This window comes from Aliigemmobacter aestuarii (assembly GCF_004799285.1).
In the GTDB taxonomy this organism is placed as follows: domain Bacteria; phylum Pseudomonadota; class Alphaproteobacteria; order Rhodobacterales; family Rhodobacteraceae; genus Aliigemmobacter; species Aliigemmobacter aestuarii.
In genome coordinates, this window is sequence record NZ_SSND01000005.1 from 225,791 (window position 1) to 280,329 (window position 54,539).

Below are 54,539 nucleotides of genomic sequence, written 5' to 3' on the forward strand. Positions count from 1 at the left end.
CGGGGTCAGATAGTCCAGAGCCAGTTTCGCGGGTTCGTAGATGTCGACGTCGATATGGGCGATTGCCACATGCTCGATCCCGTCATCGCGGCAGGTTCGTCCCTTCAGGCTGTCCTGGAAATAGCCGGGGATCACCTGATAGGGCACGGCACCAACACCGGCGCTGCGCATGTTGTAATGCAGGGTCTGCACGTTGGCCGAATAGTGCCCGTCGTGGAAATGCGTCGCTTCCTCGGCCAGGGATCCACCGATGCCCTTGTAGGAATCGAAAGCATGGAAGGTTCCGCAGACATTCTTCAGGGCATGCGCGGCCATGACGAACGTGCGGCCGTCAAAGACGCCGAATTCGCAATAGGCACCGCCCCTCGGGCGTAGGGTCGAGGCATACTGCGCGGCGAGGAAAAACATCCCCTCGTACATGATCCCGCTGTTCTGCCAGCCGGGCGCTGTGCGAAGGATCTTCCGTTCCGGAACGCAGAACACAACCGGCACCCCAAGGGCCTTGGCGCGCCCGAAGCCGGCATAGGCACTGCGTGCGTCGGCCTGATTGCCGCCCACGACGCAGATGACGGCGGGCCGACCGTGGTCATGGTTGTCCGCCTCAGCCACGGGCACGATCCGCACCGACGGCCCCAGCCCCGCCGCGGCAATGGCTGGCCCGAACCTCTTTTCCCCTGCGGGTGTGACAGCGGCCACGACCTCACCATCCGGGTTGAGGTCGCGATGCAGGCGGAGTTCGTCCACGACAAACTTCTGCGCCCAATTCATGGTTTCAACTGACAACGCACTCTCCACAAACACTGGCGATCCCGGGAGGACTCGAACCCCCGACCCGCCGCTTAGAAGGCGGCTGCTCTATCCAGCTGAGCTACGGGACCGTTCTGGCCCTTTTGCGGCAGGGATGCCGGTCAATCAAGGGCCTTTGTCATGAACACGCTGTTCGGATCGTCCCAGTAGCCCTCGAACGGCGGGCATTCCGCGAACCCCGCCTTGGCGTAAAGCGCGCGGGCGGCGATGAAGGTGGGCTGGATGCCGGTTTCCAGCGACAGGCGGGTGAAACCCTCGGCGCGGGCGCCGGCGATCAGGTGATCCAGCATGGCGCGCGACAGGCCACGCCCGCGTTCCTCGGCCAGCACATGCATTGACTTGATCTCGGCATGGGTGTCGTCGATCCGCTTGAAGGCGCCCATGCCCACCGGGCGCGCGCCGTCGCGCATCACGAAAAACCAGATGTCAGGGCGGTCCAGTTCGCCCGCATCCATCATGTGGATGCTTTCGGGCGGCGTGTCGGCGTGCATGTCGGCCGTATGGCGCTCAAACAGAAGGCCAAGATCGGCCCCCGTCGGCTTTTCCCGCGCGATGGAGATCATCAATGCGTCCAGGCGCCGCGCCGGTTGGTGGCGAAATTCTCGCCATAGCCCATCGGGCGGATGTTGGCCTTGCGCGGCTTCGGCAGGATCACGTCGGCGTCGATCCCGTGCGCCTTGGCATAGGCCTCCGCCGCCTCGCGGCTTTCAAAGCGAAGACGCACCTGGGCATTGGTGTCGCTGGACGAGGTCCAGCCCATCAGCGGATCGACCTCGCGCGCGCTGGCCGGGGCGAATTCCAGGATCCATTGCTGCGTCTTGGCGGTTCCCGATTGCATGGCGGTCTTCGCAGGCTGGTAGATGCGCGCGCGCATGGGCGGACTCCTTCGGTCTGGCTTGCCCTCTATTTGGCGAAAAGCCCAAGCCAAGGCAAGGCCGCAAGGGGCCGCCGATGCCGATTTCCGGAAGGTTCGGGGCAGTGGCGCACGCGCAGGGGCGCTGGCAAGAAGCTGTCGACCGGGTGCGGGGAGTGTGGGTGGGGTGTGTGGTGCGCCCGGTCGACAGCAGTAGCTGCTTGCCGGATTAGGTTGCAACAGGTTGCGGCGCGAATCAACCGAAAGATGCATTCTTCTGGGGAATTTTCGGTAAAATTGAATCGCCTTTCTCAAGACTGCCGCAACCGTGGTTAACAGAACCTTCTCACGGCCCTTGAACCAGAACAAAAACAGATCAACTCTGTGGTGCCTGACAGGAATCACCCCATGCCCCACAACAACACCAACGCTCCGGCCCCCCGGCCCGAGGTCCTGACCCGCCCCAAGCTGGAAGGCGGGCGCCGGTTCGTGATGCAGACGCCGTTTCAGCCGGCGGGCGACCAGCCCACGGCGATCGCGGAACTGGCGGGCGGGGTGATGGCGGGCGAACGCAACCAGGTGCTGCTGGGGGCGACGGGCACGGGCAAGACCTTCACCATGGCCAAGGTGATCGAGGAAACCCAGCGGCCGGCGATCATCCTTGCGCCGAACAAGACGCTGGCTGCGCAATTATACGGCGAATTCAAGGGCTTCTTTCCCGATAACGCGGTGGAATACTTCGTATCCTACTACGATTACTACCAGCCCGAGGCCTATGTGCCGCGGTCGGACACCTATATCGAGAAGGAAAGCCAGATCAACGAACAGATCGACCGGATGCGCCATTCGGCCACGCGGGCGCTGCTGGAACGTGATGACGTGATCATCGTGGCCTCGGTCAGCTGCATCTATGGCATCGGTTCGGTTGAAACCTATTCGGCGATGACGCAGGATCTGGTCGTGGGGCAAGCCTACAACCAGCGTCAGGTGATGGCCGAACTGGTGGCCCAGCAATACCGCCGCAACGATCAGGCCTTTGCCCGCGGCAGTTTCCGGGTGCGCGGCGACAGTGTCGAGGTCTGGCCCGCCCACCTTGAAGACCGCGCCTGGCGGTTTTCCTTCTTTGGCGACGAGCTTGAGGCGATCATCGAGTTCGACCCCCTGACCGGGGCCAAGACCGACACGTTCCGCCAGATCCGCATCTATGCGAATTCGCACTATGTGACTCCGCGCCCGACGATGCAGCAGGCGATCAAGGGCATCAAGGCGGAACTGGCGCAGCGTCTGGAACATCTGATCGGCGAGGGCAAGCTTCTGGAAGCGCAGCGGCTGGAACAGCGGACGAATTTCGATCTGGAAATGCTGGAGGCCACCGGCGTCTGCAACGGGATCGAAAATTACTCGCGCTACCTGACCGGACGCGCGCCGGGCGAACCCCCGCCCACCCTGTTCGAATTCATCCCCGACAATGCCATCGTCTTTGCCGACGAATCCCATGTCACCGTGCCGCAGATCGGTGGCATGTATCGCGGCGACTACCGGCGCAAGTTCACGCTGGCCGAACACGGGTTCCGCCTGCCCAGTTGCATGGACAACCGCCCGCTGAAGTTCGAGGAATGGGATGCGATGCGCCCGCAATCGGTGTTCGTCAGCGCGACGCCGGCCGCGTGGGAGCTGGAACAGGCGGGTGGGGTCTTTGCCGAACAGGTGATCCGTCCCACGGGCCTTCTGGACCCGGTGGTGGAAATCCGCCCGGTCGAGATGCAGGTGGACGACCTGCTGGACGAGGTGCGCCGCGTGGCGCAGGCGGGCTTCCGCACGCTGGTCACGACGCTGACCAAACGGATGGCCGAGGACCTGACCGATTACATGCACGAACAGGGCATCCGGGTGCGCTACATGCATTCGGACATCGACACGATCGAACGGATCGAGATCCTCCGCGACCTCAGGCTGGGGGCCTTCGACGTGCTGGTGGGGATCAACCTGCTGCGCGAGGGGCTCGACATTCCCGAATGCGGTCTGGTGGCCATCCTCGACGCCGACAAGGAAGGGTTCCTGCGGTCCGAAACCTCGCTGATCCAGACGATCGGGCGGGCGGCGCGCAACGCAGAAGGCCGCGTCATCATGTATGCCGACCGGATCACCGGCAGCATGGAACGGGCGCTGGCCGAAACAAACCGCCGCCGGGAAAAGCAGATGGCCTATAACGAGGCGCATGGCATCACACCGCAGACGGTGAAGAAGAACGTCGAGGATGTGCTGGCCGGGCTGTGGCAGGGCGACACCGACCAGTCCCGCGTGACGACCAAGGTAGACAAGCCCATGGTCGGCAGCAATCTGGCCGCCCATCTGGACGCGCTGCGCGCCCAGATGCGCAAGGCCGCCGAGAATCTGGAGTTCGAGGAGGCCGCGCGCCTGCGCGACGAGGTTAAGCGGCTGGAAGCGGTCGAACTGGCCGTGGCCGACGATCCGCTGGCCCGCCAGTCAGTGATCGACGAGGCCGTCGAGGCCGCCGTCGCCTCCTCCGGCCGGTCCACCGCGGGCCGGGCAGGCCAGCGGGGCGGGAACAAGCGGCGGGGGCGGCGCTAGGGTTTCGCGGCCTTGGCCGGTCGGGGCAGGTCGATGCCCGAACCCGTCACCCGCCCCCGGATCAGAAAGCCCGGTTCCCTGATCCGGGGGTGGCTTTCCTCCCAGTCACGATAGCGGTCGTTCGTCACGATTTGAGCGCCGAGCTGGACTGCTTGGGTCAGCAAGAGCGGATCGGCCGGTGTGCCCTTGGGGGCGACGTTGATCCGCTTGGCCGGCACGCCGAGGGCCGTCGCAAGTTGTTGTGGCCCCAGGTATCGGTCTGAAACCTTGTAGCCCACATTGGCGTCAAACCAGATCACCGGGTCAAATCCCCAGCCGACGATTTCCTGCACGACCCGTCCTACCACCTCCATTTTGGGTTCGCCGTCGTCCCAATGCATGACATTGGATCCATCGACGATAATGACCGGTCGTTTCGGCCCCAATCGGGCGAGAAGGCCGATAACCCATCGAAAGAGTTGAAAGAACAGAATTGTCAGGGCAAGGGCCGCGACGATTTCGATCAAGGAAAGGTCCGGCAGTCCGGCGGCGTGCAAATGAAGAAAGGCCCTGTCCAGCAAGGCGGCAATTTCGTCGAGGGACATGATGCATCCAAATTTCCGATAAGGGTTTGTCTGTGGGTCACAGCACCTCGGCCACCTCGTACATCACCGGCTCGAACCCCTTGCACAACGTGTTGATGTGGCGGTTCCGTTCGCGCATCTCGGGGGTGCGCAGCATGGCCTGGTAATCCTGCCGGCTGTCCCATTTCGAATAGTTGCAGATGCGGGTGCGGGCGTCGTTGACATGTAGCGCGGCGGACCGGAAGCCGGGCTGCTTCGAGATCACCTCGCGGTAGGCATCGCGCAGCGCATCTAGAAGGTCGTCGGCGGTCGCCGGGGTCATCTCGAAGGTGGTGATGACGGTCTGGCCTTGAAAATCGGCGGTGATCTGCGGCATGGTCGTGGTCCTCCTCATGCGCAAGTCTGCCAGAAAAGGCGCGGAACATCATGCAGTTCCTTGACCCGAACCACCCTTTTTTCCGCAATCCCCTTGCGAGGTGGGCCACGATCCTTCTTCCCAGCCTCTGGGGCGTGTTCGAATTCCTGACGGGACATCCGGGTTGGGGCATCCTGTTCCTGGCGGCGGGGGCCTATGCGCTGTGGGTGCTGGTCATCGGGCCGTCTCGGGGCAGGTGAGACGGCCGCGCATTTCGCCCGAGTCGCCGGCCATCGTCGAGGCGACAAGGCTGCATCCGGTCATCCTTTGCGCAAGGTCGATCATCGCCGCGCGGATGGCGCGGTGTTCGCCGGGGCGGGCAAGGCCGAGGCGGATCACCTCGACCGTGTCGTCCTTGCGAAAGACCACATAGCGCCGCCCGTCCACTGTCGTCTCGAACCGGTCGGCGCCCCACATCACCGGCGCCGGCTGGGCGCCGCAGGCGAGGCAGGGCAGGGCGAGGGCAAGGACCAGGGCGCGCATCCCACGGATGGTGGGGGATCGGGGTTAACGGAAGGTGAACGGCGGCCTGTCCGTGAGAGGCAGGAAAGGCCGGGGGCTGTTATGTCACCTTCTAATTCAACATGGCACTATCTTGTCCAGAATGAACGGACGACGGCGGGGGTTCGCAGGCTAGCCCGGATCGTCCGGAAAAGTGGGAAAGTCAGGCGTTATTGCCGTGGGTTTTCCACCAGTCCCAGATTGCGGTTTTGCCAACGCGGCGGGCGGGAAGTGCGCGGCGACTTCATCGGCGATCTGGTGGAAGGTCAAGCTTGCCACGCGTGCGGCGATGAACGCGCGCAACTCGGGGTCGCCTTCAATTTTGGGCGGGCGTCCCGGCTTGTGCTTGCGGCGATGTTCCGAAGGGGGCGCGGTGGCCTCGGGCTGGCCTGCAATGGCCCCTTGAACAGCCCCTTCAAGGGCGGCTTCAAGGGCCTTTATCGCCCTGCCCTGTGCCGCGTGGCTTGCACGGAGTTCGGCCAGGGCTGCGCGCAGTTCGGAACGGAAGTCGCTTGTCATTTCATTTCCCTCGCATTCAAGGCGCGGCCTGCGGCGGAAAAAGGAGAAAACGCCGCGGGCCGCTCGGGGCCGGTCAACCGGGAAGCCGGCCCTTTTGCCTCACCGCATGGCGGCGGGGTCGATGCCCAGCCGTGCGGCGATCTCGTCGTCAACGGTGCCCGCAATCTCGCCGTTGATCCGCAGAACGCCCTTGCGGATTGGCTCTTTGGTCATCCTGTGCAGGTGCTTGAAGGTGGGCGGGGCGGCGGCAAGGAAACCGTCAAATGCGGCCTTGTCGCGGCGGCACAGGGCCACCGCCCTAGGGCGCATGGCGGGCGAGATAAAGCCTTCGCGCATGGCCTCGTCAACCCGGTCTTCGGCGTCCATCTGGCTCATGCGCGCGGTCATTTCCGCCCGTTCCGAAAGCAGGGCCTGCACCGCCTCAACCGGCATGAACTTGGCCGGGTCCGGTTCCCTCATCCGGTCCGCTTGGAAATCGTGTTGAGGGATTGCCCTTGCCTAAGGGCCTGATGGATCGTCCAGCGAAGGCGCGCCTCACGTGACGCAGGGCCTTGCGGCACGGTGATCTTCAGGCGCTGTCCAAGGGCAAAGCTCAGGTGTCGCTTGACGACGGCAACCGGATCGTCGCTGTAGTCATGGGCGTCCTTCGGCGTCACGCGAAGTTCCCGACCGGCATATTCCAGAAGGAAAGGTTTCAGCACGTCAAAGCCGCATTCGTCTTCGATGTCCCAAAGCATTTCAGGAACGTGCATGTCGATACCGGCGCACTCGGCACAGGTCGGGAAAAGCAGGTTCGGGAACAGGTCGTTTGCCATGCGCACAGGGTAGGGAAACCCTGTCACCTGTCCGACCTTGACAATTGTCGGGGGAAGCGTTCGCGGCGGTGCGGGACACCGCGCCAAGAGGGACGGGCCTGCCCTCGCAGTCACATGGTTGACCGGCTGACCGAAAATTGCTTTGGCGCGGCGGTGCGGAGGGGTGCCCTATCCCTCACCGGGTCAAGCCCGACTGGCAAGTGTCGCACGGTAGTACGTTACGCCCTCGCGCCGCACCGGGCAAGCCCCGCAACTGTCACCCCCGCAACCTGCCCGTTAAAGCCCCATTAAACGGGGCCACAGACGCAAGAGGCCCCCGCGACGGGGCAACGGGGCCGGAACGCCACAAGCGGCCCTGTGGCGCGCTCTGGCGGCAAAACGAGAAAGGGCGGCACTTTCGCACCGCCCTTGCCGGTCTTTGCCAATCAACAGAGTGCTTTGACGCAGAACGCGGGTTTCCTCGCGGGAAATCACGATATCGAAGGCCTCTTCGTCCAGCACGCGCGCGGCAAGGCCGGTTTCCTTGCGCTGCCCCCTCCGCCCGCTCGGCCGAACCCTTGGGCATGTCCAGAATGGGCTGGATGATCCGCAGGAGATCCGCCTGCACCTTGAAGCGACCTTCACCGATGCTTTGAATGGCCCCTTCAAGGGCCGTATCATCGCCCCCCCGCCGCGTCCAGCTTGGCCCGCAACGTCGGGCTGCACCGGTCAAGGTCAAGTGCCCAGACCGTGCCCCCGTTCCCGCCCTTTTGCCCCGGCACCGCGACAACCGGCAACACCTCGCCCCGCCAGGCATGCCCCTCGGACGCGCGGCGGAAGGCTTTCCGGGCCGCTTGGGGGGACATGCCAACAACTTCGGCGAAGGCTTCGGCGCAAATGGTTTTCATGCGGTTTCGCGCACCTTCGCAAGGAACCGCTTGGCAAGGTCTTGCGACCGTGGGCCAGACCTCTTTCCGGTCAAGGCAAAAGTGACCGCCTGCCGGACGAAACCATGTTCGAGGCAGAACGCGTTAAACGATGTGCCGCGCAGGATCAGTTCGGCCCGCACTTCTTTCAATTTGCAGATTGCTACTGTAGACATGAAACATCCTTCGCAAGATAACCGGCGCCGCAGGATGCAACACTAAAGGCTCACGTGTGAGCTAAAAGGGTCACAATGTGATCCACGATTGGGATATCATAATTGACAAGCTAAAGGCTCGGTATCTTGTCGATACAGATCAAGAGCTTGCGAGGGCACTTAAGCTCGGGAGAAGCACGGTAGCGACTTGGCGAAATCGCGGTTCCGTTCCTGCAAAGTATGTAGAAATCGCAAACAGTGCCGACACGCGCAAGTTCTATGGCGAAACGCCTTGGGATCAGTGGGCACCCTTGGAGAAGGCCGCAATGCAACTAGCACTTATGCGGTTGATGCGCGACAAACGCCCGATGTTGGATGATTACACCGCCTTTGTGAGACTTGGCCAAGAACTTGGCACAGCGCTTGCCGAGGAACATGGCCGTGCAGCTCATGAGATTGCCTCGGTAATGGCAGATAATGAGATCGAACAACCAACACGGGCACTTGATTTAATTGTTGCCAAGGAATTCTTTGGCGCGAAATAGGTTTCGCAATAGGTTTCGCAATCCCCTCCACATCCAATAAAATCAACAACGTAGCGCCCGCCCCGCGTGGCACTATCTTGTCCAGAATGAAATCAGGCCAAGCCGTTGTGTTCGCTGCGATTTTTACCCAATCAAAAGGTGCCCCAATCGCCGCGCCTCATTCCGAACAAGAAAGTGCCGCGTCAGGGCTTCGCGCCCCCGGACCCCCGCGGGGTATTTCCGTCAGGGTGAAACGGGTCAGGCCTTGCTGCTGGGGGCGCCCCCTTCGAAGCGGTTGCCGTGGCGATAGTCGCAGGGTGCTTCCTGCATCTGCAGGTGCAGGCCGGTTCCGGTGAAGGGATGGGCGCGGGCGAGATCCTCGTCGAAGTCGATGCCGAGGCCGGGGGCCTCGGGCGGGACGATGTAGCCGTCCTCCCACCGGATCGAATTGCGGATCAGCGCAAGGTGGAACGCCCCGCCGGTCTGGATCGTCTCGGCAATGAGAAGGTTCGGGATCGAAGCGGCGAGATGCACATTGGCCGCCCATTCGACCGGGCCTGCGTAAAGATGCGGCGCCATCTCGGCGTTGAAGATCTCGGCCATCGCGGCGATCTTCTTCGTTTCCCATATCCCGCCGGAACGCCCAAGCGCCGGTTGCAGGATCTTGACCCCGCCCATGCGCAGGAGCGCGCCGAATTCGGCCTTGGTTGTCAGCCGTTCGCCAGTGGCCAGCGGGATGCGGACATGGCGCGCGACCTCGGCGAATTCCAGCAGGTTGTCGGGCGGGATCGGCTCTTCGTACCAGAGCGGGTTGTAGGGTTCCAGCGCCTGGCCAAGGCGGATCGCGCCCGGCGTGGTGAACTGGCCATGCGTGCCGAACAGAAGATCGGCCCGGTCCCCCATCGCCTGCCGGATGGCATGACAGAAGGCGACCGACCGGGTGATGTCGGACATCGCGGGTTCGTGCCCGCCGCGGATCGTGTAGGGGCCGGCGGGATCGAACTTCACTGCGGTGAAGCCCTGCGCAACGGCCTTTGCCGCCGCTTCGGCCTGCCAGTCGGGGTTGACCCAGAACTCGGAATGGTCCTGCCCCTCGTCGGGGTAAAGGTAGGTGTAACTGCGGATGCGGTCGTTCATCCGCCCGCCCAGAAGCGCCCAGACCGGCCGGTTGCGCGCCTTGCCGAGGATGTCCCAGCAGGCGATTTCCAGCCCCGCGAAGGCGCCCATGACGGTCGGGTCGGGGCGCTGCGTGAAGCCCGAGGAATAGACGCGGCGGAACATCAGTTCGATGTTCTCGGGGTTTTCGCCCTGCATGTGGCGGGCAAAGACATCCGCGATCACCGCGCGCATCGCCTCGGGGCCGACGGTTGCGGCATAGCATTCGCCATAGCCGGTGATCCCGCAGGCGGTGGTCAGTTTCGGAAAGATCCAGTAGCGCCCGCCCCAGCCCGGTGCCGGGGGGGCGACGACGAAGATCTCGAGGTCTTGCAGTTTCATGCCTTGGCTCCTGCCGGAACGGGCCGGCTCAGATGATGATGGCGGGCCACCGCCGCGTCTTCGCGGGGCCGATTGCGATTTCCGCCGCCCAAGATGACCGGGCCTTTGGTCAAAGGCCAGCCGGAACGCGACGCAAACATGCCGCTTTCGGATCAGCCAAGGCTGTCCGCGATGCGGCGGAGGCGCGCGGCGAGCGCCTCGGGTGCCGCGAAGAAGGGCGAATGCGAGGTGGGAAGCGTCGTCACATGCCCAGGTGGAAAGGCGGCCGCCATGGTTTCCTGATATTCGGGCGGGATGGCGCGGTCTTCGGTGCAGCGGATGTAGTGGCGCGGCACGCTGCCATAGCGCCCAGTCAGGATCACGGGGGTTTCCTGCGGCAGGACCGGTTCGGGGCAGAGGTGCCGCGCGGCGAAATCCACCGTGCCTGGCGGGCAGTCATGATAGAACTTGTCCTCGATCATCGCGGGATCGAAGGAGAATGTGACGCGATCCTCCGACAGGCGGATCGCGGGGGCCAGGGGCTGTCGCGGCCCGTCCTTGCGCATCCGGGCGAGCGAATGGCCGGAAACGGGTACATAGGCGCAGACATAGACCAGCATGGCGACCCGTTCCGGGTCCATTTCCGCGGCCAGCGAAATCGGGAAACCCGCCATCGAATGACCGACCACGATCGTCGGGCGGTCGATCGCGTCAAGGATCGCCCGCGCATAGCCTTCGAGCCTCGCGTCCGAGGCCGGGGTCGGATCGTCGCCATGTGCGGGCAGGTCGATCGCGCGGGCGGTCAGGCCCTCGGCCGCCAGCGCGGGGATCACGTCGCGCCAGCACCAGGCGCCGTGGCAGGAACCGTGGACAAGCAGAAGGTCGGTCATGGCGCACCTGTCGGGTTTGTGCAGGTCAAGGGGCGAAGTTGCGGCCCAAGGCCTGTGGATTGATCGGTTTCAGACATGGTCAAGGTCAGACATGGGCAAGGTCAGACATGGGCAAGGTCAGACATGGGCGATCCGGGTCAGAAATCCCGTAACCGCGGCGGCATATTCCGCGGGTTTTTCCACGAACGGCAGGTGCCCTGCGCCGCGGATCAGGCAGAAATCGGCCCCGAGGATCAGTTCGGCCGTTTCGCGCACCAGATCGGGCGGTGTCGATCCGTCATCCGCCCCGGCGATCGCCAGCGCGGGCAGGGTAAGCGTTGCCGTCGGGGTGTAGAAATCGGTGCCCGCGATCGCGGCGGCGCCTCCCGTCCAGCCGCGCGGGTCGCAGGCCAGCAGCCTTTGCCGGAACGGTTCTGCCCCGCCTGCGAGCCGGAAAGACCGCCCGAACCAGCGTTCCACTGTCGCATCGGCAATGGCGGCCATGCCGCCTGTGCGGACCGCCTCGATCCGCGCGTCCCAATGGGGGGCGATGCCGATCCGCGCGGCGGTGTTCGACAGGATCAGCCCCCGCACCAGATCCAGCCGCTTGACGGCCAGCCCCTGCGCGATCATCCCGCCGATGGACAGACCCAGCACCACCGCCTCTTTCACCGCCAGGTGTTCCATCAGCCGTTCTACATCGCGGACCAGCGCCCCCATCGCGTAGGGCGGGTCGGGCACGTCTGACCGGCCATGCCCGCGCATGTCGGGACGGATGAGCCGCAGGCCGGTCGGAAGCAATGGCAGGATCGGATCGAAAAGACCGCCATCAAGGCCAAGCGCGTGCAGAAGAACCACCGCAGGCCCGTCTTTCGGGCCATCGTCCTGATAGCTTAGGCGAAGATCGGGAAGAAAGACTGTCGGCATCAGGCGAAGCGGGTCAGCGTTTCGCGATAAAGCGCGGGATCCACATTGCCGCCGGTGGCGATGCAGAACACCGTGTCGCCCGCGATTTCGTCCTTGCGGAACAGGGCCGCGGCGAGGCTGACCGCGCCGCCCGGCTCCAGCACGATGTGCAGGTGCTGGAACGCCAGCGCCATGGCGTGCAGGGCCTCGTCATCCGTGACCACAAGGCCCGGCCCCGCCAGACGTTCCAGAACCGGCAGCGTCAGCAGGCCTGGCGAGGGCGTGACGATGGCATCGCAGACCGATCCGCCCATTGTCGCGTTGCGCTGGCGGGTGCCGCTGGCCAGTGACCGCGCGGTGTCATCGAAGCCCGCCGGTTCGCAGGTGCGCACACGCAGGCCCGGCGCGCGGCTTTCCAGCGCCAGCGCGATCCCGGCGGCAAGCCCGCCACCGCCGCAGCAGACCAGCACATCGGCGTGCAGCGCCTCAAGATGTGCGGCCTGCTCTGCCAGTTCGAGGCCCGCCGTTCCCTGGCCTGCAATGACCTGCGGGTCGTCGAACGGCTTGATCAGCGTTAGGCCGCGGTCCGAAGCGATCGCGCCGCCGATCGCGTCCCGGTCGTCCGTTTCGCGATCATAGAGCACCACCTCGGCGCCAAGCGCCCTGGTGTTGTCGATCTTCACCCGCGGGGCGTCGGCGGGCATGACGATGACGCAGGGTGCCCCCATCGCCGCCGCCGCCCGTGCCACGCCCTGCGCATGGTTGCCCGAGGAATAGGCGATCACCCCGCGCGCCCGCACCTCGGGGGCAAGGGCCGAAACCGCCGCCCATCCCCCGCGCACCTTGAAGCTGCCGGTGGGCTGAAGGCATTCCGCCTTCACCAGCAGGCGCCGCCCGGCGATCGCATCCAGAAACGGCGAATGGAGCAGCGGCGTGCGCAGCACATGGTCGCGCAGCCTGAGGGCGGTGGCCTCGATCTCGACGATGCCGGGGGCGGTCTGGTGCGGGGTGGACGTCATGCGGGCAGGGCCTTGAGAAAGCGTGCGATCACCGAAAGGCTTTCGGGTTCGTCGAGGAAGGGGATATGTGCGCGGTCGGGCACATCGGCAAAGATCATGTCGGGGCGGCGGCGGCGCATCTCGGCCACGGTCTCGGGTGACAGAAGATCCGAATTCGCGCCGCGGATCAGCGCCACGGGCAACCCGGCACAGGCGTCGAACAGGGGCCAAAGGTCCACGGGCGGGCCCTTGAACGCGTCAAGGAACGCATCGCGCAGGGCAGGGTCGTAGGTGATCTTCAGGCCCCGGTCGGCCGCGTGGTAATGCAGCCGCGCCTCGGCCAGCCAGCGGTCGGCGGGCACGTTGGCAAAGCCGGGCATGGTGCCGGGCAGGGCGGCGGCCAGGTCCTCGTGCGTGCGGGCGCGCGGGTTGCGCCCGACATAGTCGAAGATCCGCTCCAGCCCGCGGCGTTCGATCACCGGGCCGATGTCGTTCAGGCAAAGCCCAAGCAGCCGGTCGCGGGCCATCGCGGCCAGCAGCATGCCGATCATCCCCCCGCGCGAGGTTCCGATGACCGCGGCCTTGCCGATGCCCAGATGATCCAGCAGTTCAAGCGCGTCGCGCGCTTCCTGAGGCACGTTATAGGTGGCGGCGCCGGTCCACTGGCTGCCGCCGCGCCCGCGGTAATCCATGCGGATCAGGCGCAGGGGGGGCAGGTGGGGTTTGAGATAGTCGAAATCGCCATGCGTCCGCGTCAGGCCCGGCAGGCACAAAAGCGGCAGGCCCTCGCCTTCGTCGAGAAAGGCGATGCGCGTGCCGTCGGTGGTGTGAAAATGCTGCATCAGAGCGCCCTTGCAAGGTCGGGAATGGCGGACAGGTCGGGCATCACATGGGCCGGGCCATGCGACAGGCGGTCCTGCGGCAGGCCCGCGCGGTTCACCCAGACGGTGGCAAAGCCGTAGCCGGAAGCGCCCGCCACGTCCCAGCCGTTCGACGAGACGAACAGAACCTGTTCCGGGCGCAGGCCGAACCGGGCAGTGGCCAGGGAATAGACCCGCGCGTCGGGCTTGAAGACCCCGACCTCCTCCACCGAGAGGACGGCATCCAGATGCGCGCCGATGCCGGCCGACCGGACCGCCGCGCCCAGCATCGCGGGGGCGCCGTTGGAAAGGATCGCCGTCGCAAGGCCGTGCCCCTTCAGCGCGGCCAGAACGGCGGGCACCTCGGAATAGGCGGGCAGCGCATCGTAAAGCGCCAGCAGGCGCGCGCGCAGCGCCGGATCGACCAGCCCCGCCGCCTCCATCGCCCAGTCAAGACCATCGGCTGTCACCTTCGCGAAATCGGCGTGGATGCGGGTGATGGCGCGCAGCCAGGTGTATTCTAGCTGCTTTCGGCGCCAGTCTTCGGCCAGCCTGGGCCAGATCGCGGCCAGCCTTTCGCCCCCCGGTTCGGCCGCAGCGGCACGCGCGGCGCCGGCGACGTCGAACAGCGTGCCATAGGCATCGAAGACCACGGCTTGGATCGGCATCGGTTTCCTCCTGTCCGGGGGAAACTGGCACAGCGACGGGCCAAGGAAAAGGGGGCGACAGGATGCCCAATTGCCGGGGCGCGGCAAACGCGACGCTGGACGGGGGCGGATTTGCCGCCTAAACCCGGTGCCCGGAACAGGAAGGACGCATTCATGGCCCGAGGCAAGGAAGTTCTGGAAGAACGCGAGAAGTCAAAGCGCGTGGGCGCGCTCAGCGGGCTGGTCCCGTTCCTGCGGCCTTACCGGGGGCTGGTCGTCCTTGCCCTGGCGGCGCTGACGCTGACAGCGATGGTCAGCCTGGCGCTGCCGCTTGCCGTTCGCCGGGTCGTGGACGGGTTCAACGAGGGAGACGTTTCCCTGCTGGACCGGTATTTCGCTGCGGCGATGGCGCTGGCGGCGCTTCTGGCCGTGGGCACGGGCTTTCGCTACTACCTTGTCACCAAGCTGGGCGAACGCGTGGTCGCCGATATCCGGCGCGCGGTGTTCGACCGGGTGCTTGGCCTGTCGCCCGCCTTCTTCGAACGCATCCTGACCGGCGAGGTGCTCAGCCGCTTGACCACGGATACGACGCTGATCCTTTCGGTGATCGGATCCTCGGTTTCGGTCGCGCTGCGCAACGTCCTGATGCTGATCGGCGGCCTGATCGCGCTGATGCTGACGTCGGCCAAGTTGACCGGGCTTGTGCTGCTGATCGTGCCTGCGGTCGTCGTGCCGATCATCGTGCTCGGGCGCCGCCTGCGCGTCCTGAGCCGCGAGAACCAGGACTGGATCGCGGCCTCGTCCGGCAATGCCTCGGAATCGCTGCAATCGGTGCAGACGGTGCAGGCCTTCACCCATGAGGATCGCAGCCGCGCGGCCTTTGGGCTTGTGACGGAAAAATCCTTTGACGCCGCGCGGCGAAGGATCGCAACGCGCGCCGTGATGACGGTGATCGTGATCTTCCTCGTCTTTGCCGGGGTCGTCGGCGTTCTGTGGATCGGTGCGCGCGACGTCCGCGAGGGCGTGATGAGCCCGGGTCTGCTGATCCAGTTCGTGATCTACGCGGTGATGGTGGCGGGGTCCGTCGGCGCCCTGTCCGAAATCTGGAGCGAGTTGCAGCGTGCCGCAGGGGCGACCGAACGGCTGGTCGAACTTCTGAACGCCACCGACGCGGTGCAGGACCCGCCGCGCCCGCGGGCGTTGCCGAAGCCCGCGATGGGGGCCATCGCCTTTGAAGGGGTGCGCTTTGCCTATCCGGCGCGGCCGGAAACCTCGGCCCTGAACGGGGTGGACCTTGCCGTCAGTCCGGGCGAGACGGTGGCCCTGGTCGGGCCGTCGGGCGCCGGCAAGACGACGATTCTGCAGCTTCTGCAACGGTTCTACGACCCGCAGGAAGGCCGGGTGACGCTGGACGGGATCGACCTTCGCGACATGACGCGCGCCGATTTCCGCAGCCAGATCGCGCTCGTGCCTCAGGATCCGGTCATCTTTGCCGCCTCGGCGCGGGAAAACATCCGGTTCGGCCGCCCCGATGCCTCGGATGCCGAGGTGGAGGCCGCCGCCCGCGCCGCCGCCGCGCATGATTTCCTTTCCGCCATGCCCCAGGGCTATGACACCTATGTGGGGGAACGCGGCGTGATGCTGTCGGGCGGGCAGAAGCAGCGGATAGCCATCGCCCGCGCGATCCTGCGCGACGCCCCCGTTCTGCTCCTGGACGAGGCGACAAGCGCGCTTGACGCGGAAAGCGAACGCGCCGTCCAGGCCGCGGTGGAGGAACTGTCGAAGGGCCGCACCGTTCTGGTGGTGGCGCATCGTCTGGCGACGGTGAAGCGGGCCGACCGGATTGTCGTGTTCGAGGACGGGCGGATCGTGGCGACCGGCACCCATGACCAGCTTGTCGCGGGCGGCGGGCTTTATGCGCGGCTTGCCCGACTTCAGTTCACCGACGGGCAGTCCCTCTGACCGCACCGACGCCTGGCATCCCCCGGAACGCGGCGTCAACGGTCTTTGACGTGGCGTAGCGGCGCGCAGCCGAGGCTTGCGGCACGCGGCAAAACCCAGCATCCTTCCCGCCGAGGACATGATCCCGGACGACAAGGAAACCGGGACGCTTGGGGAGGAAATGCCGGATGACGAAATTCGCCTCGGTTGCGGATCGAAATGCCATTGAAGCGGAATCGGCCTGGGCGGAACGGCCCGTGGCCAAGTCGATGTATGGCTTCCTGAGCGAGGCGAAGGAACGCTTCGGCAGCCGCCCCGCGGTCAGTTTCCAGTTGATGTCCGGACCCGGCGACAAGGCCGAAACGCTGACCTGGTCCGATCTGCACGGGCGCGTGACGCAGGCCGCGAACCTGTTCCGCAGTCTCGGGGTCGGGGAAAAGGACGTGGTCGCCTATGTCCTGCCGAATTCGATGGAAACGGTCGTGGCGCTTCTGGGCGGGGCGGTGGCGGGGATCGTGAACCCGGTCAACCCGCTTCTGGAACCCGAACAGATCAGCGCCATCCTGCGCGAGACGAACGCGAAGGTCGTCGTCACGCTGAAGGCCTTTCCCAAGACCGACCTGCCACAGAAGGTGGCCGAGGCGGTGCGGCACGCACCCTCGGTCAAGACCGTGCTCGAGGTCGACCTGAACCGCTACCTGGCACCGCCGAAAAGCTGGATCGTGCCGCTGATCCGGCCGAAGAACCCCGCGATCCACACGGCGAATATAAAGGATTTCAATGCCGAGATGCGCCGCCATTCGGCGGTGAAGCTGTCCTTCGCCGATGGCACGACCGACCGCGTCGCCGCCTATTTCCACACCGGCGGCACCACGGGCATGCCCAAGGTCGCCCAGCACAAGGTTTCGGGGATGGTCTACAACGGCTGGCTGGGCCAGAGGTTGCTGTTCACCGAACAGGATGTGGTGATCTGCCCGCTGCCGCTGTTCCATGTCTTTGCCGCCTATCCGATCCTGATGTCGATGATCGCCTCGGGGGCGCATGTGGTCTTTCCCACGCCCCAGGGCTATCGCGGCGAGGGGGTGTTCGACAATTTCTGGAAGCTCGTCGAACGCTGGCGCGTCAGCTACATGATCACCGTTCCCACCGCGCTGGCGGCACTGATGCAGCGCCCGGTCAATGCCGATGTCTCCAGCCTCAGGGGGGCGTTCTCGGGATCGGCCCCGCTGCCGATCGAACTGTTCAACCGGTTCGAGAAGGCCACGGGCGTGCAGATCATCGAAGGCTATGGCCTGACGGAATGCACCTGCCTTGTGTCCTGCAACCCGCCGGACGGGATCAAGAAGATCGGCTCGGTCGGGATTCCCTTCCCGCACACGCAGGTCCGCATCCTTCGGACCGACGGGATGGGCGCGTTCCTTGATTGCGGCGTGGACGAAGTGGGCGAGATCTGCGTCTCGAACCCCGGCGTGTTCGAGGGCTCGACCTATACCGAGGTCGACAAGAACCGCGACCTCTTTGCCGACGGGCGCTTCCTGCGCACGGGCGATCTGGGGCGCATCGACGCCGATGGCTATCTTTACATCACGGGCCGGGCCAAGGACCTGATCATCCGCGGCGGCCACAACATCGACCCCGCGATCATCGAAGAGGCGCTGATGGGCCATGAGGCAGTGGCCTTCGTGGGGGCGATCGGCCAGCCCGACGCCTTCGCCGGCGAACTTCCCTGCGCCTATGTCGAACTGGTCAAGAACGCCACGGCCACGGTCGAGGAACTGATGGATTATGCCCGCGCCCATATCCACGAACGCGCGGCGCTGCCCAAACATATCGAGATCCTGCACGAACTGCCCAAGACGGCGGTGGGCAAGGTGTTCAAACCCGACCTGCGCAGGATGGCGATCACCCGGGTTTATGACGAGGCTTTGAATGCCGCCGGGTTTGCCGGTGTGCGTGTCGAACAGGTGATCGAGGACAAGAAGCGTGGCCTCGTGGCCCGCCTGTCGCGCGCGCCGGGCACCGACGAGGAGCGCCTGAAACATGTGCTGGGCGAATTCACCCGGCCGTGGGAATGGATCGACTGACAGGAAAAGGAGGGCTGTCTGCCCCCCTCTTCGCCTGCGGCGATTTCACTGCCCCCAAGGATACTCCGGACGGCAGGAGGCAGGGCGCGGAACCCCCTACATCTCCATCCAGATCGTGACGGGGCCGTCGTTGTTCAGGCTCACGTCCATGTCGGCACCGAAGATGCCGTTGGCCGTGGGCACACCTTCGGCCTGCATCCTCGCGGTGAAATATTCATAAAGCCGCCGGCCTTCATCGGGGGCCGCGGCGGTGGAAAATCCGGGCCTGTTGCCGCGCAGGTCGGCGGCAAGCGTGAACTGGCTGACGATCAGGGCCGAGCCGCCGATGTCGCGGACAGACAGGTTCATCTTGTCGGCCTCGTCCTTGAAGATGCGCAGCTTCGCGATCTTGGCCGCCAGCTGGTCTGCATTCCTTTCGGTGTCGCCCTGCATGGCGCAGACAAGGATCATCAGGCCCGGCCCGATCTCGCCGGTGACGCGGCCCTCGACCGTGACGGAGGCGCGGCTGACGCGCTGGATGACGGCTCTCACAGTTCGGCCCTCCAGGGCGGGTTGGCGCCGGGGCGGCTGACGGTGACGGCGGCGGCGCGGATGCCCAGATCCAGCGCCGCGTCAAGCGTTGCGGCGGGAAGGTCGGCGATGGCGGGCTTCGTCAGGGCGCCCGCCTCATGCAGGGCGGCAAGGACGCCCGCGTTGAACGTGTCGCCCGCCCCCACGGTATCGGCCACGGTCACGCGCCGCGCGGGGGCGCGGCGGTCATGGGCTGCGGTCACGGCGCGGGCACCGTCCGCCCCTTCGGTCACGAAAACCACCTTCGGCCCGCGCGCAAGGATCCCGCGCGCAAGGTCCGTCAACTCGCCCGGACCCTCCAGCCAGTGCAGGTCTTCGTCGGAAAGCTTCACGATGTCGGCCCGGGCGATCATCCGGCCGATCCGCGCGCGATAGTCCGCCTCGCGCCCGGCGATGAAGCCGGGCCGGATGTTCGGGTCGATCATCGTCACGCGCGCGCCCGCCTCGCGCGCCTGAAGCGCCTCGTAGGTCGCGGCGGCGGGATCGTTCACCAGGCTGATGCCGCCGAAGAACAGGGCGTCTACCCTGTCGGGCAGGTCGCCTGCGGGCAGGTCGGGCAACTGATCGACCGAAAGCATCCGCCCCGCCGTCGCCTCGTCATAGAAGGCATAGGTCGCCTGCCCGTTCACCAGCTGCACGAAAGCCACCGTGGTGGGCCTCTCGGAACGCGCCAGAAACCGGGTGTCGACCTTCGAGGCCCGCAGCGTCTCTGCCAGGATCTCGCCCAGCATGTCGGTCGAAACGCCCGAAAAGAAGGCCGATGGCGCCCCCAGACGGCCAAGCGCGATCGCCGTGTTGAAGACGGCGCCGCCCGCATAGGGGGCAAAGGCCGCCTCGCCTTCGGTGGTCACGCGCGGCAGCATGTCGATCAGCGCCTCGCCACAACTCAGAATCATCCCAGCCTCCCCCGGTTTTCCGGGCTTATAGCCAACATCCGCATGTTAGCGCAAACACGCCCATTCAACCTGATCGAAATACCCCGGGGGTCCGGGGGCTGGCCCCCGGCCCGGTCAGGTCACAAAATACCGGGCCAGATTGGCGCGGACCCGGTCAAGGGGCGTCGCCCCGCCCAGATCGGGCACGAAGGCCTGCCCGGTGATCGCCTCGTAGGCGTCGATATAGACCCGGCTGGTGCGTTCGATCATCTCGGCCGGGATTTCGGGGATAGGATCGGAATAGGGATCGCAGCGCGCCGCGACCCAGGCGCGGATCACGTCCTTGTCGAAACTGGGTGGGCGGGTGCCGTCGCGCAGGGCCGCCTCATACCCGTCGGCCAGCCAGTAGCGGCTGGAATCGGGCGTGTGAATCTCATCGGCGATCAGGATGTTGCCCGCCAGATCGGTGCCGAATTCGTATTTCGTATCCACAAGGATCAGCCCGCGTTCGGCGGCCATCTTCTGCCCGCGCGCGAACAGTGCCAGCGCCTTGGCCGAAACCTCGTCCCACTGCGCCTGTGTCAAAAGGCCCTGTCCGACGATCTCGGCCGCGGTCAGCGGTTCGTCATGCCCGCCGTCGAAGGCCTTCGAGGTGGGGGTGATGATCGGCTGCGGCAGCGCCTGATTGTCGCGCAGCCCCTCGGGCAGGGTGTGGCCGTACATCTGCCGCTGGCCCTTCCTGTAAAGCGTCAGGATCGAGGTTCCGGTGGTGCCTGCCAGATAACCGCGCACGACGATTTCCACCGGCAGGATCGTCAGCCGCTTGCCGATCACCACGTTCGGGTCGGGATAGTCCAGCACGTGATTGGCGCAGATGTCGGCCGTCCGGTCGAACCAGAACCGCGCCACCTGCGTCAGAACCTGCCCCTTGAACGGGATCGAGGCCAGGATGCGATCGAAGGCCGAGATCCTGTCGGACGAGATCAGGATGCGGCGGCCTTCGGGATGGTCGGCATCGGGTGGCAGGTCATAGCAGTCGCGCACCTTGCCGAAATAGGGGTTGGGCAATTCGGGAATGCGGGCGTGGTCAAGGACGCGCATCGGGGCCTCCGCGGTTGGTGCCCCCCTATCGGCCCGGGGCAGGGCGGAGTCAACCATGCGCCGCGGTCGCACGGGGCGCGAACCGCCCGTGCCGTCAGTCAGTCAGCCACTCCGGCAGTTCGTTGCCCGACAGGCCGAAGGCGTCGTGGAAGGCTTCGGGGTCGTTGGCATAGGCCAGCGCGCCCAGGAAGATCGCCACGACCAGCGCAGCGAACAGGATCTTCCACACCGACCAGGGGCGTTCGCCCTGCACCTCGCCGGTCTGCCCGTTGACCAGGAACCGGAAGCTACGGCCGTTGTACTTGTAGGCGGCGGTCCAGACCGGCAGCAGGACGTGCTTGAACGTCTCGTCGCGCCAGTTCGTCTCGGCCCCGTCGATGCGCTGTTCGTCGCCGCCGATGTCATTGCGGATGTCGCCCGCGATGATCCGCCCCATCCTTTCGCGCGCCTCGGCATGTCCCCGGGCAAGGGTCACGGTATAGCCCTCGGCATGGAAGCCCGACAGGTAGTCGGGCGAATAGGGGACAAGGGCGGACAGGTCCCACGGTGTGAGTCCGTCACCCAGCCGCGCCGGCACCGAGGTCGAGGCCATGACGACCATGTCGTCGAACCGGCGCGACACCTTGCCGGTGACAGGGGTCCAGCGGATCTTGCGGACCTGTTCGGTGCGCCGTTCCGCCTTGCCGTTCACGGTGACGGTCACGGTGCGGGATTCGTAATAGGCATCGCCCCGCTGGCCGCGATAGCGGGTCGCGGTATCGGCGTCGAAGGTCCAGTGCGGGACATAGACGCCGGTCATCGCGCGGCCCTTGCGGGCGTATTCCAGCAGGCCGTTCGGCGCGAACCACAGGCTGCCCAGCCATTTCGTCATCGCGCTGCGGGCCTCGCGTTCGTCCAGCGCGAAGGGGATCAGGGCCTGCGGCTTGATATGGCGGTGGGTGCCGGTATCGACGACCACGGGCGTGGCGCAGAACGGACATTCCGTGGCGTGCGAAGCGCCCGAAAACTCCACCACCGCGCCGCAGGACGGGCAGGTCGTGGACCGCACCTCCTCCATCGCGTCCGGCGGCAGGTCATCCTTCAGCGCGCGCGCCAGATCGAGTTCGCCAAGCGCGCGTTCCACCTGTCGGCGGCCTGCCTCGGGGATCGCCTGGACATGGCCGCAGTGGTCGCAGACAAGTTGCGACGCTCCGGGCTGGAACCTCAGGTCGGCCCCGCACTGTTCGCAGGGATAGCGGTGTTCCTCGGCGATGGCCAAGACTGGCCTCCGGTCAGGCCGACGGCGGCGGCGGGGGCGGCGGCAGGACGGTAAAAAGCCGGGCGACGGCAGGCACGTCCTCGGCCCGCTTCCAGCCGTCCTGGCCCGCTGTCCAGACCAGTGTATCGCGCGTCAGGCTGCCATCGCCGGCCATCCGGCCAAGGGAGGCGGTCGAGAACGGCCCCTTCGTCGCGCCATTGTCGGCGATGTGCCAGACCGTATCGGGCGAAGGGGGCGGCGGCGCGGGCGGGGCGACGGGTGGCTGGGCCGCGGCGGGCGCAGCGCCCCAGGGGCCTGCGGCATGGGGCTGCGCCATCGCCATGCCCATCCCCGCCCCCATCGCGGCACCCATCCCCGCACCCATTGCGGAACCGGGCTGTGCCAACCCCTCGGCGGCGTTGAACTGCATGTAGCGGTTCATGTCGCCGACGATCCCCATCGAGGTGCGCTTGTCCAGCACCTTTTCCACCTCTTCGGGCAGGCTCACGTTCTCGATGTAGAACTCGGGCAGGCTCAGCCCGTAGTCGGCCACCTTGGGCGCGATTGCGGTGGTGACCAGCTTGCCCAGGTCTGCGGTGTTCGCCGCCATGTCCAGCACCGGGATACCGGAACCCGCGATGATGCGCGAGAATTCCTGCACGATGATGTTGCGGATCTGGAAGCTGATCTCGTCCGAGGTGAATTCGCCGTCGGTGCCCACGATCTCGGTCATGAACTTCGCGGGGTCGGACACGCGCATGGAATAGGTGCCGAAGGCGCGCAGGCGCACCGGGCCGAATTCCGGATCGCGCGCCATGATCGGGTTCTTGGTGCCCCATTTCAGGTCGTTGAACCGCGTCGTGTTGATGAAGTAGATTTCCGACTTGAACGGCGACTTGAACCCGTGATCCCAATGCTGAAGCGAGGTCAGGATGGGCATGTTGTTGGTTTCAAGGAAATAAAGGCCGGGGCCAAAGACATCGGCCAGCTGGCCTTCATGCACGAAGACGGCCGCCTGACCCTCGCGCACCGTCAGCTTGGCGCCATACTTGATCTCGTGCCCCTCGCGGTCGAAGCGCCAGACCATCGTGTCGCGCGTGTCATCGACCCAGTGGATCACGTCGATGAACTGACCGCTCAGAAAATCCAGAATACCCATCGCGTCCTCCAAATCCTGGTCCGGCAAACGAACCGTTTCACGAACCCTGCATCTTCGTCAATTCCGGCGCACCCGGTGGGCGGCGTCCCCCCTTTCGGCGTTCCGGCCGCGCGTCGGCATCAGCTTTCGCCCCCGATCAGCTCATAGGCGATTTCCGCCACGATCGGCCGTGCCTCGGCCGCCGTCATGCCGGGCCGCAGGCGCGGATCGTAGAGGATCTTCAGCATCAGCTCGTCCTGCCGGGTCAGAAGCGCATATTCCTCGTCGTCGTTGAAGATCGACGGCCGTGCCATCGGGCTGTCATTGGCAAGGCCCAGCCCCTGCGCGATCTCTTCGTGCATGCAAGACAGCCGCAAGAGATCGGGATGTTCGGCCCGGATCACCGCGAAGGCGCGCTTGTAGACGCTGGAGCTGCCTTCGGACACGGCATAGACGATGCAGTAGGTGCTGCGCGGCAGGTTTGTCAGCCCCATCACCTCGACAGGCGACAGATCGGGCAGGAAGGCGCGGATCGCCGGGGCCAGCGCGCGCCGTTCGTCTTCGTTGACGATGTGCACCTGGAAATTCGCCGTCGCCGGATCGGTCAGCGCGATCGGGTGGCCGGTGATCGAGGACAGCCGCGCCAGATACGAGGCCAGCCGCGCGCGATCCGTGGCACGGCGGCTTTCGGGAACCGTCGCGCCGAAGTTCACCCCCACGCGCACCGGCCCCGTCCAGCGCCGCAGGGTGGAACTGATCTCGCGCTGGACCAGGCCGCCGGCTGTGCGTTCGTATTCGTCAAACAGGGCGATCCGGATGAAATTGTCGGTCAGCATCCGGTCGGTGAAGGGGGCATCGGCCCCCCCGCCATCCGTCCGCAACATCCCCTGCGCGATGAAATCGTTCTGGATCTGCGCGAAATAGGCCGCGAGCGCCTGGCTTTCGGCCGAGGCGGAAGGCGTAGTCGATGTGCGTGGCGTAGCCGTCACCGGGCGGTCGGGGCGGTCCGTGGCCGGGGTCGTGGCCACGCAGCCGGCAAGGGCAAGGGCCATCAGCCCGGCGCGCGGCAGGTGCCGCAGGCCGGATCGGGCGCTGGACGGGAAAGTGCCCGTGGTGGTCACGATCTCTGCGTCTCCTTGGTTCAAACGGCGGTGCCGGTGGCGTCGCCCAGCCCGGTGGACCGGGCCTTTGCAGCGGCGAGCGTGTCGCGCAGTTCGGCCTCCATCTTCTGCAGGTCGGCCTCGGCCGCGGCGCGCTTCTTCTTGCCCTCGTCGGCGATCTGAAGGCTTTCGTTGATCGTGGCGATCAGCGTCGCGTTGGCCTTCTTCACCGCCTCGATGTCGAAGACCCCGCGCTCCATCTCTTCGCGGACGATGCGATTGGTCTGCTGCAGGTTTTCCGCGTTCGAGGTCAGAAGTTCGTTGGTCAGGTCGTTTGCCGCCTTGATCGACGATGCCGCCTCGCGCGAACGCTGGATCGTGACCGCCTGCGCCAGCTGGGTTTCCCAAAGCGGCACGGTGTTGACGAGGGTCGAGTTGATCTTTGTCACCAGCGACTTGTCGTTTTCCTGCACAAGCCGGATCGACGGCAGCGACTGCATCGTGACCTGGCGGGTCAGCTTCAGGTCGTGGATGCGGCGTTCCAGATCGTCGCGCGCGCCGCGCAGGTCGCGCAGCTCCTGCGCCTTCAGCACCTGTTCGTTTTCCGGCGCGGCGGCGACCTCGGCCTCTTTCGCGGGGATGACGGTGGCATCCACCTCTTTCAGCTTGGCCTCGCCCGCCGCGATGTAAAGCGCCAGTTCGTTGTAGAAATCCAGTGTCTTGGCATAGAGGACGTCCAGCGACTTGATGTCCTTCAGCAGCTTGTGTTCGTGCCCCAGAAGGTCTTCTGTCACGCGGTCGATCTGGCCCTGCACCTCTTCATAGCGGGCGACGAACTTGGCAAACGGGGCCGCGCGGCCCAAGAGCTTTTCCCACCACGAACGGGTGCGGCGCACATCCAGTTCCGAAACGGAAAACCCCCGGATCGACGACACGATGGTGCGCAGGCTGTCACCGGCGGGGCCCACGTCCTTGTTCTTCACATCCTGCAGCATCTGCTGGCTGATGACCTGCAATTCCGCCTGCGCCGACGACCCGAACGAGATGATCGACTGGGTGTTGCCCAGGTCGATCTCATCCATCCGGCTGCGGATGTCCTTGGCGACCGGGGCGGGCGCGGCTTCCAGCGGCACGATGGCGGTGCCCGGTTCGGGCAGGATGACGGCGGTGACGGCCTCGACTTCGGCAAGGGCCTGGGCGGCGGCGGTGCGGATGTTCTCGGTCATTCGGTAATCTCCCACTGTGTCGGGCGGCCGGTCATCGTGCCGGTGTTTCAAATTGAAGCCGTTCACGCAGAACCTGGATCTCCACATCCAGATCGGCGTGGTTGTTTTCCAGAAGTGCCGTCGTCCGGCTGGCGAAGGTGGTTTCCAGATCGGTCAGCAGCGCCTCGTAATCGGCGCGCGCTTTGGCGTTGCGGTTGCGCGCGTAAAGGTCGGCGAACTTGGCCGTCGCGTCGCGCGCGCCCATCAGATAGACTGACAGATACTTTCGTGCCGCGGTCAGGTCGCCAGGATCGCCCTCGACCGTGCGGAACAGGCCGCGCGCGGTTTGCGCAAACCGTTCGACGCGCGCTTCCAGCGACCGGTCCCCCGCCCGCAGGATCGCGTCCTTCATCGCAGCCAAGTGTTTTTCCGCCTCGTCCACGGCACGGGCCACGCGGTCGGTCTGGAACTGGTCGACGCCTTCCATGCCCTTGTTCTGCAAGGGATCGGGGCCGAAGGACAAAAGGTGCAGGCCCGCGCCGATCACCCCGAAAAGTGCGGCGTAAAGCGGGCCTTCGCCGCCGCCGATGGTGCCCGCGGCAAGGCCGAGCCCGGTCAGCACCGATCCGAATATCTTGCGCGGAAAGGCCGGGCGGCGGGCCACGCGGCGGGCGTCATAGGCCTCGTGCGCAAGGATCCCCTCGCGCGTCAGCCATGCCGCCAGAAGCAGGAGCCCACCGGCCAGAAGTGACAGCACAAGCGTTGCGGGGTCGCCGCGAAACGCCCCGATCAGAAAGATCAGCGGCACGAAGAACAGCAGATTCGACCGGCTGCCCGCGCGGGTGCGGCGGCGTTCGTCATAGGGATTGCGGGGTGGCTGATCGCCGCTGCCCGGCGGGGCGGGGGGATGATTGCGCCGCGGGCCGCCATCGGGACTGTACTTTCCGCCGAACCGTTCCGCCATCACGAAGCCCCCAGCGTGCCGACATAGAAGATCAGCGCCAGAAGTAGGAAATAGGCAATGGATTGCATCCCTTTTCCGGTCATGTGCTCCCCGTCCGGCTGAACTGCCCCGTCCGGGGCCATGCGGCTTTTTTCGACTATAGGCCAAGGGTTGTTCCCTTGCCAGTACTCAGGCAGGCGGAAAATTGCCGCTGTCTTCCCCCTTGCCGGGCCGGGGTCGCGCGCAGTCAGCGGCCCTCGCGCGGGGGCTTGCCGCGTGGCTTGCCGCGGGGCGCGCCGGTGCCGCGCGTGCCGCCGGACGGCCCGGACCGGGGCGCGGCCCCGCCGGTCTTGCGCGGGGCGGATTTGGAGGTCGGTCTTTCGGTGGCTGGGGCGGTGGATCTGGGAGTGGATTTTGCGGCGGGTTTGGCCGCAGTGCGCGGCCTTGCCGTGCCCGAGGGTGCAGGCCTTGCCTTCGCGTCCGGTTTCGCCGCCGGTTTCGCCGCAGGGCGCGCGGGCCTTGAGGCGGGCTTGGTCGCTGCGGTCCGGTCCGCCGTGCGGTCATCCGTCCGGACGCCCGTGCGTTCGATCCGTTCGCCCCGTTCGCCCCGCTCGCCTTGCCGTTCGGTGCTGCGGGCGGGCCGCCCGGCGGGGTCTGCCCCGGCCTTGTCCCGGCGCGCGGGTCGTGCGCCGGACTTGGGCGTGATCGCCTTCGTCCAGGTTTCGGACAACTCGCGCAGGGCGGGGGAGGCGGCCGCCCCCCGTGTCGCCGTCCGGCTGCGGGTCGCGGGCTTGGCCGCGGCATGGGATGCGGACCCTGCCGACGACGTGGCCGGAGCCTTTCCCGTTCGGCTGCCGCCTGTGCCGGCTGAAGTTCTGGCTGCCGTTCTGGCGGCCGTTCCGGTCGCCGGTTTCGGCGCCGGGGCAGGGGCGCGCGCGCCGGACGTCGCCGTGCGGCGGGTGCGGGCCGGGGGGGCCGCCTCGTGTTCCTCGATCGACAGGCCCAGTTGATCCTTCAGGACGCGCGGACGCACTTCCTCGACCTCGCCGGGTTGCAGGTCGTTCAGGCGGAAGGGGCCATAGCTGATGCGGATCAGCCGGTTCACCGTCAGCCCGATTTCGGTCATGGCGCGGCGGATCTCGCGGTTCTTGCCCTCGCGCAGGCCCACCGTCAGCCAGGCATTCGCCCCCTGCAGCTTGTCCAGCACGACCTGCATCGGCTGGAACGTCTCGCCATCCGCGACGATGCCCTTGCGTAGGGGGTCCAGATCGGCATCGGTGGGGGTGCCCTTCACGCGGACCCGGTACTTGCGCAGCCAGCCGGTCGAGGGCAGTTCGAGGCGCCGCTTCAACTCGCCGTCGTTGGTGAGGAGCAGCAGCCCTTCGGAATTGAGGTCGAGCCGCCCCACGCTCATTACCCGGGGCATTTCGGGGGGCAGGCTTTCGAACACCGTGGCCCGCCCCTTTTCATCGGCCTCCGATGTGACCAGCCCCTCGGGCTTGTAATAAAGCCAGAGCCGCGCGGGTTCGGGCGCGGCCAGCGGCTTGCCGTCGACGGTGATCTTGTCGCGCGGCGTCACGTTCAGCGCCGGGCTGTCGATGACCTTGCCATTGACCTTGACGAGGCCCGCCTCGATCATCCGTTCCGCCTCGCGGCGCGAGGCGACGCCCGACCGCGACATCACTTTGGCGATGCGTTCGCCCTCGGGCGCGGGGGTCGCGGGGGGTGCCTTGGCGGGGCTTGATTTCCGGGGCATGGGGGGCGACCTTCGCGCGAGAGGGGAAACGAGGGCCGGGGGTTTTGCACCCCCGGACCCCCTGCAGGGTATTTGGATCAGGTTGAAGGCGCAACGGGCAGCGATGGAATTCCGGTCGTACATGGATCAGGCGCTGGACGAAGCGCGGGCGGCGGGCGCGCGCGGCGAGGTGCCGGTGGGCGCGGTAATCGTGGCGCCCGACGGCCGGGTGGTGGCGCGCGCGGGCAACCGGACGCGCGAACTGGCCGATCCGACCGCCCATGCCGAGGTGCTGGCGATCCGCGCGGCCTGTGCCGCCGCCGGGTCGGAACGGCTGCCGGGACACGACCTTTATGTGACGCTGGAACCCTGCCCGATGTGTGCCGCGGCGATTTCCTTCGCGCGGATCGCCCGGCTTTACTATGGCGCGGCGGACCCGAAATCGGGCGGCGTTGCGCAGGGCGCGCGTGTCTTTGCCCATCCGCAGTGCCACCATGTCCCCGAGGTCTATGACGGGATCGGAGGGGGCGAGGCGGAACGCTTGCTGAAGGGCTTTTTCGCCGGGCGGCGCGAGTGACGGCATCACGCCGGCGCGGGGGAACGCCTAGACGCCCCACCAGCGCAGGGTATTGGCCAGATGGTGCCGGATCGCCGCCACGGCGCGGTCGGCATCGCGGCGTTCCAGCGCGTCGATGATGGCCAGATGTTCGTCCATCGCGGGAACGATCCGGTCCGGCAGGAAGGAGCGCTGGTTCTGGATGATCGCGATCCGGTTGCGGTTGTCTTCATAAAGGCGTGCCGCCAGTGTCAGGCCTATGCCTTCCGACAGGGCGTCGTGGAGCGACAGGTCGGTCAGGATCGCCCGGCGCTGGGTTTCGGGGGTGATCCCCGCCCTGGCCTCGTCTCGCAGGGCTTCATGGGCGTCGCGCAGTTGTGACAGGGGCAGGGAGGCGCCGGTTTCGATGATGCGGCGCGCGCCCTCGCTGTCGAAGATGGCACGCAGTTCCAGACATTCGCGCGTCATTTCGGGTCCCGCGTCCATCACGACAATGCCGCGCTTCGGCAGGACCGAGACGACGCCCCCCGCCTCGGCCAGCTTGACCGCCTCACGCACTGCGGCAAGAGGCAGGCCCAGCATCTCGACCAGCATGGGGGTTGAAAGAAAGGCCCCGCTGCGGATGCGCCCGTCGCGAAGTGCCGCGATGAGCGAGTGATGCGCCTGAACCGCCAGCGTATCGCCCCCCGGCGCTGCCTGCTGCCTGTCTGCGTTCAACGTTTCCTCCTTGCGGGCGTGTGGCCTGCGGACCTGACCGTGATTATGCGGAAAACCCTGAAACTCCTATCCGGATTTTCGACGTATCAACGGCTGGAATAGTCTGTAACATTTCAGATGACATAACAATAGGCAGGTCAGAAAACCTGTCACCTTGAACCGACTGTCGCGGCGAGGGACCGGGGCAGACCACAGGAGGAGGACACCGATGCATTCGACAACCGCCGAGGGCGTGGAAATTTCCGAGGACGCATTGCGCCCTGTCACGGCACAGGAGAAATCCTGGGGCTGGTTTGCCATCTTCAACGTCTGGGCCAACGACATCCAGTCGCTGTTCGGCTATTCGCTGGTGGCGTCCTTGTTCATCTCGTTCGGGGTGACAGGATGGACGGCCTTTGCCGCCCTTATCGCCGCCGGGCTGTTCGTGATGTACATGGTCAACCTGTCTGGCGCGCCCGGCGAACGCTACGGGATCCCCTATCCGGTGCTGGCGCGGGCCAGCATGGGCACCGAAGGGGCCAAGCTGCCCGCCGTGCTGCGCGCCGTCGTCGCGGTATTCTGGTACGGCGTGCAGGTCTATTTCGCATCCACGGCGCTTGCGCTTCTGATCCGGTCGCTGACCGGGATCACCGGCGGGCCCGAGGTCATGGGGCTGACGAGCGTGGACTGGATGTCCTTCGTTCTGGTCTGGGCCTTCCACATCGTCATCTTCTGGCGTGGCATGGGCTGGGTCGAGGGGTTCCTGAACTTTGCCGGTCCCTTCGTCTATGCCGTGATGATCGGGCTTGTGGTCGTGCTGTGGATCAAGTCCGACGGCCAGTTGCTGTCGCAGGCGCAAACCATCTTTGCCAATCCCGATGCGACCTGGGGCACCGAGTTCAAGGGATTCATCGCCATCTTCGGAACGATGGTCGCCTATTTTGCCGCCGTGATGATCAACTTCAGCGACTTTTCGCGCTATGCCAAGGACAAGCCTGCGATGGTTCGGGGCAACCTGGCGGGGCTGCCGTTCAACATGATCCTGTTCTCGGCGCTGGCACTGCTGACCACGGCAGGGGCCGCGGTGGTCTATGGCGAGGCGCTGGTGAACCCGACCGAGATCGTGGAGCGGACGGACAGCGTCCTGCTGGCGGTCGTCGCTGCGATTACCTTCTTTGCCGCGACGGTGGGCATCAACCTGGTGGCCAATTTCATTCCGGCGGTCAACGGGATCGCCAACCTGTCGCCCTCAACCATCGGGTTCCGCAAGGCGGGGCTGATCACGTCGGGCTTTGCGCTGGTGATCGGCGGGTTCTGGACCGGGTTCATCAGCCAGTTTGGGATCAGCGGGTTCGTCAACACGCTTGGGGCGACCCTTGCGCCGATCTTCGGGATCATGATCGTGGATTACTATCTGATCCGTGGCCAGAAGCTGAAACTGGATGACCTGTATAACGAGGATCGCGGCACCTATCGCTATGGCAACGGCTGGAACGACCATGCGCTGGTGGCCTTCGGGATCGCGGCGGTCTTCTCGGTCGCCACGGTCTGGGTGCCGGCCCTTGGCCAACTGGAAGGTTATGGCTGGATCATCGGCGCGGTTCTGGGCGGGGTGATCTATCTTGTCCGCGCCAGGGGCAGGGTTCCCGTCTGAGCTTTCCCGGTCCGGTCCGGGGGCGGGTTGCCCCCGTGCCGGACCCTTTCCCCCTGGCCCCGACCGCGATCGCGCTCGGGGCCTTTTTTTGCGGATCAGATCGTGATCGGTTCCATCACCTCGGGTTCGATCACCTGCACGCCGGGTTTCACGCCTGAACGCAGGGCATCGGCCGATTGTTCCAGCACCGGGAACGTGCGGTAGTGGCAGGGGATGATGGTGCGGAAGTTGAAATAGCGGTTCGCCGCGTAGGCCGCGCGCTTCATGTCCATCGTGAAATGCCCCCCCGCCGACAGGATGCCGATATCGGGCTGGTGCAGGTCGGCCATCCAGTCCATGTCGGCCATGATGTCGGTATCGCCCGAGACATAGATCGTGTGGTCCTCGCCCGCGATCATGAACCCCGCCTCGGAGCCCACTGCCACCGGCTTGCCGTCGATCTCGCGGGTGGAGGAATGGCAGGCGTTGACCATCGTCACCAGGGCCCCGTTCAGATCGACCGTACCGCCCTTGTTGAAACCGATGTTGTCCACGCCCGCCCGCGCCGGATGGGCGGCGACCAGATCGTAGATGCCGACCAGGGGAACGCCCAGTTCGGCCGCGATGGTCCAGGCATCGCCCGTATGATCGCCATGCCCGTGGGTCAGAAGGACATGCGTCGCCCCCCCGATCGCCTCGGCCCGGCGGGCGGCGGGAAACATCGGGTTTCCGGTCAGCCAGGGGTCGATCAGAAGGACTGCCTGTTCCACCTCGATCCGGAAGCCGGAATGGCCAAGCCATGTGATGTGCATGCGTGTTCTCCTTTTTTCTTCTGTCATGCGTGCGCTGCTAACCTAGGTTGATGGCCGCCCCGTGTCACGCCGTGATCGCGCGGGGTGACGGCGCGGGCGCGCGCGGGTCGGCGGCCTGTCACCCTTGCAGCGCTGGTCGGTCGCGGATAAACGGGGCGTGACGAATTCACGGGTGCCAATTCAAGGGGGATCGCATGTCGATCGACGTGGAAACCGCGCGGCGGGTGGCAAAGCTTGCCCGCATTCAGGTGGACGAATCCGATCTGGCCGCGCTTGCGGGCGAGCTGTCGGGCATCCTGACCTTCATGGAACAGCTGAACGAGGTCGACGTGACCGGGGTTGAGCCGATGACCTCGGTTACGCCGATGCGGCTGAAGCGGCGCGCCGATGTGGTGACGGATGGCAACATCCAGGAAGCCGTGCTGAAGAACGCGCCGGAATCGCGCGAGGGCTTTTTCGTTGTGCCGAAGGTGGTGGAATGACCGCGAATACCTGGACGATCGCCGCCGCGCGCGACGCGCTGAAGAAGGGCGAGATCACCGCGACCGACCTGACGATGGCCTGCCTGACCGCGATGGACGCGGGCGATGCGCTTGGCGCCTATGTCCACAAGACACCCGAGATCGCGCTGGACCAGGCGCGGGCGGCCGATGCGCGGCTGGCGCAGGGCGACGCGCCCGCGATGTGCGGGATTCCCCTGGGTATCAAGGACCTGTTCTGCACGAAGGGCGTGCCCTCGCAGGCGGCGTCGAACATCCTGCGCGGGTTCCGGCCGGAATATGAATCCACCGTGACCACCCGGCTGTTCGAGGCCGGTGCGGTGATGCTGGGCAAGCTCAACATGGACGAATTCGCGATGGGTTCGTCGAACGAGACGTCGTGCTATGGCCCTGCGGTGAACCCCTGGCGGATCGACGACCGCGAACTGACGCCGGGCGGATCGTCGGGCGGGTCGGCGGCTGCGGTTGCGGGTGATCTGTGCCTTGCCGCGACCGGCACCGATACCGGCGGTTCCATCCGCCAGCCCGCGGCCTTCACCGGGATCGTCGGGATCAAGCCGACCTATGGCCGGGTCAGCCGCTGGGGCATCGTGGCCTTTGCCTCGTCGCTGGATCAGGCCGGCCCGATGACGAAATCGGTGCGTGACGCAGCGATCATGCTGGGCGCGATGGCGGGCCACGACCCGAAGGATTCGACCAGCGCGGACATTCCCGTGCCGGATTTCGAGGCCGCCCTGACCGGCGACATCCGGGGCAAGAAGATCGGCATCCCGCGTGAATACCGCATCGACGGCATGCCCGCCGAGATCGACGCGCTCTGGCACCGGGGCGCCGAGATGCTGCGCGATGCGGGCGCCGAGATCGTCGACATCAGCCTGCCGCACACGAAATACGCGCTGCCTGCCTATTACGTCATCGCCCCTGCCGAGGCTTCGTCGAACCTCGCCCGTTATGACGGGGTGCGCTATGGCCACCGCGCCAAGCTCTCGCACGGCGACGGCGTGACCGAGATGTATGAAAAGACCCGCGCGGAAGGCTTCGGCCACGAGGTGCAGCGCCGCGTGATGATCGGGACCTATGTGCTGTCGGCGGGCTTCTACGACGCCTATTACAACCGTGCCCGCAAGGTGCGGGCGCTGATCAAGCGCGATTTCGAACAGGCCTTCGCCGCCGGGGTGGACGCGATCCTGACGCCTGCCACCCCCAGTGCGGCCTTCGGCCTGGGCGAGATGTCGCAGGCCGATCCGATCCAGATGTATCTGAACGACGTCTTCACGGTAACGGTGAACCTGGCCGGCCTGCCGGGCATCTCGGTGCCCGTGGGTCTTGACGGGCAGGGCCTGCCGCTGGGGCTGCAACTGATCGGCCGGCCCTGGGAAGAGGGTGATCTGCTGAATCACGCCTATGTGCTCGAACGGGCCGCCGGATTTGTGGCGAAGCCGCAGAAATGGTGGTAATCGCCCCGCTGTGATGCCGAAACCCGAGGTGTTTCCGATGCTGCGCCGACTGCCCTGCCTGCTTGCGACCGCCGCCGCCGTTGCGGCCTGCACGCCCTCTGTCCCGGATTCCGGGGCCGGGGTGGGCTTTGGCGATTACGCCACCTATCAGACGCAGCGCGAGGCGCAGCTGTCCGGCGCGATGCAGGCGCAGTTGCCTCCGGTCAATGCATACGGGCAGGGCGTGACCGATCCGGGCGCGCCGCTGTCGGCGATGCCGGGCGCCGTGCCGGGGATGACGCCCGGTGCATCGCCGCAGACCGGCTTCTCGACCGAACGCCTGGGCGCAGCGATCGACGCGGCCGAGGCGGGCACACCCCTGCCGCCGCAACCCCAGGCCCTTCCCGGCATGCCCCCGTCGGGGGCGGTGATCGGCTCGGACGTCGGCGCGTCGCTTTCGGCCGACCGTCCGCGCGGCGATGCGCCCGCGGGGATCCAGATCCAGGCGGGCGAGGTCAATCCCGACAACATCGGCATCTCGGACGAACAGGACTTCAACGCCGTCGCGGCGCGCGAGACGATCGAATCCGACAAGGCGCGCCTTGAACGCAACCGCGCCCAGTATCAGGTGATCACGCCCGATCAGGTCGTCCAACCCACCGCCCTGCCGGAACGCCGTGGCGATTCCGGCCCGAACATCGTGGCCTTCGCCCTGTCGACGACCCACCTGCCGGGCACCCCGGTCTACAAGCGCCCGGCCTTGCGCATGGCCAATGCCGATGCCGCCTGCGGGCGCTACGGATCGTCCGATCAGGCGCAGCGCGCCTTCCTTGCGGCGGGCGGCCCCGAGAAGGACCCGAGGGGCCTTGACCCGGACGGCGACGGCTTTGTCTGCGGCTGGGACCCGCGCCCGTTCCGCGCCAACTGATGCGATGCTGAGGGCCTCCGCCTTTCCCTCGCCCAACTGCGGGCCAAGGCGGGGCGGGGCGCTGCCTGACCTGATCGTCCTGCACTATACCGGAATGGACAGCGCCGATGCCGCGCGCGACCGGCTCTGCGACCCCGAGGCCGAGGTTTCGGCCCATTACATGATTGCCGAGGATGGCGCGGTGATCCCGCTCGTCCCCGAGGAACTGCGCGCCTGGCACGCCGGGGCAGGGGCCTGGGGGCAGGTGCGCGACGTCAATTCCCGGTCGATCGGCATCGAACTGGTGAACACCGGCGCCCATCCCTATCCGCAGCGCCAGATGGCCGCGCTCGAGGCGCTTCTGGCCGATCTGATGCACCGTTGGCAGATCGCGCCGGAACGGGTCATCGCCCATTCCGACATGGCGCCGGGCCGCAAGATCGACCCCGGCGCGCGGTTCGACTGGCGCCGCCTTGCGCTTCGCGGGCTGTCGGTCTGGCCCGAAACGGGCAGCGGCGCCGAGGTGCCGGATTTCGCCGCCAGCGCCCGCGCCTTCGGCTATCCCGATGTCGCGCCCGACCTTCTGCTGGCCGCCTTCCGCCTGCGGTTCCGTCCTTGGGCGACCGGCCCCGAGGACGCCACCGACGCAGCCCTTGCCGCCGACCTTGCCGCGCGCTTTCCCGTTGACGCGCGGGCGCTGCAGGCGTAATCCGCCCGATGCGCGGATGGCCGGATGACCGCGGGATGCCGCAAGGTGTGTCGAGGAAAGTCCGGACTCCATGAGGCAAGGGTGCCGGGTAACGCCCGGCGGGGGCAACCCCAGGGAAAGCGCCACAGAGATGATACCGCCCCGCCTGCGGGGTAAGGGTGAAATGGTGGGGTAAGAGCCCACCGCGGACCGGGCAACCGGGACGGCACGGCAAGCCCCACCCGGAGCAATGCCGAATAGGGGCCTTGCGCGGAAAGGTCCGGCGACCTCCCGGAAACGGGATGCCGGAGACCTCCGCAGGGACGCTTCAGCCCAGAGGCCCGGGTTGGCAGCACGATCCCGCCGGTAACGGCGGGACCAGAGGAATGGTCATCGAAGGGGGAAACCCCGGAACAGAATCCGGCTTACAGGCCATCCGCGCACCGTCAGGACAGAAGGGGGCTCTGCCCCCTCGGGCCTTGCAGCCCTCACCCCCGGAATATTTTGTCCGGAAGGAAAGCAGACTTCACTCTGGCCCGAATATCCCCGCCGGAGGCTATTCCGAGCCAAGCCGCGCAAGCGGCGCGGGCGCGGCAAGGGGAATGCGGCGAAGCCGCGCATCAAGATCGGATTTCGCGCGGTTTGGCTGTTGACTCTGCCGCCGCCATCCGTAAAAGGCGGGCTTCAAGGATTTTTCGGGCCGCGCCTGCGTTTGCCCGGCTCTAGGAGACAAAGACGATGGCGAAGCCGACGACGATCAAGATCCGTCTGAACTCGACGGCGGGCACCGGGCACTTCTATGTGACCAAGAAGAACGCCCGCACCATGACCGAGAAGATGACGGTCAAGAAATACGATCCCGTGAAGCGGGAGCATGTGGAATACAAGGAAGGCAAGATCAAGTAAGATCCTGCAAGACCTCGTTTCACAAGGCCGCCTTCGGGCGGCCTTTTGTATTGGCTGCGGCGCCATCAGGCCCGATAGGGCGTATCGGCCGGGTTGCCGGCCAGATCACTGTAAGTGCGGGTGCCTTCCCGGCGGTCAAGATGAAGCACCCGGTCGTGGTCGGGATAGGTCACCACATCGGCAGGCGCGCGCGTGCCGATCACCAGATAGCGCGCCTCCCCGGGGCCGGGGTTTTCAAGGCAGTGGCCCACCGCGACGCCGGCCTTGAAGGTCGCGGTATCGCCGGGGCGCAGGTGATGGACGGCCGCGCCTTCGTGCAACAGTACCTCGCCCGTCAGGACATGCACCAATTCGTCTTCCTCGGCATGCCAGTGCTTGAGCGAGGATCGCGACCCCGGCGGCAGGATTTCGATGAAGGCGCCGAACTGCGTCAGCCCGCCTGTATCGGACAGCAAGAGCGCCCGGTAGGGGCCGCAGGGGTTGCCCTGCCCGTCGCTTTCGTCGGTCAGGGCGGCATCGAGCGGGAAATGCGGCATCCGGGTCTCCTGCGTTTTCCGGCAGTCTGAAACACCAGTCTGAACCGCGTATCGCGATATGAAAAGGGCCGCCCGAAGGCGGCCCGATCCTTTTGTCCTGCCGGAGTGCGGCTTATTCGCGGTTGCCCAGGAACTGCAGCAGGAACATGAACATGTTGATGAAGTCGAGGTAGAGGTTCAGCGCGCCCATGATGGCGGACTTGCCAAGCCATTCGGAATCCATCGCCATGGCATGCTGGATGTAGTCGTTCTTGATGCGCTGCGTGTCATAGGCGGTCAGGCCGGCAAAGATCAGCAGGCCGATCACCGTGATGGCGAAGGCCATCGCGCCCGAGGCGAGGAAGATGTTCACGATCGAGGCGACGATCAGGCCGATCAGGCCCATCATCAGGAACGTGCCCATGCCGCTCAGGTCACGCTTGGTGACATAGCCGTAGATCGACAGCGAGGCGAAGGCGATCGAGGTGACAAGGAAGGTCTGCGCGATCGATGCGCCGGTGAAGGCCTTGAAGATCCAGGCCAGCGACAGGCCCATAACGGCGGCGAAACTGTAGAAGAACAGCTGAGCCGCGGAATAGGACAGGCGGTTGATCATCGCGCCGAAGGCAAAGACCATCGCAAGCGGGGCGAACATCACCACCCAGCCCAGGATGTTCGGACGCAGCGTGACGGGATCCCGGAAGATCTGCAGCAGCACATCCGATGTGCCGACAGCCCAGGCGACGCCCGCCGTCACCAGCATCCCCACGGACATCAGCCCGTAGACCTTGTTCATGTGGGCGCGAAGGCCCTCGTCGATCTGCGCCGTCCGGGCACCTGCGCCCGCAGTGCGGATCGTTTCATACTGTGCCATGAAACCCTCCGTTGGAATGGCCTTGGCCGCATCCGTTGCGATGGCGCGGCTTACCTGCGGAATATCGGAAGAGCGCAGGCCCATTTCAAGCATTTCCGCCCGAAATCGTAATTGTTTTTGTCATGTTTTCGGCCGGTGTTGCCGTTGCCCTGGCCTGTCTCACGCGCAGGTCACGACAACTTTACCTGTCGACTTCCTGTCGCGCAGCAGCGCCAGCGCCTCGTCGGCCCGGTCCAGCGGCAGGATGTGGCTGATATGGGGGCGCAGGCTGCCCTCGGCAATCCACCCCATCAGCGTGGACAGGCTGTCGTTCAGGACCTTCGGCGCGAAGGTCAGGTAGCCGCCCCAGTAAAGGCCCATCACGGTCAGGTTCTTCACCAGAAGGAGGTTCGCCGGGATCTGCGGGACAGTCCCGCCGGCAAAGCCAATCGCCAGAAGCCGACCCTCGGGCCGGGTTGCGCGCAACGCCGCCATGAAAGCGTCGCCCCCGACCGCATCATAGACCACATCGACGCCACCCATCGCCTTCAGCACGTCCTTCAGGTCGGGGGTTTCGCTGTCGATCGTCTCGTCCGCGCCGGCCGCGCGCGCCACGGCAAGCTTTTCGGCGCCCCGGGCGCTGGCGATCACGCGGGCGCCCATCCGCTTGCCGATCTCGACCGCGGTCAGCCCCACCCCACCCGAGGCGCCAAGGACCAGAAGCGTTTCCCCCGGCTTCAGCCGGGCGCGATGATCCAGCGCAAGGTGGCTGGTGCCATAGGCGATCTGGAAGGCGGCGGCGGTTTCGAAATCCATCCCGTCCGGGATCGGCAGGCAGCGATCGGCCGGAAAGATGCCATGCGTCGCCATCCCTCCCTGGCCGGAATAGACCGCGACGCGGGTTCCGACGGCGGGCGAGGTCACGCCCGGCCCCAGGGCCTCGACCGTCCCCGAAAGTTCGAGCCCGAGCGTCACCGGGGGTGTCGGACGTTCCTGATACCGGCCCTCGATCATCAGCAGATCGGCGAAGTTCAGGCCCGCCGCGGCGATCCTGACCCGCACCTCTCCGGGGCCGGGAAGAGGTATCGGAAGCTGGGTGATTCGCGGTTGACTCCCGAAATCGGCGATCTGATAGGCCCGCATCCAACTTTTCTCCGTGCTGCGTCGCAGAAAGATACCGGAGAACCCCCCGAATGGCCAAGTGTCGAAAATGTTGCAAAATGCGAAAATCGGCGCAGATGGTGTCGCAAAATGCAATGCAAATCGCAACACTCGCTTAAGGAGAGTGAAATGGGTGCTTGCGCGACCTTGGCGCGACCTGAACTGTTCAGTTCAATCCTGTTTTTCGCCTGTATAATTGGACATATCCAAAAAGACAGGTTTGAAGGTGGGTCCGCTCCGAGTACGAAAAATGAAGGAAATCTGGGAGTTTGCCGGTGATGGTAAGGTTCCGGACCGTTCGAGTGACGCAGAGTCCAGCCATGGAGCCAATGATGAAGCACCCCGTAGACGCACATGTCGGCAAGCGCATCCGCCATCGCCGGTGGATGATCGGCATGACCCAGCAACAGCTGGCCGACAAGGTGGGGATCAAGTTTCAGCAGATCCAGAAATATGAAACCGGCATGAACCGGGTCAGCGCATCGCGCCTTTGGGATATTGCGGATGCACTGGGTGTTGCCATCGGCTTCTTCTTCGAGGGGCTTGACGACGCGCGCGAAAGTGCTGCACCCGCGCAGGGCGACATCCTTGCCGACAAGGAGGCGATGGAACTGCTGCGCAGCTACTATGCTATTCCCGAAGCGCAACGCCGCCGGCTGTTCGAATTGGCGCGTGTCCTGTCCGACGCGGCCTGAGGGGCCGCGCCCCGGCTGGCGCATCACCCGGCTTGACCACGGCGCCGCCTCGGGCTAGCGCCGGGTCAGCTGAGGAGGCGAAAGATGCGCAACCTTTCCCCGACCGAAATCGACGACATCATCGACGTGGCCCATGCGTTGGCGGATGCCGCGCGCGAGGCCACACTGTCGCATTTCCGGACCGCCGCCCTGACCGCCGACACGAAGGAGGCTGACCGTTTCGATCCCGTGACGGTGGCCGACCGGCTGTCAGAGGAACGGATGCGTGCGATCCTGGCCGCCCGCCGCCCGCAGGATGCCATCCTGGGCGAGGAATATGGCGCGAGGCCCGGCACCTCCGGCCTGACCTGGGTTCTGGACCCGATCGACGGCACGCGCTCATACCTTGCCGGCACGCCGACCTGGGGGGTGCTGATCTCGATCGCGGATGAAGGCGGTCCGATCTACGGGCTGATCGACCAGCCCTATGTGGGCGAACGGTTCGAAGGCGGGCTTGGCCGGGCCACGATGACCGGCCCGCACTGGACGCGGCCCCTGTCCACCCGACCGGCCCGCCCGCTGGGTGAAGCGCTTCTGATGTCCACCTTCCCCGAGGTCGGCACACCCGAGGAAGGCGCGGCCTTTCACCGCCTGTCGCGCCAGTGTCGCCTGACGCGCTATGGCACGGATTGCTATGCCTATGCGCTGGTCGCGGCGGGCCATGTCGATCTGGTGGTCGAGGCGGGGCTTCAGGCCTATGACGTGCAGGCGCCGATCGCGGTGATCACTGCGGCGGGCGGTGTCGTAACCGACTGGCAGGGCAACCCCGCGCATCAGGGGGGGCGGATCCTTGCCGCGGCCAACCACGAGGTGCATGCCGCGGCCATGGCCGTTCTGAACGGTGCCTGACAGCCGCTTGCGGGTGGACGCACCCTGCGGCTATGCTTGACCCGCCTGCCGCGAGTCCTTCCCCCTTCTGTCGCGCGGGCTGTCCCGATCCACCGAAGGGGGTGGCACAGGGGGACAGTCATGCCAGATACCGAAATCCTGATCCGCAACGCCGCCGCCGTAGTGACGATGGATGATGCCCGCCGCGAGATCGCGGGCGGCGACGTATTGATCCGGGGTGGCCGGATCGCTGCGGTGGGGCAGGGAATTGCCACGGCCGGGCAGGTCGTCGATGCCGCGGGCTGTGTGGTGACGCCCGGCCTTGTGAACACCCATCACCATCTTTACCAGACGCTGACGCGCGCGGTGCCCGGCGGGCAGGACGCGCTTCTCTTCGGCTGGCTGAAAACGCTTTATCCGATCTGGGCACGCTTCGGCCCCGACGAGATGTTCACCTCGGCGCAGGTGGGGCTGGCAGAGCTGGCGCTGTCGGGTTGCACGCTGACCTCGGACCATCTCTATCTGTTCCCCAACGGCGCGCGGCTGGACGACACGATCGCCGCCGCAGTCGAAGTGGGCCTGCGCTTTCACCCCACACGCGGCGCGATGAGCATCGGCGAAAGCGCGGGCGGCCTGCCGCCCGACGATCTGGTGGAACGTGAATCCGCCATTCTGGACGACATGATCCGTGTTGTGGATGCCTTCCACGACCCCGCGCCGGGGGCAATGGTGCGGGTGGGGCTTGCGCCCTGTTCGCCCTTCTCGGTCAGCCGCGAGCTGATGCGCGACGCGGCCATCCTTGCGCGGGACAAGGGCGTGATGCTGCACACCCATCTGGCCGAGAATGACGAGGACGTGGCCTACAGTCTTGCCACCTTCGGCTGCCGTCCGGGCCAGTATGCCGAGGATCTGGGCTGGACGGGCGATGACGTCTGGCATGCCCATTGCGTGAAGCTCGACCGCGACGAGATCGGCCTTTTCGCCCGCTCGGGCACCGGGGTGGCGCATTGCCCCTGCTCCAACTGCCGTCTCGGGTCGGGCATCGCGCCGGTCCGCGCCATGCGGGACGCGGGCGTGAAGGTCGGGCTTGGGGTGGACGGGTCCGCCTCGAATGACGCGGGCAATCTGGTGGCCGAGGCGCGGCAGGCGATGCTCTTGCAGCGCGTGGCGCGTGGCGCCGATGCGATGAGCGCGCGCGAGGCGCTGGAGATCGCCACGCTTGGCGGCGCCCGGGTTCTGGGGCGCCCCGATTGCGGCAGCCTCGAACCCGGCAAGCGTGCCGATCTTGCGATCTGGGACGTCTCGGGGATCGAGGCGGCCGGGGCATGGGATCCGGTCGCGGCGCTTCTTCACTGCGGCCCGACCCGGGTGCGCGACCTGTTCGTCGAAGGCCGTTGCATCGTGGCCGATGGCCAGATGGTCACGATCGACCTGCCGCGCGTCATCGAACGTCAGAACCGGCTTGCCCGCCGCCTGATCGGCTGACTTTCCAAAGGGCGCGGTTTCTGGCAATCAGGCCCCACCCGGAACGGAGGCACCGATGGCCCGCAAACCCGCCCATGATTTCGCCGCGCAGAAGCGCGAAACCTTCGAAACCTTCGACGAACTGCGGAAGGACCCCGATCTGCCGACCCGCGGCATCGTGCATTTCCTGTTCGTGGCCGAGGATATGGAGCCGGACTGGAAAGCCGTCGAAACGGCGCTGGCCGCGAAGGGCTTCCGCACCGAACGGGACGAAGACGAAGGCATGATCGACGCCGCCTTCGGCCCGATGCCGATCACCCCCGAGGCGATCTGGGAGATGGAAAAGCTCTCCACCGAAATCGCGCTGGCCTTCGATTTCTTCCCCGACGGCTGGGACATGCTGGCCGAAGACTGACCTTCAACCTGATCCAAATACCCGAAACCTGAGCCGGCGGCGCAAAGGCGCCGCTGGCGAGGCAAAGACAGTGCGGCCGCAAGGCCGCGCCGCTATTTCACCTTGCGCCCGCCAACCCAGACCGACCGGATCGCCCGGTCGTCGCCCATCATGATCGTGGGAAACAGCGCCTGCCAGATGTCCTCGGCCCGCGCCGTGGCCTGTTCGATCGCCGCCGTCGAGGCCAGGTCGACCGCCACCAGGTCGGCCTCCATCCCCGGCGCGATGTTGCCGATCCGGTCGTCAGCCAGGAGCGCGCGGGCGGACCCAAGCGTCGCCAGCCACCACAATTCGGACGGATGCAGGGCACGGCCGCGCAGTTGCGCGACCTCATAGGCCGCGGCCATCGTCCGCAGCATCGAAAAAGACGATCCGCCCCCGGTGTCGGTCGCAAGGCCGATCCGGTGCCCGTCCGCCTTCAACCCCGCCATGTCGAAGAGGCCCGACCCGATGAAGGTGTTCGAGGTGGGGCAATGGATCAGGCTCGCGTCGACCTCGCGCAGGCGCGCCTTTTCGCGCTCCTCCAGCCAGATCGCATGGCCATAAAGCCCGCCCCGGCCCAGAAGCCCGTGGCGTTCATAGGTGTCCAGATAGTCGCGCGCGGTGGGGTAAAGCGCCTTTACCCAGGCGATTTCGTCCGTCTGTTCGCTCAGATGCGTCTGCATCAGGCAATCGGGATGCGCGGCCCAAAGCGCGCCAAGCGCCTCAAGCTGCGCCTCGGTCGAGGTGGGCGAGAAGCGCGGGGTGATCACATAGGAAAGCCGGTCCACCCCGTGCCAGCGCGCCAGCAGGGCGGCGCTGTCGTCATGGGCCGATTGCGGGCTGTCGCGCAGGCCCTCGGGGGCGGTGTCGCGATCCATGCAGGTCTTGCCGGCCCAGACCCGCGCCCCCCGCGCCTGCGCCTCGGTGAAGAAGGCATCGACGCTTTCGGGATGGATCGTGCAATAGCTGCAGGCCGAGGTGGTGCCGTTCGCCTGCGTCAGGTCGAAGTATCGCGCCGCCACGACGCGCGCATATCCGGGATCGGCAAAGCGCATCTCTTCGGGGAAGGTGTAGAGGTTCAGCCAGTCGATCAGCCGCTTGCCCCAGCTGGCGATGATCGCCGTCTGGGGATAGTGGACATGGGCATCGACAAAGCCCGCCGATATCAGCGCACGCCCGTGGTCATGCACCCTTGCCGCCGGATGGGCGGCCCGCAGGTCCCCGGCCCGGCCGACCGCAATGATCCGCCCGCCCTCGACCAGGACGCCGCCCTGGCTGTCCAACCGAGCGGCCTCCGGCCCTTCGACGAAAGGATCGGCGGAAAAACTCAGAACCTGGCCAAGGATCAGATCAGCCATCGCAGCGCCTCCGGTCAAACCCGGCAAGCCTAACCGGGTTTTCCGGTCAGGTAAATTTCCCGCAGATACCCTGTTTCTTTGAAACAGCTTTCGCTAAGGTCGGGCCAATCCGGGGAACGGGGCACACCGGACAGGGCATATGGGACTGGGCATACGGGACTGGGCAAACGGGGACGGGGCTGCGGGGCATGACGGAAATCGAGGACATCGCGGATACCGAGGACGAGGCGCTGGACCGGCGCCGCGTGTCGGCGATCCTTGATGCGGTCGCCGCGGGCGATGCCGGCCTGCTGACCGACCTGCTGGAACCCTTGCATGCGGCCGATATCGCCGACCTTCTGGAACAGCTTGACCCCTCCGACCGGCGCGAGGTGCTGCGGCTCTATTCCGGCGAGATCGACGGCGAGATCCTGTCCGAGATCGACGAATCGATCCGCGAGGAGGTCATCGAAAACCTGCCCGCGGACGTGCTTGCCGAAGCCGTGCGCGAGCTTGACACCGACGATGTCGTCGACATCCTCGAAGACCTCGAGGAACCGCAGCAGGAAATCATCCTTTCGGCACTCGAGGACGCCGACCGGGTCGCCGTCGAACAGGCGCTGTCCTACCCGGATTATTCCGCCGGGCGCCTGATGCAACGCGAAGTGGTGGTCGCGCCCGAACACTGGACCGTGGGCGAGGCGATCGACCATCTGCGCGGCGCCGAATGGCTGCCAGACCAGTTCTATCACGTCATCCTCGTCGATCCGCGGATGAAACCCAGGGGCTATGTCACGCTGGGGCGGATGCTGTCGTCTCGCCGGGACATCGCCCTGCGCGACCTGATGGAGGACAGTTTCCGCACCGTCCGCGCGACTGAGGAAGAGGCCGATGTCGCCTATATCTTCACCCAGTATCACCTGATCTCGCTGCCGGTCGTGGACGAAAACGACCGCCTCGTGGGCGTGATCACCATCGACGACGCGATGACCGTGCTGGACGAGGAACACGAGGAAGACATGCTGCGCATGGCTGGCGTCGGCGACGAGGCCAGCCTGTCGGACAGTGTCGCCGAGGCGGCGAAAGGCCGGGCGGTGTGGCTGTTCGTCAATCTGCTGACGGCGATCCTCGCCTCGCTGGTGATCGATCTTTTCGCCGACACGATCGACCAGATGGTCGCTCTGGCCGTCCTGATGCCCATCGTCGCCTCGATGGGGGGGAACGCGGGCACCCAGACGATGACCGTCGCCGTCAGGGCGCTGGCCACGCGCGACCTGACGGCACAGAACGCGCTGCGCATCGTGCGGCGCGAGATTGCCGTCGGTGCGATCAATGGCATGGCCTTCGGGCTGGTGATGGCGCTGGTCGCCGGCTTCTGGTTCGGCGTGCCGATGCTGGCCGGCGTGATCGGCCTCGCTATGGTGCTGACGCTGGTGGCGGCGGCGCTTGGCGGAATCGTCATCCCGATGGCGCTGGAACGGTTCGACATCGACCCCGCGCTCGCCTCCGGCCCCTTCGTGACGACAGTGACGGATGTTGTCGGGTTCTTCGCATTCCTGGGGTTGGCGTCATGGCTGCTTCTCTGACCGAACGAAAGGCCGAGGCGCGCCGCGCCGCCTTTGCCGCCCGAAAGGCCGCCTTCGAGGCGGGGCAGGGGCAGGCGGCGGAAATCCTGGCCGACTGGCTGGCGGCGCAGGCGGGCCGTCCGCTGGCGGGCTACATGGCCATGCGGACCGAAATCGATCCCCTTGCCGCGATGGCCGCGCACCAGGGCCCCGTGGGCGTGCCGGTGATCCTTGGCCCCGGCCAGCCGCTGAAATTTCGCGAATGGACGCCGGGCGCGGTGATGGAAGCCGGCAGTTTCGGGGCGTTCATCCCGGCCGAGGGAGCATGGATCGAACCCGAGGTGCTGATCGTGCCGCTTGTCGCCTTCGACGCGCGGGGCTACCGGCTGGGCTATGGCGGCGGGTTCTACGACCGCACGCTGGAGGGGCTGCGCGCCCGCCGTCTGACCCTCGCCGTGGGTTTTGCCTTCGACGCGCAGGAACTGCCCGAGGTGCCGATCGAACCGACCGACCAGCGCCTTGACGCCATCATCACCGAAAGTGGCGTGCGCCTCTTTGACTGACGGGCTTCATTCTGGCCGAAATATCCTCGGGGGGTGAATTGGCCCGCCAGGGCCAAGAGGGGGGCAGACAGCCCCCCTTTGCCTTACTTGGCGATCTTTTCGTCGCGCACGAACATGTTGCCCCAGGCGCGGTCGATCAGTTCGGGCGTCATCTGGTTTGGGATGCCTTCGAACTCGCACATCGAGATCATCTGGTCGATCAGGAAGGTGGGCTGGTAGTTCGCGTAGTTGTTGTCGATCGTCGGATACTTGGTCTTCAGCAGATGCAACAGCGCCTGATCGTTCAACGGCATCTTCTTCTTGCGGGCGACCATCGCGAAGATCTTCAGGAAGTTCTCCTGGCTCGGCCCGTCGATCTTGATCTTGAAGAAGATCCGGCGCAGGGCCGCGCCGTCGAAGATCTCGTTCGGGTGGAAGTTGGTGGAAAAGATCACCAGCGTGTCGAAGGGCACGGTGAATTTCTCGCCCGACTGAAGCTGAAGGATGTCGCGGCTTTCTTCCAGCGGCACGATCCAGCGGTTGACCAGCTTCTGTGGCGGCTCGGCCTGACGGCCAAGGTCATCGACGATGAAGATCCCGCCGTTCGACTTCATCTGCAGGGGCGCCTGATAGGTTCGGGCGACCGGGTTATAGGTCAGGTCCAGCATGTCGAGGCTGAGTTCGCCCCCCGTGATCACCGTGGGCCGGTCGCAGCGCACGAAACGATTGTCGAACCGGTTCGAGGTGCGGCGCAGGCTGCTTGGATCATCCACCGCCTCTTCGGCGCCGGAATGGACGATCGGGTCATAGACCGTGATCACCTGGCCCGAATATTCGACCGCGCGGGGGATATAGATCTTTTCGCCGAACGCATCGCGCAAACCGTTCGAGATCGAGGATTTCCCGTTGCCCGGCGGGCCGTACATCAGGATCGACCGGCCCGCCGTTACCGCCGGGCCGAGGTTGCCGATCAGGTCTTCGGGCAGGATCAGGTGGCCCATTCCCTTCAGCAGGTCGGCGCGGGTCAGCTTGCGGCCGCGCACCGTCTGGCGCCGGATCTGTTCGTTATAGACCGCAAGCGGCACCGGCATCGCGCCGAAATATTCCGACTGCGCCAGCGCATCCAGCGCCCGCGCCTTGCCCGCATCGGTCAGCTGATAGCCCATCTCGTTGCCCGAGGTCGCGTGCAGCGTGCCCGTCGCCTCCACCAGCCGCTGCTGGCGGGCGGTGTCCATAAGTTCCTGCGTCACCATCACCGGCACGCACAGCACCCGGCTCAGATGCGACACGAGGTCAAGGTTCATGCGGAACATCGTCTTCAGCAGGATGTCCCGCATCATCACCATCGACAGGCCGGTTTCGGCCATGTTGCGCGGCGAGGGCGGGGGCTGGACCTCGGTCGAGACGGCATCGGGCGGGGTCTGGATATTCATCGCGTAACACCTCGGCAAGAATCAGGATCCGGGCCGAAGACCCGGATTTTGTTGCCCACAGTGAAACAGCGGACTTGGCCTAAATTGCGGCCAGAATGGGAGAAAAGAGGTAAAACAGCAGCGTTCCCGACATCGGTAGGCCGAAGGGGAATTTCGCGTGTTCCCAGCTGGCCCAGTCGGCCGTGGCGCTGCGGAAGGGGGTGTTCTTCAGAACCCGGTGCGCGACGAAGGCCGCGAGGATCGTCGAGGCCGCGATGACGAACAGCGCGCCCGCATTGGCCCCGACGAAGAAGGGGGCCATCGCAGCCGCATATTTCGCATCGCCCGCCCCGATCAGGCCCATGCTCGACATCAGGAAGGTGATCACCAGCACGATCGCCCCCAGCCCGAGGCCCCAGAGATAGGCCGACTGCGGCAGGACGAACAGGCCGGTGGCGATGAACACGGCGGCCAGCGCCAGCACCGCCTTGTTCGGGATGCGCATGTATTTCATGTCGGACCAGGCGACCCAGATCGCAATCGGGGCCGCGCCGATCAGGAACACCCAGGCGGCGGTCTGGCTGAGCATCAATTGGTCACGTTGTTGTCAAGCGCGGCGAGGCTGCGGGCGGCCGCATCGAAATGCTGCGGATGGGTATCGACCGCCTCTTGCAGCAACCCGCGTCCGACGTTGACATCGCCCTGCTTGATGGCGGCCAGCGCGGTCGTGTGCAGAAGCTCGGCCCGTTCGGTCTGGGTCATCTGGATCACCGGCAGGTCGTATTTGCGCTGCGCGCTGCGGGCGAGGATCAGGTTGTTCTTGGCGGTGAACAGGCCCGGATCATAGGTCAGCGCATCGAGGAACAGCTTTTCCGCGCCCCGGAAATCCTGCCGGGTCAGTTTCGAGAAGCCCCAGTTGTTCAGCACGCCCGCAGGTTTGGTCGTCATGCCCGACGCGATTTCATAGAAACTGTCGGCCTTCTTCCAGTCCTTCTTGCTGTCGGCTACCATCGCTTCCAGCCGGTAGCGCTGATAGGTTTCGTGCGTGGGCGGGATCCGGTTCAGTTCGACCTCGGCCTCCTGCCAGTTGTTGGTGCGGATCAGGGCATCGGCGTAATCGACGCGGTCGTCGTTCGTGGCCTCGCCGCTGGCGATCAACGTGGCCCAGACCTGCGCCGCCTCTTCGGCGCGTCCCGCCCGGATCAGCGACTTGGCAAGCCCGCGCTTCAGGTCGGGCCGGTCGGGGTTTTCCGCCGAGGATTTCTGGAAATAGGCGACCGCTTCGTTCGGGTCGCCCACCGTCAGCATGATGTCCGACAGGTTTGACTCGTCGATCACGTTCACGCTTTTCAGCGCCCGGTCGACGCGGGCATCCGAGGCCTTCTGGCAGGCCCCAAGAAGGACCGTGCCGGTCAGACACAGTGTGACGATGACGGAATGGCGCATTTTTCTGCGTCCTCTTGCTGCTCGGTCCTGCCCCGTCGCTACAGCGAAGACAAAAGTTCGTATTGCCCTTTGCCCCGCCGCACGAGCGAGAAACTCTGTTCTTCTTCGTTTGCTTCCGTATACCCCGTATTTTCCGTCAGCGCGATAGAACGCCGCAGATTTTCGCGGATCGAGTCCGATTGGCCACTGTCATTTGCAAAGGCCTGCTGGAACAGCACCCGCGCCTCGCCCACCTGGCCCTTTTCCATCAGCACGACACCCAGGTTGTTCAGCGCCGGAACAAAGGTCGGGTCAGCCTCGATCGCATCGCGCAGCAGGCTTTCGGCCTGGCCCAGACGGCCAAGGTGCAGGTTCACCGACCCGAGCGCCGAGAGGACATCGACATTCACGCCCTGTTCGGCTGCAGCGCGCAGATAGGATTTCAGCGCCAGTTCGTATTCGCCCGCTTCCATCAGCCGGTGGCCGACCAGCAGCCCGTCCACCCCGTCGCCACCCGGATCGACCGGGGGCGGGGCGTTTTCATCAAGGAAACGCTGCGGCGTGCCGATGCCCTGACACCCCGCCAGAACGACGCAAAGGGCCAGAACGGCCCCTTGCCCGATCACTCGAAAGACCTTCGGTTTCAGGTTCAGCCCCCGCCTCCAAGCTGCGTCGCGATGCCATAGATCGACGGCCCGATCAGGATGATCATCAACGGCGGCACCGTGAACAGCATAGTGCCCAGTGTCAGCTTGGTCGGCAAGACGTTTGCCTTTTCTTCCGCGCGCATCACGCGTTTGTCACGCATTTCCGAGGAATAGACGCGCAGCGCCTCGGCGATCGAGGTGCCGAAGGTCGCCGATTGCACCAGTGTGGTCACGAACGAGGCGACATCGGGCACGCCCACGCGTTCGGCCATTTCCTTCAGCACGGCCACCCGTTCGCGGCCGGCCTTCACCTGCTGGCTGACCGCCTCGAATTCTTCGGCCAGCGCGGGATAGCCCGCCTTGGTTTCCTTGGCGACGCGGGCGATCGACTGGTCCAGCGACTGACCGGCCTCGACGCAGACCAGCATCAGGTCAAGCGCGTCGGGAAAGCCTGACACGATCTGGCCCTCGCGTTCCTTCACGCGCTTGTTGACCCAGTAGATCGGCAGGTAATAACCGGCAGCACCCGGACCGATGGTGCAAAGGACCATCATCTGGGTCGTCACGTCGCCATTGGCCGACAGGACAAGGGCATAGATCGTGCCAAGCGCAAGGGAGCCCAGGCCGAAGACAAGCTGGGCGAAATGGAACATCCGCACGGCCGACTTGGACTTGTAGCCCGCCCTGAGCATCTTGAGCCGCGATGCGCTGAGCTGCCCCTCGTCCTGCGGTTCAAGAAAGCCGGCGAACTTTTCCAGCTTGTCCGCCTTTTCGGCGCGGCGCAGCGCGGTGCCCGCGGCCGCGCGTTCGCGCGCCTTGGCCTGTTCCTTGATCTTGGCGAACGGGTCCTTCTGGCGCTTCAGCATCACCGGAAGCGCCAGGACGATCATCACCAGGCCAAGCCCGCCAACCAGAAGCAGCGGCCCCATCGGACCAAGCGCCCCCGTGATCATGGCATTGAGTTTCTCAATCATCTCAATCGTCCCATCACACCTTGATATTGACCATGATCTTCATGAACACGACGTTCGCGAAGAGGAAGGCGCCGACGACGATCGCCGCAGGGATGAAGGCCGCGGTTTCCTTTACGTCGTCGTAATAGTCCGGCTTCAGCACCGAGATCATGATCAGCGCCACGATCGGGAAACCCGACAGGAACATGCCCGACCATTTTGCCTCGGCGGTGATCGCCTTGACGCGGCGGAACAGCTTGAACCGGGCGCGGATCACGCGGGCCAGACCTTCCAGGATCTCGGCCAGGTTGCCGCCCGACTGCTGCTGGATGGCCACCGCAACCGCGAGGAAGCGCAAATCCTGCATGTCCATGCGTTCGGCCATCGCCTTCAGGCTTTCGGCGACATCGCGGCCATAGGCGGCCTCATCCGCGATCAGCCCGAATTCGGACCCGAGGGGATCGGGAATTTCCTTGGCCACGATCCCGATCGCGGCCGAGAAGGGATGGCCGACGCGCAACGAGCGCACCATCAGTTCGACGGCATCGGGAAGCTGTTCTTCCATCAGCGCAAGGCGCTGCTTGGCCTTCTTGTTGACCCAGAAGTAGACCCCGCCGACGCCCATCACCAGGGCCACGACGGCACGGACGGCCAGCGCGGCTTCGGTCGCAACCGTCAGCGCGAAGAACGAGAACACCGAAAGGCCGGCCATGATCCCGATCAGGGCCTTGGGCGAAAAGGCGATGTTGGCCTTCTGTGCCTTGTCGGCGAGGATCGAGTAAAGCGGGATGCCCTTGGCGTTCAGGTGCTGGCTCATCTCCTTGCGAAGCTGTTCCAGGACCTCTTCGCGGTTGCCGCCCTTTTCCATCAGGGCAAGGCGTCGGCTGACCTTGTTGTTGAGGCTGATCGACTTGCCGAAGACCGTCAGATAAAGGCCTTCGACCAGCACGATGACCGCGACGAAGATCAGGATATAGATGAGGGGTGCTGCGCTGATCTGCATGGCGGGCCTCAGGCGATGGGTTCGTAGATGGAGGCAGGCAGGTCGTAACCCCACTGCCGGAAACGTTCGGCGTAATGCGACCGGACGCCGGTTGCGTTGAAACGGCCGATGATCTTGCCGTCGGGCTGCACGCCCAGGCGTTCGTAGCGGAAGATTTCCTGCATCGAGATCACCTCGCCTTCCATGCCGGTTATTTCGGTGATCGAAACCATCCGGCGCGAACCGTCCTGCAGGCGGCTGGCCTGCACGATCAGGTTGACGGCGCTGGCGATCTGGCTGCGGACGGCCTTGATCGGCATCTCGATCCCGGCCATCGCCACCATGTTTTCCAGACGGCTGATCCCGTCGCGGGCGCTGTTGGCATGGATCGTGGTCATGGAACCGTCGTGGCCGGTGTTCATGGCCTGCAGCATGTCGATGACTTCCTCGCCGCGGGTTTCGCCCACGATGATCCGGTCAGGCCGCATCCTGAGCGCGTTGCGCAGGCAGTCGCGCTGCGTGACAGCGCCCTTGCCCTCGACGTTGGGCGGGCGGCTTTCCATCCGGCCCACATGGACCTGCTGCAACTGGAGTTCGGCCGTATCCTCGATCGTCAGCACCCGTTCGGTGTTGTCGATGAACGAGGACAGTGCGTTGAGCGTGGTGGTCTTGCCCGAACCCGTACCGCCCGACACGATGACGTTTAGACGGGTCGACACCGCGGCCTGAAGATAGGCGGCCATTTCCTCGGTAAAGGCGCCAAAGCGCACCAGGTCGGGGACGCCCAGCTTTTCCTTCTTGAATTTCCGGATCGACACCAGCGATCCGTCCACCGCCACCGGCGGCACCATGCAGTTGAAACGCGATCCGTCGGCAAGACGGGCGTCGCAATAGGGGTTCGATTCATCGACCCGGCGGCCGACGGCGGACACGATCTTGTCGATGATCCGCAGCAGGTGGCGTTCGTCCTTGAAGGTGATGTCGGTCAGTTCCAGCTTGCCCGAGCGTTCAACGAAGACGCGGTTGGGGCCGTTCACCAGGATGTCGTTGACCGTTTCGTCCTTCAAGAGCGGTTCCAGCGGGCCAAGGCCCATCACCTCGTCATACAGCTCCTGATGAAGGACCGTGCGGTCTTCCTTGTTCAGGGCGACCGACATCTCGTCCAGCGCCTCGGCCGTGATCGAGGCGATCTCGGCGCGCAAGCTGCCTTCGCTGGCATGTTCCAGCGCGGCGAGGTTGAGGTTGTCCAGCAGCCGTTTGTGCAGCTCGACCTTGAGTTCCTGCATCCGCTCCTTGCGGCGCTTCTCCTTGTCGGCGGCAACGGCTTCGGCCGGCGGTTTCGGCCCCGGCACGACACGCGGTTGCAACATGGGCTTGGGCGCGGCGGCGGGCGCCGCGGCGGCCACGGGGGCGCGTGCGGCGGCACCTGCCGCCGTCACCGCGGCCATAGGCGCGGGGCGCCCGGCTTCAGTATCTGGTTTCTTGAAACGCGAAAACATCATTCTCCCCCAAGAGAATTACTCAGCCTTTGGCCACCTCGGCCGATTTGTTGATGTCGAACAGTGACTTGGCCAGTTTGGCGACCTCTTTCCGCAACGGATTCTTGGCAGCGGTTTCGGAAAGGGGCAGTCCGTGGTCATTGGCCTGAGTGACCTGTGCACCGCCATCGGGCAGTTGCACCTCGATCGCGATATCCAGGCTTTCGGCCATCCGCTTCACCCGGCCTTTGGCAGCAAGGTCGGTGAAACGGGGGGCCCGGTTCAGGATATAGCGGAGCTTTTCGTGCGGCAGCGCCTCGGCCTTCAGGGCGCGGACCAGACGAAGCACGTTCTGGGCCGACCGCAGGTCGAGTTCCATCATCGCGAAATAGACATGGGCACGGTGCAGCACGGCCTCGGTCCAGGACACGATGGTCGACGGCATGTCGATCACCACGAAATCGAAGTTCTGCTGCGCCATGTCGATCAGTCGCCCGATGTCGTCGGGCGTCACGATGTCAAGCGGCAGCATGTCAGGCGGCGCGGTGAAGACGTGCAGCCGGTCGTTGAAGGTGGTCATGGCCTGAAGAAAGCTGTCGCTGTCGGCGTTGGCCGTGTCCGAAAGGATCTCGAACACCACCTCGCGGCGGGCCAGATCCAGATAGGTCGCCGTCGCGCCATACTGGAAATCCAGATCCAGCAGGCAGACCCGCGGCGGGTCGGTCTTGGTGACGTTCGCCAGTTCCCAGGCCAGGTTCACCGCAAAGGTCGTGGCACCGACCCCACCCGCGAGGCCATGCACTGGCAGCACCACCGCATCGCGGTCGCCCTTGGGTTTGAAGCTTGGCGTCCTGACCTGCTCGGCGCCGTGATCCTGGGTTTCGGCAACGGCCGGAACCTGCGCCGGTCGGCGCATCCGTTCGATCGCGTCGTGCAGGGCGCCTTCGGGCAGAGGGTAGGGGACGAAATCGTCGGCGCCCAGGCGAAGCAGCTGGTGCAAGGCGATAGGGCTGACCTGATCGGCGATCAGGACGACCTTGATGCTTTTGGCCTTGGCCGTGCGCACCACGTCGGTGATCCGGCTCAGGTCGGATTCGTCCTGGCCGTCCACGGCGATGGCGATGAATTCCAGCGATGCCGAATCCGGCTGCTCCATGAAGGTCAGCGCATCCTCGAACGACAGGTCGCCCCAGGATTCGCCAAGTTCATGTTCCATGTCGTCGATGAGCAGTTCGAAGTTCTGCACATCGCGCGACACGGTACACGCCAGAATCGGCGCGGGGTCTGTCTGCAGGTTGGCAACGCTCGTCATTACTCTCGTCCTCGCAATTCAGCCGCCTCGTCGAACCGTGGTCGGGTGTAACCCCGCATCCGGACGGTCAGACGTCGCCAGCCGGTGCGGCAGTTCTTTGGCCACACAGCTTTTCACTTGTTTCGAAATTCGCGGGTAATGTTGGCGAGATTGGGGCTAAAAGATCGTCTTTCTAGGATTTTGCCGGATATCAAAACAAAAGGGGCGGGATGGTTCCCGCCCCGATTGGATGCCTGTGGCAAGGTCCGGTCCGGCTTAGCCCTCGCCGGGGTCGGTCTGCGTGCGCACGACCCGATTCTGCGGATGCGGACGTTCGCCCAGGATCAGGTATTCGCGCATGATGACCTGCGCGTATTTCCCGTTCAGAACCGTCGGGTGGTTCTTCACGAACCCGGCCACTTCCGTCACCGTGCGGCGATTCTGCAGC

The 54,539-nt window shown here is 65.6% G+C and carries 60 protein-coding genes, 1 tRNA gene and 1 other RNA gene (2 of these 62 running past the window's edge); 19 read left to right on the top strand and 43 right to left on the bottom strand.

Annotation, left to right across the window (positions count from 1 at the left end; translation table 11 throughout):
• The 4 genes from E7811_RS16620 to E7811_RS16635 form a co-directional block, all read right to left on the bottom strand.
• Positions 1–768: the 5' portion of a class I SAM-dependent methyltransferase gene (locus E7811_RS16620; protein ID WP_136395789.1), read on the bottom strand. 183 nt of this gene lie to the left of the window's left edge; 768 of the gene's 951 nt are visible here — the first part of the coding sequence; its start codon is at positions 766–768; the stop codon falls past the left edge of the window.
• A gap of 33 nt (positions 769–801) precedes the next feature.
• Positions 802–878: transfer RNA gene (locus tag E7811_RS16625), tRNA-Arg, on the bottom strand.
• Between the two features lie 30 nt (positions 879–908).
• Entirely contained in the window at positions 909–1,370 is a 462-nt protein-coding gene (locus E7811_RS16630) for a GNAT family N-acetyltransferase (protein WP_136395790.1), read from the bottom strand.
• Positions 1,370–1,681, bottom strand: a complete 312-nt coding sequence (locus tag E7811_RS16635) for an ETC complex I subunit (RefSeq protein WP_136395791.1) — start codon at positions 1,679–1,681, stop codon at positions 1,370–1,372. The genes E7811_RS16630 and E7811_RS16635 overlap by 1 nt, the downstream gene beginning before the upstream one ends.
• Before the next feature lie 387 nt (positions 1,682–2,068).
• Here E7811_RS16635 and uvrB point away from each other — a divergent pair, with 387 nt between their 5' ends.
• Entirely contained in the window at positions 2,069–4,252 is a 2,184-nt protein-coding gene (uvrB, locus tag E7811_RS16640; RefSeq protein WP_136395792.1) for an excinuclease ABC subunit UvrB, read from the top strand.
• On the opposite strand, the gene E7811_RS16645 is transcribed toward uvrB, so the two are convergent.
• Both E7811_RS16645 and E7811_RS16650 read right to left on the bottom strand, forming a co-directional pair.
• Positions 4,249–4,836, bottom strand: a complete 588-nt coding sequence (locus tag E7811_RS16645) for an NYN domain-containing protein (RefSeq protein WP_136395793.1) — start codon at positions 4,834–4,836, stop codon at positions 4,249–4,251. The genes uvrB and E7811_RS16645 overlap by 4 nt on opposite strands.
• A 37-nt stretch (positions 4,837–4,873) precedes the next feature.
• A complete protein-coding gene (locus E7811_RS16650; RefSeq protein WP_136395794.1) occupies positions 4,874–5,191 on the bottom strand; it encodes an antibiotic biosynthesis monooxygenase family protein in 318 nt (105 codons plus the stop codon).
• Between the two features lie 50 nt (positions 5,192–5,241).
• On the opposite strand from E7811_RS16650, the gene E7811_RS16655 reads away from it, so the two are divergent.
• A complete protein-coding gene (locus E7811_RS16655) occupies positions 5,242–5,430 on the top strand; it encodes a hypothetical protein (RefSeq protein WP_136395795.1) in 189 nt (62 codons plus the stop codon).
• Here the strand turns inward: E7811_RS16655 and E7811_RS16660 are convergent.
• From E7811_RS16660 to E7811_RS16685, 6 genes are all read right to left on the bottom strand, one after another.
• Positions 5,405–5,713, bottom strand: a complete 309-nt coding sequence (locus E7811_RS16660; RefSeq protein ID WP_136395796.1) for a hypothetical protein — start codon at positions 5,711–5,713, stop codon at positions 5,405–5,407. The two genes, E7811_RS16655 and E7811_RS16660, sit on opposite strands and share 26 nt — an antisense overlap.
• 150 nt (positions 5,714–5,863) lie before the next feature.
• Positions 5,864–6,250, bottom strand: coding sequence for a hypothetical protein (locus E7811_RS16665; RefSeq protein WP_136395797.1), 387 nt, complete (start codon positions 6,248–6,250; stop codon positions 5,864–5,866).
• Positions 6,251–6,349: 99 nt separating this feature from the next.
• Complete coding sequence (locus E7811_RS16670) at positions 6,350–6,709, bottom strand: phage protease (RefSeq protein WP_136395798.1); 360 nt, start codon at positions 6,707–6,709, stop codon at positions 6,350–6,352.
• Positions 6,706–7,065 carry a hypothetical protein gene (locus E7811_RS16675; RefSeq protein WP_136395799.1) on the bottom strand — a complete coding sequence of 120 codons (360 nt, stop codon included), beginning with the start codon at positions 7,063–7,065 and terminating at the stop codon, positions 6,706–6,708. The genes E7811_RS16670 and E7811_RS16675 overlap by 4 nt, the downstream gene beginning before the upstream one ends.
• Before the next feature lie 656 nt (positions 7,066–7,721).
• Positions 7,722–7,952 (bottom strand): hypothetical protein, encoded by a 231-nt coding sequence (locus E7811_RS16680; protein WP_168733073.1) that lies wholly within the window; start codon positions 7,950–7,952, stop codon positions 7,722–7,724.
• Positions 7,949–8,146: a hypothetical protein gene (locus E7811_RS16685; protein ID WP_136395801.1), complete on the bottom strand. Its 198-nt coding sequence runs from the start codon at positions 8,144–8,146 to the stop codon at positions 7,949–7,951. The genes E7811_RS16680 and E7811_RS16685 overlap by 4 nt, the downstream gene beginning before the upstream one ends.
• Positions 8,147–8,223: 77 nt before the next feature.
• On the opposite strand from E7811_RS16685, the gene E7811_RS16690 reads away from it, so the two are divergent.
• Positions 8,224–8,670, top strand: a complete 447-nt coding sequence (locus tag E7811_RS16690; RefSeq protein ID WP_136395802.1) for a helix-turn-helix domain-containing protein — start codon at positions 8,224–8,226, stop codon at positions 8,668–8,670.
• 237 nt (positions 8,671–8,907) lie between these two features.
• Here E7811_RS16690 and E7811_RS16695 read toward each other — a convergent pair whose 3' ends face one another.
• From E7811_RS16695 to E7811_RS16720, 6 genes are all read right to left on the bottom strand, one after another.
• Positions 8,908–10,146, bottom strand: coding sequence for a mandelate racemase/muconate lactonizing enzyme family protein (locus E7811_RS16695; protein WP_136395803.1), 1,239 nt, complete (start codon positions 10,144–10,146; stop codon positions 8,908–8,910).
• A 152-nt stretch (positions 10,147–10,298) separates the two neighbouring features.
• Positions 10,299–11,015, bottom strand: a complete 717-nt coding sequence (locus E7811_RS16700) for an alpha/beta fold hydrolase (RefSeq protein ID WP_136395804.1) — start codon at positions 11,013–11,015, stop codon at positions 10,299–10,301.
• Positions 11,016–11,132: 117 nt separating this feature from the next.
• On the bottom strand, positions 11,133–11,921 hold the full coding sequence (pcaD, locus tag E7811_RS16705) for a 3-oxoadipate enol-lactonase (RefSeq protein WP_136395805.1): 789 nt from the start codon (positions 11,919–11,921) through the stop codon (positions 11,133–11,135).
• Positions 11,921–12,919 carry a threonine ammonia-lyase gene (locus E7811_RS16710; RefSeq protein ID WP_136395806.1) on the bottom strand — a complete coding sequence of 333 codons (999 nt, stop codon included), beginning with the start codon at positions 12,917–12,919 and terminating at the stop codon, positions 11,921–11,923. The genes pcaD and E7811_RS16710 overlap by 1 nt, the downstream gene beginning before the upstream one ends.
• Complete coding sequence (locus tag E7811_RS16715) at positions 12,916–13,740, bottom strand: alpha/beta fold hydrolase (RefSeq protein WP_136395807.1); 825 nt, start codon at positions 13,738–13,740, stop codon at positions 12,916–12,918. Before E7811_RS16715 ends, E7811_RS16710 begins: the two co-directional genes overlap by 4 nt.
• Positions 13,740–14,426 carry a haloacid dehalogenase type II gene (locus E7811_RS16720; RefSeq protein WP_136395808.1) on the bottom strand — a complete coding sequence of 229 codons (687 nt, stop codon included), beginning with the start codon at positions 14,424–14,426 and terminating at the stop codon, positions 13,740–13,742. The genes E7811_RS16715 and E7811_RS16720 overlap by 1 nt, the downstream gene beginning before the upstream one ends.
• 153 nt (positions 14,427–14,579) lie before the next feature.
• Between E7811_RS16720 and E7811_RS16725 the strand changes: the two genes are divergently transcribed.
• Positions 14,580–16,367 (top strand): ABC transporter transmembrane domain-containing protein, encoded by a 1,788-nt coding sequence (locus E7811_RS16725; protein WP_168733074.1) that lies wholly within the window; start codon positions 14,580–14,582, stop codon positions 16,365–16,367.
• Positions 16,368–16,534: 167 nt separating this feature from the next.
• On the top strand, positions 16,535–18,430 hold the full coding sequence (locus E7811_RS16730; RefSeq protein ID WP_136395809.1) for an acyl-CoA synthetase: 1,896 nt from the start codon (positions 16,535–16,537) through the stop codon (positions 18,428–18,430).
• 96 nt (positions 18,431–18,526) lie between these two features.
• Here the strand turns inward: E7811_RS16730 and dtd are convergent, their stop codons facing one another.
• From dtd to E7811_RS16775, 10 genes are all read right to left on the bottom strand, one after another.
• Complete coding sequence (gene dtd, locus E7811_RS16735; RefSeq protein WP_136395810.1) at positions 18,527–18,961, bottom strand: D-aminoacyl-tRNA deacylase; 435 nt, start codon at positions 18,959–18,961, stop codon at positions 18,527–18,529.
• Complete coding sequence (locus tag E7811_RS16740; protein ID WP_136395811.1) at positions 18,958–19,896, bottom strand: carbohydrate kinase family protein; 939 nt, start codon at positions 19,894–19,896, stop codon at positions 18,958–18,960. The genes dtd and E7811_RS16740 overlap by 4 nt, the downstream gene beginning before the upstream one ends.
• A 114-nt stretch (positions 19,897–20,010) precedes the next feature.
• A complete protein-coding gene (locus tag E7811_RS16745) occupies positions 20,011–20,976 on the bottom strand; it encodes a phosphoribosylaminoimidazolesuccinocarboxamide synthase (RefSeq protein ID WP_136395812.1) in 966 nt (321 codons plus the stop codon).
• A gap of 94 nt (positions 20,977–21,070) precedes the next feature.
• The gene (locus E7811_RS18120; RefSeq protein ID WP_136395866.1) at positions 21,071–22,228 is read right to left on the bottom strand and encodes a TFIIB-type zinc finger domain-containing protein; all 1,158 of its coding nucleotides are present in this window, start codon (positions 22,226–22,228) and stop codon (positions 21,071–21,073) included.
• Between the two features lie 19 nt (positions 22,229–22,247).
• Positions 22,248–23,372 carry an SPFH domain-containing protein gene (locus tag E7811_RS18125; protein ID WP_136395813.1) on the bottom strand — a complete coding sequence of 375 codons (1,125 nt, stop codon included), beginning with the start codon at positions 23,370–23,372 and terminating at the stop codon, positions 22,248–22,250.
• Positions 23,373–23,491: 119 nt separating this feature from the next.
• The gene (locus tag E7811_RS16760; protein WP_136395867.1) at positions 23,492–24,403 is read right to left on the bottom strand and encodes a DUF2927 domain-containing protein; all 912 of its coding nucleotides are present in this window, start codon (positions 24,401–24,403) and stop codon (positions 23,492–23,494) included.
• Between the two features lie 89 nt (positions 24,404–24,492).
• Entirely contained in the window at positions 24,493–25,677 is a 1,185-nt protein-coding gene (locus E7811_RS16765; RefSeq protein ID WP_136395814.1) for a toxic anion resistance protein, read from the bottom strand.
• Between the two features lie 31 nt (positions 25,678–25,708).
• A complete protein-coding gene (locus E7811_RS16770; RefSeq protein WP_136395815.1) occupies positions 25,709–26,620 on the bottom strand; it encodes a 5-bromo-4-chloroindolyl phosphate hydrolysis family protein in 912 nt (303 codons plus the stop codon).
• Complete coding sequence (locus E7811_RS18375; protein ID WP_281277069.1) at positions 26,620–26,742, bottom strand: hypothetical protein; 123 nt, start codon at positions 26,740–26,742, stop codon at positions 26,620–26,622. The genes E7811_RS16770 and E7811_RS18375 overlap by 1 nt, the downstream gene beginning before the upstream one ends.
• A gap of 104 nt (positions 26,743–26,846) precedes the next feature.
• Entirely contained in the window at positions 26,847–28,355 is a 1,509-nt protein-coding gene (locus E7811_RS16775; RefSeq protein WP_136395816.1) for a pseudouridine synthase, read from the bottom strand.
• Between the two features lie 103 nt (positions 28,356–28,458).
• Here E7811_RS16775 and E7811_RS16780 point away from each other — a divergent pair, with 103 nt between their 5' ends.
• Positions 28,459–28,911, top strand: a complete 453-nt coding sequence (locus E7811_RS16780; protein ID WP_136395817.1) for a nucleoside deaminase — start codon at positions 28,459–28,461, stop codon at positions 28,909–28,911.
• 27 nt (positions 28,912–28,938) lie between these two features.
• Here the strand turns inward: E7811_RS16780 and E7811_RS16785 are convergent, their stop codons facing one another.
• Positions 28,939–29,607 (bottom strand): GntR family transcriptional regulator, encoded by a 669-nt coding sequence (locus E7811_RS16785; RefSeq protein WP_136395818.1) that lies wholly within the window; start codon positions 29,605–29,607, stop codon positions 28,939–28,941.
• Between the two features lie 208 nt (positions 29,608–29,815).
• Between E7811_RS16785 and E7811_RS16790 the strand changes: the two genes are divergently transcribed.
• On the top strand, positions 29,816–31,240 hold the full coding sequence (locus E7811_RS16790) for an NCS1 family nucleobase:cation symporter-1 (RefSeq protein WP_136395819.1): 1,425 nt from the start codon (positions 29,816–29,818) through the stop codon (positions 31,238–31,240).
• A 95-nt stretch (positions 31,241–31,335) separates the two neighbouring features.
• Here the strand turns inward: E7811_RS16790 and E7811_RS16795 are convergent, their stop codons facing one another.
• Positions 31,336–32,031 (bottom strand): metal-dependent hydrolase, encoded by a 696-nt coding sequence (locus E7811_RS16795; RefSeq protein WP_136395820.1) that lies wholly within the window; start codon positions 32,029–32,031, stop codon positions 31,336–31,338.
• A gap of 194 nt (positions 32,032–32,225) precedes the next feature.
• Between E7811_RS16795 and gatC the strand changes: the two genes are divergently transcribed.
• The 6 genes from gatC to rpmG all read left to right on the top strand — a co-directional run bounded on the left by gatC (position 32,226) and on the right by rpmG (position 36,468).
• Positions 32,226–32,513, top strand: a complete 288-nt coding sequence (gatC, locus tag E7811_RS16800; RefSeq protein ID WP_136395821.1) for an Asp-tRNA(Asn)/Glu-tRNA(Gln) amidotransferase subunit GatC — start codon at positions 32,226–32,228, stop codon at positions 32,511–32,513.
• Entirely contained in the window at positions 32,510–33,988 is a 1,479-nt protein-coding gene (gene gatA, locus E7811_RS16805) for an Asp-tRNA(Asn)/Glu-tRNA(Gln) amidotransferase subunit GatA (protein ID WP_136395822.1), read from the top strand. The genes gatC and gatA overlap by 4 nt, the downstream gene beginning before the upstream one ends.
• A 37-nt stretch (positions 33,989–34,025) precedes the next feature.
• Positions 34,026–34,895 (top strand): hypothetical protein, encoded by an 870-nt coding sequence (locus tag E7811_RS16810; RefSeq protein WP_136395823.1) that lies wholly within the window; start codon positions 34,026–34,028, stop codon positions 34,893–34,895.
• Between the two features lie 4 nt (positions 34,896–34,899).
• Entirely contained in the window at positions 34,900–35,583 is a 684-nt protein-coding gene (locus E7811_RS16815) for an N-acetylmuramoyl-L-alanine amidase (RefSeq protein WP_136395824.1), read from the top strand.
• A 12-nt stretch (positions 35,584–35,595) separates the two neighbouring features.
• Positions 35,596–36,006, top strand: an RNA gene (gene rnpB / locus E7811_RS16820) — RNase P RNA component class A.
• Positions 36,007–36,300: 294 nt separating this feature from the next.
• Positions 36,301–36,468 (top strand): 50S ribosomal protein L33, encoded by a 168-nt coding sequence (rpmG, locus tag E7811_RS16825; RefSeq protein ID WP_136395825.1) that lies wholly within the window; start codon positions 36,301–36,303, stop codon positions 36,466–36,468.
• Between the two features lie 65 nt (positions 36,469–36,533).
• Here the strand turns inward: rpmG and E7811_RS16830 are convergent, their stop codons facing one another.
• The 3 genes from E7811_RS16830 to E7811_RS16840 form a co-directional block, all read right to left on the bottom strand.
• Positions 36,534–37,004: a cupin domain-containing protein gene (locus tag E7811_RS16830; RefSeq protein ID WP_136395826.1), complete on the bottom strand. Its 471-nt coding sequence runs from the start codon at positions 37,002–37,004 to the stop codon at positions 36,534–36,536.
• A gap of 112 nt (positions 37,005–37,116) precedes the next feature.
• Positions 37,117–37,857, bottom strand: a complete 741-nt coding sequence (locus E7811_RS16835; protein ID WP_136395827.1) for a Bax inhibitor-1/YccA family protein — start codon at positions 37,855–37,857, stop codon at positions 37,117–37,119.
• A gap of 159 nt (positions 37,858–38,016) precedes the next feature.
• Positions 38,017–38,979, bottom strand: coding sequence for an NADPH:quinone oxidoreductase family protein (locus tag E7811_RS16840; protein ID WP_136395828.1), 963 nt, complete (start codon positions 38,977–38,979; stop codon positions 38,017–38,019).
• A 350-nt stretch (positions 38,980–39,329) separates the two neighbouring features.
• Here E7811_RS16840 and E7811_RS16845 point away from each other — a divergent pair, with 350 nt between their 5' ends.
• From E7811_RS16845 to E7811_RS16860, 4 genes are all read left to right on the top strand, one after another.
• Positions 39,330–39,692: a helix-turn-helix domain-containing protein gene (locus tag E7811_RS16845; protein ID WP_136395829.1), complete on the top strand. Its 363-nt coding sequence runs from the start codon at positions 39,330–39,332 to the stop codon at positions 39,690–39,692.
• An 84-nt stretch (positions 39,693–39,776) separates the two neighbouring features.
• A complete protein-coding gene (gene hisN, locus E7811_RS16850; RefSeq protein WP_136395830.1) occupies positions 39,777–40,580 on the top strand; it encodes a histidinol-phosphatase in 804 nt (267 codons plus the stop codon).
• Between the two features lie 120 nt (positions 40,581–40,700).
• Positions 40,701–42,044 carry an 8-oxoguanine deaminase gene (locus E7811_RS16855; RefSeq protein ID WP_136395831.1) on the top strand — a complete coding sequence of 448 codons (1,344 nt, stop codon included), beginning with the start codon at positions 40,701–40,703 and terminating at the stop codon, positions 42,042–42,044.
• A gap of 55 nt (positions 42,045–42,099) precedes the next feature.
• On the top strand, positions 42,100–42,438 hold the full coding sequence (locus E7811_RS16860; protein WP_136395832.1) for a hypothetical protein: 339 nt from the start codon (positions 42,100–42,102) through the stop codon (positions 42,436–42,438).
• A 92-nt stretch (positions 42,439–42,530) separates the two neighbouring features.
• On the opposite strand, the gene guaD is transcribed toward E7811_RS16860, so the two are convergent.
• Complete coding sequence (gene guaD / locus E7811_RS16865; RefSeq protein ID WP_136395833.1) at positions 42,531–43,817, bottom strand: guanine deaminase; 1,287 nt, start codon at positions 43,815–43,817, stop codon at positions 42,531–42,533.
• 188 nt (positions 43,818–44,005) lie between these two features.
• Here guaD and mgtE point away from each other — a divergent pair, with 188 nt between their 5' ends.
• Both mgtE and E7811_RS16875 read left to right on the top strand, forming a co-directional pair.
• Positions 44,006–45,382 carry a magnesium transporter gene (gene mgtE / locus E7811_RS16870; RefSeq protein ID WP_136395834.1) on the top strand — a complete coding sequence of 459 codons (1,377 nt, stop codon included), beginning with the start codon at positions 44,006–44,008 and terminating at the stop codon, positions 45,380–45,382.
• Positions 45,367–45,924: a 5-formyltetrahydrofolate cyclo-ligase gene (locus E7811_RS16875; protein ID WP_136395835.1), complete on the top strand. Its 558-nt coding sequence runs from the start codon at positions 45,367–45,369 to the stop codon at positions 45,922–45,924. Before mgtE ends, E7811_RS16875 begins: the two co-directional genes overlap by 16 nt.
• 83 nt (positions 45,925–46,007) lie before the next feature.
• Here E7811_RS16875 and E7811_RS16880 read toward each other — a convergent pair whose 3' ends face one another.
• From E7811_RS16880 to E7811_RS16920, 9 genes are all read right to left on the bottom strand, one after another.
• Positions 46,008–47,336 (bottom strand): ATPase, encoded by a 1,329-nt coding sequence (locus E7811_RS16880; RefSeq protein ID WP_136395836.1) that lies wholly within the window; start codon positions 47,334–47,336, stop codon positions 46,008–46,010.
• A gap of 79 nt (positions 47,337–47,415) precedes the next feature.
• Positions 47,416–47,904 carry an A24 family peptidase gene (locus E7811_RS16885; protein WP_136395837.1) on the bottom strand — a complete coding sequence of 163 codons (489 nt, stop codon included), beginning with the start codon at positions 47,902–47,904 and terminating at the stop codon, positions 47,416–47,418.
• Positions 47,904–48,761 (bottom strand): tetratricopeptide repeat protein, encoded by an 858-nt coding sequence (locus E7811_RS16890; RefSeq protein WP_136395838.1) that lies wholly within the window; start codon positions 48,759–48,761, stop codon positions 47,904–47,906. Before E7811_RS16890 ends, E7811_RS16885 begins: the two co-directional genes overlap by 1 nt.
• Before the next feature lie 38 nt (positions 48,762–48,799).
• A complete protein-coding gene (locus E7811_RS16895; RefSeq protein WP_136395868.1) occupies positions 48,800–49,363 on the bottom strand; it encodes a tetratricopeptide repeat protein in 564 nt (187 codons plus the stop codon).
• Positions 49,364–49,389: 26 nt separating this feature from the next.
• Complete coding sequence (locus tag E7811_RS16900) at positions 49,390–50,367, bottom strand: type II secretion system F family protein (RefSeq protein ID WP_136395839.1); 978 nt, start codon at positions 50,365–50,367, stop codon at positions 49,390–49,392.
• A gap of 7 nt (positions 50,368–50,374) precedes the next feature.
• Positions 50,375–51,343: a type II secretion system F family protein gene (locus E7811_RS16905; protein ID WP_136395840.1), complete on the bottom strand. Its 969-nt coding sequence runs from the start codon at positions 51,341–51,343 to the stop codon at positions 50,375–50,377.
• A gap of 8 nt (positions 51,344–51,351) precedes the next feature.
• Positions 51,352–52,821 carry a CpaF family protein gene (locus tag E7811_RS16910; protein ID WP_136395869.1) on the bottom strand — a complete coding sequence of 490 codons (1,470 nt, stop codon included), beginning with the start codon at positions 52,819–52,821 and terminating at the stop codon, positions 51,352–51,354.
• A 22-nt stretch (positions 52,822–52,843) separates the two neighbouring features.
• Positions 52,844–54,112 carry an AAA family ATPase gene (locus tag E7811_RS16915; RefSeq protein ID WP_136395841.1) on the bottom strand — a complete coding sequence of 423 codons (1,269 nt, stop codon included), beginning with the start codon at positions 54,110–54,112 and terminating at the stop codon, positions 52,844–52,846.
• 255 nt (positions 54,113–54,367) lie between these two features.
• Positions 54,368–54,539: the end of an OmpA family protein gene (locus E7811_RS16920; RefSeq protein WP_136395842.1), read on the bottom strand. Its footprint extends 479 nt past the window's final position; 172 of the gene's 651 nt are visible here — the last part of the coding sequence; its start codon lies beyond the right edge, outside the window; it ends in the stop codon at positions 54,368–54,370.

Bases quoted from the DNA above. Each gene is read 5' to 3' on its own strand.
- E7811_RS16775 (WP_136395816.1), bottom strand. From the start codon at position 28,355: ATGCCCCGGAAATCAAGCCCCGCCAAGGCACCCCCCGCGACCCCCGCG.
- rpmG (WP_136395825.1), top strand. From the start codon at position 36,301: ATGGCGAAGCCGACGACGATCAAGATCCGTCTGAACTCGACGGCGGGC.
- E7811_RS16880 (WP_136395836.1), bottom strand. From the start codon at position 47,336: ATGAATATCCAGACCCCGCCCGATGCCGTCTCGACCGAGGTCCAGCCC.
- E7811_RS16715 (WP_136395807.1), bottom strand. From the start codon at position 13,740: ATGCAGCATTTTCACACCACCGACGGCACGCGCATCGCCTTTCTCGAC.
- gatC (WP_136395821.1), top strand. From the start codon at position 32,226: ATGTCGATCGACGTGGAAACCGCGCGGCGGGTGGCAAAGCTTGCCCGC.
- E7811_RS16780 (WP_136395817.1), top strand. From the start codon at position 28,459: ATGGAATTCCGGTCGTACATGGATCAGGCGCTGGACGAAGCGCGGGCG.
- E7811_RS16910 (WP_136395869.1), bottom strand. From the start codon at position 52,821: ATGTTTTCGCGTTTCAAGAAACCAGATACTGAAGCCGGGCGCCCCGCG.
- E7811_RS16675 (WP_136395799.1), bottom strand. From the start codon at position 7,065: ATGGCAAACGACCTGTTCCCGAACCTGCTTTTCCCGACCTGTGCCGAG.
- E7811_RS16765 (WP_136395814.1), bottom strand. From the start codon at position 25,677: ATGACCGAGAACATCCGCACCGCCGCCGCCCAGGCCCTTGCCGAAGTC.
- E7811_RS16790 (WP_136395819.1), top strand. From the start codon at position 29,816: ATGCATTCGACAACCGCCGAGGGCGTGGAAATTTCCGAGGACGCATTG.
- E7811_RS16795 (WP_136395820.1), bottom strand. From the start codon at position 32,031: ATGCACATCACATGGCTTGGCCATTCCGGCTTCCGGATCGAGGTGGAA.
- E7811_RS16810 (WP_136395823.1), top strand. From the start codon at position 34,026: ATGCTGCGCCGACTGCCCTGCCTGCTTGCGACCGCCGCCGCCGTTGCG.
- E7811_RS16760 (WP_136395867.1), bottom strand. From the start codon at position 24,403: ATGGCCCTTGCCCTTGCCGGCTGCGTGGCCACGACCCCGGCCACGGAC.
- E7811_RS16685 (WP_136395801.1), bottom strand. From the start codon at position 8,146: ATGTCTACAGTAGCAATCTGCAAATTGAAAGAAGTGCGGGCCGAACTG.
- E7811_RS16885 (WP_136395837.1), bottom strand. From the start codon at position 47,904: ATGCTCAGCCAGACCGCCGCCTGGGTGTTCCTGATCGGCGCGGCCCCG.
- gatA (WP_136395822.1), top strand. From the start codon at position 32,510: ATGACCGCGAATACCTGGACGATCGCCGCCGCGCGCGACGCGCTGAAG.
- E7811_RS16915 (WP_136395841.1), bottom strand. From the start codon at position 54,112: ATGACGAGCGTTGCCAACCTGCAGACAGACCCCGCGCCGATTCTGGCG.
- E7811_RS16700 (WP_136395804.1), bottom strand. From the start codon at position 11,015: ATGACCGACCTTCTGCTTGTCCACGGTTCCTGCCACGGCGCCTGGTGC.
- E7811_RS18375 (WP_281277069.1), bottom strand. From the start codon at position 26,742: ATGGCCCCGGACGGGGCAGTTCAGCCGGACGGGGAGCACATGACCGGA.
- E7811_RS16745 (WP_136395812.1), bottom strand. From the start codon at position 20,976: ATGCGCGTCCTTGACCACGCCCGCATTCCCGAATTGCCCAACCCCTAT.
- E7811_RS16730 (WP_136395809.1), top strand. From the start codon at position 16,535: ATGACGAAATTCGCCTCGGTTGCGGATCGAAATGCCATTGAAGCGGAA.
- E7811_RS16860 (WP_136395832.1), top strand. From the start codon at position 42,100: ATGGCCCGCAAACCCGCCCATGATTTCGCCGCGCAGAAGCGCGAAACC.
- E7811_RS16725 (WP_168733074.1), top strand. From the start codon at position 14,580: ATGGCCCGAGGCAAGGAAGTTCTGGAAGAACGCGAGAAGTCAAAGCGC.
- E7811_RS16660 (WP_136395796.1), bottom strand. From the start codon at position 5,713: ATGCGCGCCCTGGTCCTTGCCCTCGCCCTGCCCTGCCTCGCCTGCGGC.
- E7811_RS16665 (WP_136395797.1), bottom strand. From the start codon at position 6,250: ATGACAAGCGACTTCCGTTCCGAACTGCGCGCAGCCCTGGCCGAACTC.
- E7811_RS16720 (WP_136395808.1), bottom strand. From the start codon at position 14,426: ATGCCGATCCAAGCCGTGGTCTTCGATGCCTATGGCACGCTGTTCGAC.
- E7811_RS16630 (WP_136395790.1), bottom strand. From the start codon at position 1,370: ATGATCTCCATCGCGCGGGAAAAGCCGACGGGGGCCGATCTTGGCCTT.
- E7811_RS16740 (WP_136395811.1), bottom strand. From the start codon at position 19,896: ATGATTCTGAGTTGTGGCGAGGCGCTGATCGACATGCTGCCGCGCGTG.
- E7811_RS16890 (WP_136395838.1), bottom strand. From the start codon at position 48,761: ATGCGCCATTCCGTCATCGTCACACTGTGTCTGACCGGCACGGTCCTT.
- E7811_RS16655 (WP_136395795.1), top strand. From the start codon at position 5,242: ATGCAGTTCCTTGACCCGAACCACCCTTTTTTCCGCAATCCCCTTGCG.
- pcaD (WP_136395805.1), bottom strand. From the start codon at position 11,921: ATGCCGACAGTCTTTCTTCCCGATCTTCGCCTAAGCTATCAGGACGAT.
- E7811_RS16710 (WP_136395806.1), bottom strand. From the start codon at position 12,919: ATGACGTCCACCCCGCACCAGACCGCCCCCGGCATCGTCGAGATCGAG.
- guaD (WP_136395833.1), bottom strand. From the start codon at position 43,817: ATGGCTGATCTGATCCTTGGCCAGGTTCTGAGTTTTTCCGCCGATCCT.
- E7811_RS16835 (WP_136395827.1), bottom strand. From the start codon at position 37,857: ATGGCACAGTATGAAACGATCCGCACTGCGGGCGCAGGTGCCCGGACG.
- E7811_RS16650 (WP_136395794.1), bottom strand. From the start codon at position 5,191: ATGCCGCAGATCACCGCCGATTTTCAAGGCCAGACCGTCATCACCACC.
- E7811_RS16770 (WP_136395815.1), bottom strand. From the start codon at position 26,620: ATGGCGGAACGGTTCGGCGGAAAGTACAGTCCCGATGGCGGCCCGCGG.
- E7811_RS16905 (WP_136395840.1), bottom strand. From the start codon at position 51,343: ATGCAGATCAGCGCAGCACCCCTCATCTATATCCTGATCTTCGTCGCG.
- E7811_RS16855 (WP_136395831.1), top strand. From the start codon at position 40,701: ATGCCAGATACCGAAATCCTGATCCGCAACGCCGCCGCCGTAGTGACG.
- E7811_RS18125 (WP_136395813.1), bottom strand. From the start codon at position 23,372: ATGGGTATTCTGGATTTTCTGAGCGGTCAGTTCATCGACGTGATCCAC.
- hisN (WP_136395830.1), top strand. From the start codon at position 39,777: ATGCGCAACCTTTCCCCGACCGAAATCGACGACATCATCGACGTGGCC.
- E7811_RS16635 (WP_136395791.1), bottom strand. From the start codon at position 1,681: ATGCGCGCGCGCATCTACCAGCCTGCGAAGACCGCCATGCAATCGGGA.
- E7811_RS16680 (WP_168733073.1), bottom strand. From the start codon at position 7,952: ATGAAAACCATTTGCGCCGAAGCCTTCGCCGAAGTTGTTGGCATGTCC.
- E7811_RS16695 (WP_136395803.1), bottom strand. From the start codon at position 10,146: ATGAAACTGCAAGACCTCGAGATCTTCGTCGTCGCCCCCCCGGCACCG.
- uvrB (WP_136395792.1), top strand. From the start codon at position 2,069: ATGCCCCACAACAACACCAACGCTCCGGCCCCCCGGCCCGAGGTCCTG.
- E7811_RS16815 (WP_136395824.1), top strand. From the start codon at position 34,900: ATGCTGAGGGCCTCCGCCTTTCCCTCGCCCAACTGCGGGCCAAGGCGG.
- E7811_RS16845 (WP_136395829.1), top strand. From the start codon at position 39,330: ATGAAGCACCCCGTAGACGCACATGTCGGCAAGCGCATCCGCCATCGC.
- mgtE (WP_136395834.1), top strand. From the start codon at position 44,006: ATGACGGAAATCGAGGACATCGCGGATACCGAGGACGAGGCGCTGGAC.
- E7811_RS16840 (WP_136395828.1), bottom strand. From the start codon at position 38,979: ATGCGGGCCTATCAGATCGCCGATTTCGGGAGTCAACCGCGAATCACC.
- E7811_RS16670 (WP_136395798.1), bottom strand. From the start codon at position 6,709: ATGAGGGAACCGGACCCGGCCAAGTTCATGCCGGTTGAGGCGGTGCAG.
- E7811_RS16830 (WP_136395826.1), bottom strand. From the start codon at position 37,004: ATGCCGCATTTCCCGCTCGATGCCGCCCTGACCGACGAAAGCGACGGG.
- E7811_RS16875 (WP_136395835.1), top strand. From the start codon at position 45,367: ATGGCTGCTTCTCTGACCGAACGAAAGGCCGAGGCGCGCCGCGCCGCC.
- E7811_RS16645 (WP_136395793.1), bottom strand. From the start codon at position 4,836: ATGTCCCTCGACGAAATTGCCGCCTTGCTGGACAGGGCCTTTCTTCAT.